Source organism: Arthrobacter sp. C2, from assembly GCA_024207135.1.
Taxonomy (GTDB): Bacteria; Actinomycetota; Actinomycetes; order Actinomycetales; family Micrococcaceae; genus Paeniglutamicibacter.
This window is the reverse complement of record CP042428.1, coordinates 399,411-455,934: the sequence shown is the minus strand read 5'-3', so window position 1 is coordinate 455,934 and position 56,524 is coordinate 399,411. Positions and strand designations below refer to the sequence as shown.

General features: G+C 67.5%; 56 protein-coding genes (2 of these 56 only partly in view). 18 read left to right on the top strand and 38 right to left on the bottom strand.

Features of this window, described 5'->3' with window-relative positions; all coding sequences use genetic code 11:
- Together FPY90_RS02090 and FPY90_RS02085 are read right to left on the bottom strand one after the other, a co-directional pair.
- Positions 1-323, bottom strand: partial view of an SDR family oxidoreductase gene (locus FPY90_RS02090; protein ID WP_498683553.1) — the beginning only. The gene continues 571 nt to the left of window position 1, outside the view; only the first 323 of its 894 coding nucleotides appear in the window; its start codon is at positions 321-323; its stop codon lies beyond the left edge, outside the window.
- Positions 320-772, bottom strand: a complete 453-nt coding sequence (locus FPY90_RS02085; RefSeq protein ID WP_498683551.1) for a nuclear transport factor 2 family protein — start codon at positions 770-772, stop codon at positions 320-322. The genes FPY90_RS02090 and FPY90_RS02085 overlap by 4 nt, the downstream gene beginning before the upstream one ends.
- Before the next feature lie 55 nt (positions 773-827).
- On the opposite strand from FPY90_RS02085, the gene FPY90_RS02080 reads away from it, so the two are divergent.
- Together FPY90_RS02080 and ypfJ are read left to right on the top strand one after the other, a co-directional pair.
- Complete coding sequence (locus tag FPY90_RS02080) at positions 828-1,484, top strand: TetR/AcrR family transcriptional regulator (RefSeq protein WP_498683549.1); 657 nt, start codon at positions 828-830, stop codon at positions 1,482-1,484.
- Positions 1,485-1,578: 94 nt separating this feature from the next.
- Positions 1,579-2,493 (top strand): KPN_02809 family neutral zinc metallopeptidase, encoded by a 915-nt coding sequence (gene ypfJ, locus FPY90_RS02075; RefSeq protein WP_498683548.1) that lies wholly within the window; start codon positions 1,579-1,581, stop codon positions 2,491-2,493.
- Positions 2,494-2,584: 91 nt separating this feature from the next.
- Here the strand turns inward: ypfJ and FPY90_RS02070 are convergent, their stop codons facing one another.
- The 5 genes from FPY90_RS02070 to FPY90_RS02050 all read right to left on the bottom strand — a co-directional run bounded on the left by FPY90_RS02070 (position 2,585) and on the right by FPY90_RS02050 (position 7,299).
- The gene (locus FPY90_RS02070; RefSeq protein ID WP_071216770.1) at positions 2,585-2,929 is read right to left on the bottom strand and encodes a metal-sulfur cluster assembly factor; all 345 of its coding nucleotides are present in this window, start codon (positions 2,927-2,929) and stop codon (positions 2,585-2,587) included.
- A 2-nt stretch (positions 2,930-2,931) separates the two neighbouring features.
- Positions 2,932-3,690: a Fe-S cluster assembly ATPase SufC gene (sufC, locus tag FPY90_RS02065; protein ID WP_071216769.1), complete on the bottom strand. Its 759-nt coding sequence runs from the start codon at positions 3,688-3,690 to the stop codon at positions 2,932-2,934.
- A 77-nt stretch (positions 3,691-3,767) separates the two neighbouring features.
- Complete coding sequence (sufD, locus tag FPY90_RS02060) at positions 3,768-5,051, bottom strand: Fe-S cluster assembly protein SufD (protein ID WP_498683547.1); 1,284 nt, start codon at positions 5,049-5,051, stop codon at positions 3,768-3,770.
- Between the two features lie 2 nt (positions 5,052-5,053).
- Positions 5,054-6,514: a Fe-S cluster assembly protein SufB gene (sufB, locus tag FPY90_RS02055; protein WP_071216767.1), complete on the bottom strand. Its 1,461-nt coding sequence runs from the start codon at positions 6,512-6,514 to the stop codon at positions 5,054-5,056.
- Positions 6,511-7,299: a helix-turn-helix transcriptional regulator gene (locus tag FPY90_RS02050; RefSeq protein ID WP_071216766.1), complete on the bottom strand. Its 789-nt coding sequence runs from the start codon at positions 7,297-7,299 to the stop codon at positions 6,511-6,513. The genes sufB and FPY90_RS02050 overlap by 4 nt, the downstream gene beginning before the upstream one ends.
- A gap of 186 nt (positions 7,300-7,485) precedes the next feature.
- Between FPY90_RS02050 and FPY90_RS02045 the strand changes: the two genes are divergently transcribed.
- Genes FPY90_RS02045 through FPY90_RS02035 form a run of 3 tightly spaced genes read left to right on the top strand, consistent with a single transcriptional unit; the run spans position 7,486 to position 10,118 of the window.
- A complete protein-coding gene (locus FPY90_RS02045; RefSeq protein ID WP_498683543.1) occupies positions 7,486-8,406 on the top strand; it encodes an ABC transporter ATP-binding protein in 921 nt (306 codons plus the stop codon).
- Positions 8,396-9,166, top strand: a complete 771-nt coding sequence (locus FPY90_RS02040) for an ABC transporter permease (RefSeq protein WP_498683539.1) — start codon at positions 8,396-8,398, stop codon at positions 9,164-9,166. Before FPY90_RS02045 ends, FPY90_RS02040 begins: the two co-directional genes overlap by 11 nt.
- A 19-nt stretch (positions 9,167-9,185) precedes the next feature.
- Entirely contained in the window at positions 9,186-10,118 is a 933-nt protein-coding gene (locus FPY90_RS02035; RefSeq protein ID WP_498683536.1) for a COX15/CtaA family protein, read from the top strand.
- Between the two features lie 42 nt (positions 10,119-10,160).
- On the opposite strand, the gene FPY90_RS02030 is transcribed toward FPY90_RS02035, so the two are convergent.
- Positions 10,161-11,012 carry a phosphotransferase gene (locus FPY90_RS02030; protein WP_498683535.1) on the bottom strand — a complete coding sequence of 284 codons (852 nt, stop codon included), beginning with the start codon at positions 11,010-11,012 and terminating at the stop codon, positions 10,161-10,163.
- A 53-nt stretch (positions 11,013-11,065) separates the two neighbouring features.
- On the opposite strand from FPY90_RS02030, the gene FPY90_RS02025 reads away from it, so the two are divergent.
- On the top strand, positions 11,066-11,554 hold the full coding sequence (locus tag FPY90_RS02025) for a GNAT family N-acetyltransferase (protein ID WP_071216761.1): 489 nt from the start codon (positions 11,066-11,068) through the stop codon (positions 11,552-11,554).
- Positions 11,555-11,657: 103 nt separating this feature from the next.
- Here the strand turns inward: FPY90_RS02025 and FPY90_RS02020 are convergent, their stop codons facing one another.
- A complete protein-coding gene (locus FPY90_RS02020) occupies positions 11,658-12,641 on the bottom strand; it encodes a heme o synthase (protein WP_071216760.1) in 984 nt (327 codons plus the stop codon).
- A gap of 315 nt (positions 12,642-12,956) precedes the next feature.
- Between FPY90_RS02020 and tkt the strand changes: the two genes are divergently transcribed.
- The 6 genes from tkt to pgl all read left to right on the top strand — a co-directional run bounded on the left by tkt (position 12,957) and on the right by pgl (position 21,187).
- On the top strand, positions 12,957-15,068 hold the full coding sequence (tkt, locus tag FPY90_RS02015) for a transketolase (protein ID WP_071216759.1): 2,112 nt from the start codon (positions 12,957-12,959) through the stop codon (positions 15,066-15,068).
- 27 nt (positions 15,069-15,095) lie between these two features.
- Positions 15,096-16,208 (top strand): transaldolase, encoded by a 1,113-nt coding sequence (gene tal / locus FPY90_RS02010; RefSeq protein ID WP_071216758.1) that lies wholly within the window; start codon positions 15,096-15,098, stop codon positions 16,206-16,208.
- Positions 16,208-17,839, top strand: coding sequence for a phosphoglucose isomerase-related protein (locus tag FPY90_RS02005; RefSeq protein ID WP_498683533.1), 1,632 nt, complete (start codon positions 16,208-16,210; stop codon positions 17,837-17,839). Before tal ends, FPY90_RS02005 begins: the two co-directional genes overlap by 1 nt.
- 96 nt (positions 17,840-17,935) lie before the next feature.
- Entirely contained in the window at positions 17,936-19,495 is a 1,560-nt protein-coding gene (gene zwf, locus FPY90_RS02000; RefSeq protein WP_071216756.1) for a glucose-6-phosphate dehydrogenase, read from the top strand.
- Positions 19,492-20,433 (top strand): glucose-6-phosphate dehydrogenase assembly protein OpcA, encoded by a 942-nt coding sequence (locus FPY90_RS01995; RefSeq protein WP_071216796.1) that lies wholly within the window; start codon positions 19,492-19,494, stop codon positions 20,431-20,433. The genes zwf and FPY90_RS01995 overlap by 4 nt, the downstream gene beginning before the upstream one ends.
- Positions 20,423-21,187: a 6-phosphogluconolactonase gene (gene pgl / locus FPY90_RS01990; RefSeq protein WP_498683530.1), complete on the top strand. Its 765-nt coding sequence runs from the start codon at positions 20,423-20,425 to the stop codon at positions 21,185-21,187. The genes FPY90_RS01995 and pgl overlap by 11 nt, the downstream gene beginning before the upstream one ends.
- A gap of 95 nt (positions 21,188-21,282) precedes the next feature.
- Here the strand turns inward: pgl and secG are convergent, their stop codons facing one another.
- The 13 genes from secG to FPY90_RS01925 form a co-directional block, all read right to left on the bottom strand.
- On the bottom strand, positions 21,283-21,534 hold the full coding sequence (secG, locus tag FPY90_RS01985) for a preprotein translocase subunit SecG (protein WP_071216754.1): 252 nt from the start codon (positions 21,532-21,534) through the stop codon (positions 21,283-21,285).
- A gap of 28 nt (positions 21,535-21,562) precedes the next feature.
- On the bottom strand, positions 21,563-22,378 hold the full coding sequence (gene tpiA / locus FPY90_RS01980) for a triose-phosphate isomerase (protein ID WP_498683528.1): 816 nt from the start codon (positions 22,376-22,378) through the stop codon (positions 21,563-21,565).
- On the bottom strand, positions 22,375-23,607 hold the full coding sequence (locus FPY90_RS01975) for a phosphoglycerate kinase (RefSeq protein WP_071216752.1): 1,233 nt from the start codon (positions 23,605-23,607) through the stop codon (positions 22,375-22,377). Before FPY90_RS01975 ends, tpiA begins: the two co-directional genes overlap by 4 nt.
- A gap of 27 nt (positions 23,608-23,634) precedes the next feature.
- The gene (gene gap / locus FPY90_RS01970; RefSeq protein WP_071216751.1) at positions 23,635-24,648 is read right to left on the bottom strand and encodes a type I glyceraldehyde-3-phosphate dehydrogenase; all 1,014 of its coding nucleotides are present in this window, start codon (positions 24,646-24,648) and stop codon (positions 23,635-23,637) included.
- Positions 24,649-24,887: 239 nt separating this feature from the next.
- Positions 24,888-25,517: a superoxide dismutase gene (locus FPY90_RS01965; RefSeq protein WP_498683523.1), complete on the bottom strand. Its 630-nt coding sequence runs from the start codon at positions 25,515-25,517 to the stop codon at positions 24,888-24,890.
- Between the two features lie 92 nt (positions 25,518-25,609).
- The gene (gene whiA / locus FPY90_RS01960; RefSeq protein WP_071213264.1) at positions 25,610-26,590 is read right to left on the bottom strand and encodes a DNA-binding protein WhiA; all 981 of its coding nucleotides are present in this window, start codon (positions 26,588-26,590) and stop codon (positions 25,610-25,612) included.
- Between the two features lie 10 nt (positions 26,591-26,600).
- Positions 26,601-27,641 (bottom strand): gluconeogenesis factor YvcK family protein, encoded by a 1,041-nt coding sequence (locus tag FPY90_RS01955; RefSeq protein WP_071213265.1) that lies wholly within the window; start codon positions 27,639-27,641, stop codon positions 26,601-26,603.
- A 6-nt stretch (positions 27,642-27,647) separates the two neighbouring features.
- On the bottom strand, positions 27,648-28,541 hold the full coding sequence (gene rapZ, locus FPY90_RS01950) for an RNase adapter RapZ (protein WP_498683522.1): 894 nt from the start codon (positions 28,539-28,541) through the stop codon (positions 27,648-27,650).
- 35 nt (positions 28,542-28,576) lie between these two features.
- Positions 28,577-30,538 carry an excinuclease ABC subunit UvrC gene (gene uvrC / locus FPY90_RS01945; RefSeq protein ID WP_498683521.1) on the bottom strand — a complete coding sequence of 654 codons (1,962 nt, stop codon included), beginning with the start codon at positions 30,536-30,538 and terminating at the stop codon, positions 28,577-28,579.
- A 14-nt stretch (positions 30,539-30,552) separates the two neighbouring features.
- Complete coding sequence (locus FPY90_RS01940; RefSeq protein WP_071213268.1) at positions 30,553-31,224, bottom strand: lysophospholipid acyltransferase family protein; 672 nt, start codon at positions 31,222-31,224, stop codon at positions 30,553-30,555.
- On the bottom strand, positions 31,225-31,944 hold the full coding sequence (locus FPY90_RS01935) for an HAD hydrolase-like protein (protein WP_498683519.1): 720 nt from the start codon (positions 31,942-31,944) through the stop codon (positions 31,225-31,227).
- Positions 31,945-32,024: 80 nt separating this feature from the next.
- Positions 32,025-34,907 carry an excinuclease ABC subunit UvrA gene (uvrA, locus tag FPY90_RS01930; protein WP_139194695.1) on the bottom strand — a complete coding sequence of 961 codons (2,883 nt, stop codon included), beginning with the start codon at positions 34,905-34,907 and terminating at the stop codon, positions 32,025-32,027.
- 62 nt (positions 34,908-34,969) lie between these two features.
- A complete protein-coding gene (locus FPY90_RS01925; protein WP_083410976.1) occupies positions 34,970-35,353 on the bottom strand; it encodes a GntR family transcriptional regulator in 384 nt (127 codons plus the stop codon).
- Between the two features lie 86 nt (positions 35,354-35,439).
- Here FPY90_RS01925 and FPY90_RS01920 point away from each other — a divergent pair, with 86 nt between their 5' ends.
- Positions 35,440-36,102 carry an MBL fold metallo-hydrolase gene (locus FPY90_RS01920; RefSeq protein WP_498683517.1) on the top strand — a complete coding sequence of 221 codons (663 nt, stop codon included), beginning with the start codon at positions 35,440-35,442 and terminating at the stop codon, positions 36,100-36,102.
- Here FPY90_RS01920 and FPY90_RS01915 read toward each other — a convergent pair whose 3' ends face one another.
- The 3 genes from FPY90_RS01915 to FPY90_RS01905 all read right to left on the bottom strand — a co-directional run bounded on the left by FPY90_RS01915 (position 36,103) and on the right by FPY90_RS01905 (position 38,813).
- Positions 36,103-37,539, bottom strand: coding sequence for an HNH endonuclease (locus FPY90_RS01915; protein WP_498683515.1), 1,437 nt, complete (start codon positions 37,537-37,539; stop codon positions 36,103-36,105).
- Between the two features lie 119 nt (positions 37,540-37,658).
- Positions 37,659-37,967: a hypothetical protein gene (locus FPY90_RS01910; protein ID WP_071213272.1), complete on the bottom strand. Its 309-nt coding sequence runs from the start codon at positions 37,965-37,967 to the stop codon at positions 37,659-37,661.
- Between the two features lie 57 nt (positions 37,968-38,024).
- Complete coding sequence (locus FPY90_RS01905; RefSeq protein WP_071213273.1) at positions 38,025-38,813, bottom strand: trans-aconitate 2-methyltransferase; 789 nt, start codon at positions 38,811-38,813, stop codon at positions 38,025-38,027.
- Between the two features lie 52 nt (positions 38,814-38,865).
- Here FPY90_RS01905 and FPY90_RS01900 point away from each other — a divergent pair, with 52 nt between their 5' ends.
- Entirely contained in the window at positions 38,866-41,397 is a 2,532-nt protein-coding gene (locus tag FPY90_RS01900; protein WP_498683512.1) for a DEAD/DEAH box helicase, read from the top strand.
- A gap of 78 nt (positions 41,398-41,475) precedes the next feature.
- On the opposite strand, the gene FPY90_RS01895 is transcribed toward FPY90_RS01900, so the two are convergent.
- Complete coding sequence (locus FPY90_RS01895; protein ID WP_498683510.1) at positions 41,476-42,330, bottom strand: metal-dependent hydrolase; 855 nt, start codon at positions 42,328-42,330, stop codon at positions 41,476-41,478.
- A 115-nt stretch (positions 42,331-42,445) separates the two neighbouring features.
- Between FPY90_RS01895 and FPY90_RS01890 the strand changes: the two genes are divergently transcribed.
- The 3 genes from FPY90_RS01890 (at position 42,446) to FPY90_RS01880 (ending at position 45,615) form a co-directional block, all read left to right on the top strand.
- Positions 42,446-42,925: a GNAT family N-acetyltransferase gene (locus tag FPY90_RS01890; RefSeq protein ID WP_498683508.1), complete on the top strand. Its 480-nt coding sequence runs from the start codon at positions 42,446-42,448 to the stop codon at positions 42,923-42,925.
- Positions 42,922-44,199 carry an alpha/beta fold hydrolase gene (locus FPY90_RS01885; protein WP_498683507.1) on the top strand — a complete coding sequence of 426 codons (1,278 nt, stop codon included), beginning with the start codon at positions 42,922-42,924 and terminating at the stop codon, positions 44,197-44,199. The genes FPY90_RS01890 and FPY90_RS01885 overlap by 4 nt, the downstream gene beginning before the upstream one ends.
- Before the next feature lie 186 nt (positions 44,200-44,385).
- Positions 44,386-45,615, top strand: a complete 1,230-nt coding sequence (locus tag FPY90_RS01880; protein ID WP_498683505.1) for a cobalamin-independent methionine synthase II family protein — start codon at positions 44,386-44,388, stop codon at positions 45,613-45,615.
- A 131-nt stretch (positions 45,616-45,746) separates the two neighbouring features.
- Here the strand turns inward: FPY90_RS01880 and FPY90_RS01875 are convergent, their stop codons facing one another.
- From FPY90_RS01875 to coaE, 11 genes are all read right to left on the bottom strand, one after another.
- Positions 45,747-46,067, bottom strand: coding sequence for a DMT family transporter (locus FPY90_RS01875; RefSeq protein WP_071213278.1), 321 nt, complete (start codon positions 46,065-46,067; stop codon positions 45,747-45,749).
- Positions 46,064-46,426, bottom strand: a complete 363-nt coding sequence (locus FPY90_RS01870; RefSeq protein WP_498683502.1) for a DMT family transporter — start codon at positions 46,424-46,426, stop codon at positions 46,064-46,066. The genes FPY90_RS01875 and FPY90_RS01870 overlap by 4 nt, the downstream gene beginning before the upstream one ends.
- Entirely contained in the window at positions 46,423-47,733 is a 1,311-nt protein-coding gene (locus FPY90_RS01865; protein ID WP_071213280.1) for an MFS transporter, read from the bottom strand. The genes FPY90_RS01870 and FPY90_RS01865 overlap by 4 nt, the downstream gene beginning before the upstream one ends.
- A 104-nt stretch (positions 47,734-47,837) precedes the next feature.
- Positions 47,838-48,851, bottom strand: a complete 1,014-nt coding sequence (locus FPY90_RS01860) for a TerC family protein (RefSeq protein ID WP_498683500.1) — start codon at positions 48,849-48,851, stop codon at positions 47,838-47,840.
- 209 nt (positions 48,852-49,060) lie between these two features.
- Positions 49,061-49,300, bottom strand: coding sequence for a helix-turn-helix domain-containing protein (locus tag FPY90_RS01855; RefSeq protein WP_498683498.1), 240 nt, complete (start codon positions 49,298-49,300; stop codon positions 49,061-49,063).
- Complete coding sequence (locus FPY90_RS01850) at positions 49,297-49,992, bottom strand: DUF2975 domain-containing protein (RefSeq protein WP_498683497.1); 696 nt, start codon at positions 49,990-49,992, stop codon at positions 49,297-49,299. The genes FPY90_RS01855 and FPY90_RS01850 overlap by 4 nt, the downstream gene beginning before the upstream one ends.
- An 85-nt stretch (positions 49,993-50,077) precedes the next feature.
- The gene (gene uvrB / locus FPY90_RS01845) at positions 50,078-52,180 is read right to left on the bottom strand and encodes an excinuclease ABC subunit UvrB (RefSeq protein ID WP_071213283.1); all 2,103 of its coding nucleotides are present in this window, start codon (positions 52,178-52,180) and stop codon (positions 50,078-50,080) included.
- A gap of 85 nt (positions 52,181-52,265) precedes the next feature.
- The gene (locus tag FPY90_RS01840) at positions 52,266-53,282 is read right to left on the bottom strand and encodes a COX15/CtaA family protein (protein WP_498683495.1); all 1,017 of its coding nucleotides are present in this window, start codon (positions 53,280-53,282) and stop codon (positions 52,266-52,268) included.
- 139 nt (positions 53,283-53,421) lie between these two features.
- On the bottom strand, positions 53,422-53,895 hold the full coding sequence (locus FPY90_RS01835; RefSeq protein ID WP_498683493.1) for a hypothetical protein: 474 nt from the start codon (positions 53,893-53,895) through the stop codon (positions 53,422-53,424).
- Entirely contained in the window at positions 53,892-54,218 is a 327-nt protein-coding gene (locus tag FPY90_RS01830; protein WP_498683492.1) for a hypothetical protein, read from the bottom strand. Before FPY90_RS01830 ends, FPY90_RS01835 begins: the two co-directional genes overlap by 4 nt.
- Positions 54,208-54,816, bottom strand: coding sequence for a dephospho-CoA kinase (gene coaE / locus FPY90_RS01825; protein WP_498683490.1), 609 nt, complete (start codon positions 54,814-54,816; stop codon positions 54,208-54,210). Before coaE ends, FPY90_RS01830 begins: the two co-directional genes overlap by 11 nt.
- Positions 54,817-55,385: 569 nt before the next feature.
- Here coaE and FPY90_RS01820 point away from each other — a divergent pair.
- On the top strand, positions 55,386-56,033 hold the full coding sequence (locus FPY90_RS01820) for a nuclease-related domain-containing protein (protein ID WP_498683488.1): 648 nt from the start codon (positions 55,386-55,388) through the stop codon (positions 56,031-56,033).
- A 432-nt stretch (positions 56,034-56,465) separates the two neighbouring features.
- Here the strand turns inward: FPY90_RS01820 and FPY90_RS01815 are convergent, their stop codons facing one another.
- Positions 56,466-56,524, bottom strand: the final stretch of a protein-coding gene (locus FPY90_RS01815; protein WP_498683487.1) for an FAD-binding oxidoreductase. It continues 1,354 nt past the right edge of the window; only the last 59 of its 1,413 coding nucleotides appear in the window; its start codon lies off the right edge, out of view — the gene reads right to left on this strand; the stop codon is at positions 56,466-56,468.

The following is a 56,524-nucleotide window of genomic DNA, read 5'->3' as shown; positions in this document are numbered from 1 at the left end:
ACGAAGCGACCCACGCCCGCTCCGGTCGCGGCGTCGATGAGGTTCGCATTGCCGTGTCGATCGACCGAGTCGATGGTGTCCGGCCCGCCGCGCGACATCGAGTTCGCGGTCGTGACGATCCCTTGGACCGATTCGCAGGCTGCCCGCAGGGATGCGGGGTCCGTCAGGTCCCCGGGAACGGGATCGGCGCCGGCTTTCACCAAGGCGCGGGCCGCGGGCGCGGCCGGGTCGCGCACCAACACCCGCACCGCTTCTCCGCGGAGCAAAAGCCGCCGCGCAATGAGCCCGCCGAGCTGCCCGGTGGCTCCGATGACCAGAATCATGGCAAATCCCTCTCCGGAGCCGTTGCTGCGGCACCCGTTGTTTCCTCGATGGCGGCGTTGACATCGTCGCCGTTTTCATCCACCGGCTCCAGGTAGAACCGCACGCCGGCCAGCAGTCCGTCGCTGACGGTGAAGATCATGACCCCGCGCATCAGCACCGGTGCACCGTCGAGGCGGGTGCCCCCGATCTCCCACTCCGTCCAGGCGCTCCCGCCGTCGATGGATTGGTCGAGGACCCGGGCTTTCAGGTCCGGGATCCCGGTGAACATCCGCTGCCAGTTGCTTCGGACCTGCCCGGCCCCGGTGAAGCCGCGGGCGGGGTGGGCGGGCGTCTCGTTAAGGTAGCCGGGGGCGAAGCAGGCCACGAGGGCGTCGAGGTCGTGGGCGTTGACGGCGTCCACCAGACGGGCCAGCAACGCCTCGGGGGAAGATACTGGAGGGTCGACCATGGTAACTCCAATTTGATACAGTTCGGTGTAACCAATACGAAGTATGGAACCAAAAATGCCCACAGTCAAGAGCTCCCGCGGATACGATTCCTCCTCCCGGCGCGCGGCCGCGCAAAAGACCCGGGATGCGACCCTCGACGCTGCGCAGAAGCTGCTTCTGGCCCGCGGATACCCGGGCACCACCATCGCGCGGATCGCCGCCGACGCACGGGTCTCGGTCGAGACCATCTACAAGTCTTTCGGGGGCAAGCCCGGGCTGGTGCGGGCCATCTACGAACGCGGGCTGCGAGGCAGCGGCCCGGTGGCCGCCTTCGACCGCTCCGATGCCATGCGCACGAGCGCCGCCGACGCGCAGTCCCTGATGCGCGCCTGGGGAGAGCTCACCGCGGAGGTCGCCGAATCCCTGACCCCGATCCTGCTGCTGGTGCGCTCCGCCGCGGCAAGCGACGCAAACATGGCCGAGCTCCAAAGGCGAACCAACGCCGAGCGCCTACAACGGATGGAACACAACGCCCGCTTCCTGCAGGAGCGCGGGTATCTCCGCGAGGATGTGGGATTCGACGAGGCGGTCGACGTCATGTGGCTGCACAGCTCACCGGAACTCTACGAACTGCTGGTGCTCCAGCGCGGATGGAGCACCGAGCGCTTTGCCCGCTACGTGGCCCGGTCCATGGCCGACGCACTTGTGCGCCCGCCGCATCCACGGCACTGATCCGCCACGGGAATCCGGGCGCATCCCATCGCAATTCCGTGCCCGACATGCGACACGCCGCCCAAAACCCTCCGGCGCCCGTATTGTATGAACCATGAGCTTCAACGACGACGCGAAACTTGACTCCGGACGCATCAGGGACTCGCGCGGCCGCGGCCGCGGAGGGAAGATCGCCGCCGGAGGCGGCGGGATCATCGTGGTGCTGATCGCCGCGCTGCTCGGCATCAACCCCGACATGCTCGCCCAACTGGGCATCGGTTCAGACCCGGGCACCGGGCAGGGAACCACGCAGCAGGGGCCCTCGGCCCTCGAGGGCTGCAAGACCGGGGCCGATGCCAACGCGCGCACCGACTGCCGGATCCTGGCCACCACCCAGTCGCTGGACAGCTTTTGGCTCGAATACCTCCCGCAATACAACGTGGCGGTGGAACGGCCGGGCGTGCAGCTCTTTGACGGGCAGGTGGACACCGCCTGCGGAACGGCCAGCAGCGCCGTGGGACCGTTCTACTGCCCCGGGGACCGCGTCGCCTACTTCGACACCGGGTTCTTCGCCGAACTGAGCACCAACTACGGCGCCGACGGCGGACCGCTGGCCGAGGAGTACGTGGTGGCACACGAATACGGGCACCACATCCAAAACACCATCGGCACCCTCGCCGCCTCCCAGCAGGGCGGCACCGGGGCCACCTCCGGCTCGGTGCGCGTGGAACTGCAGGCCGACTGCTTCGCCGGCATGTGGGCGGCCCACGCCGCCACCACGAAGGATGCCGAGGGCAACACCTTCATGCAGCCGATCCGCCGGGCCGACCTGCAGTCCGCGCTGTCGGCCGCCTCGGCGGTGGGTGACGACCGCATCCAGGAAGCCGCCTCCGGGCGTGTGAACCCCCAGGTCTGGACCCACGGTTCCTCGGCCCAGCGCCAGGCCTGGTTCCTGCAGGGCTACGCCACCGGGGACATCAACCAGTGCGACACCCTCTCGGCGCGCAACCTGGACAAGCCCGGCGCGTAGGCACCCCCGCGGGGGCAGGACCCAAAAAACACGCGAGGTGCGTTTCCCCGGAAAGGGGAAACGCACCTCGCGTGGTGTTCGTCCGTGCGGACTAGATGTTGAAGCCCAGGGCCCGCATCTGGTCGCGTCCGTCGTCGGTGATCCGCTCGGGACCCCATGGCGGCATCCAGACCCAGTTCAGGCGGTAGGAATCAACGACCGATTCCAGTGCCTGGCCGACCTGCTCCTCGATGACGTCTGTCAACGGGCAGGCCGCGGTGGTCAGGGTCATGTCGATGAGCAGTGCGCCGTCATCGGCGTACTTCAGCCCGTAGAGCAGGCCCAAGTCGACGATGTTGACACCGAGCTCGGGGTCGATTACGTCCTTGAGCGCCTCTTCGACGTCCTCCAGTGCAGTCTCGGCGGACCCGCTGGTCGTCTCGTTGGATACGCTCATGACTAGGCCGGAACGTTCAGGAAGCGGTCGTAGCCCTCTTCCTCGAGGCGGTCTGCAAGCTCTGCGCCACCCTGCTCGGCGATCTTGCCGTCAACGAAGACGTGCACGAAGTCGGGCTTGATGTAGCGCAAGATGCGGGTGTAGTGCGTGATGAGCAGCGTGCCCATCTCGTTCTGCTCCTGGGCGCGGTTGACGCCCTCGGAGACGACCTTCAGGGCGTCGACGTCCAGGCCGGAGTCGGTTTCGTCCAGGATGGCGAACTTCGGCTTGAAGAGTTCCAGCTGCAGGATCTCCACACGCTTCTTCTCGCCGCCCGAGAAGCCCTCGTTGACGTTGCGCGAGGCGAACTCGGCATCGATCTTCAGCGCTTCCATGGCCGTCTTGACGTCCTTGGTCCAGGTCCGCAGCTTCGGGGCAACCCCGTCGATGGCGGTCTTGGCGGTGCGCAGGAAGTTGGTCATCGAAACGCCCGGAACCTCGACCGGGTACTGCATGGCCAGGAACATGCCGGCGCGTGCACGCTCGTCAACGCTCATCTCCAGGACATCGGCACCGTCGAGGGTGATCGAGCCGGAGGTGACGGTGTAGCGCGGGTGCCCGGCGATGGTCGAGGCCAGCGTGGACTTGCCCGAGCCGTTGGGGCCCATGATGGCGTGGGTTTCGCCGGTCTTGATGACCAGGGAAACGCCCTTGAGGATTTCCTTGTTGCCCTGCTCGGTCTCGATGGAGACGTGCAGGTCCTTGATTTCCAGAGTAGACATGCCTTGAGTCCGTTCTCTTTCCGTGAAGTCGATGTGAATCGACGAAGTTTTAGGTGTTGGTGGGGGGAAAGCCTGAATTAGCTGTCCGTGGCGGCGAGCTCGCGCTCGATCGTCTCGGCCAGGCGTTCCTCGATCTCCGGAACCCGGATCTGCTGCACGATTTCGTTCAGGAAGCCACGCACCACCAGGCGGCGTGCGGTCTTCTCGTCGATGCCGCGGCTCATCAGGTAGAAGAGGTGCTCGTCGTCGAAGCGTCCGGTGGTCGAGGCGTGTCCGGCACCGTCAATCAGGCCGGTCTCGATTTCCAGGTTCGGCACCGAGTCGGCGCGTGCGCCTTCGGTGAGCACCAGGTTGCGGTTCGCCTCGTAGGAGTTGGTCCCCTTGGCTTCCTTGCGGATCAGCACGTCGCCGACCCACACGGTGTGCGCGTCCTTGCCCTGCAGGGCACCCTTGTACAACACGTTGGACTTGCAGTTCTCGGTCGCGTGGTCCACGAACAGGCGGTGTTCCAGGTGCTGTCCGGCATCCGCGAAGTAGAGTCCGAAGAGCTCCACCTCTCCGCCTTCGCCATCGAAGTGCGCCGACGGGGTCATGCGCACCAAGTTTCCGCCGTAGGTGACGGCGATGTGCTTCAGGTGCGCGTCCTTGCCGACCTTGGCCAGGTGGGAGGATGCGTGGATGGCCTCCTCGGCCCAGGCCTGCAGCGAGATCACGGTCAGCTTGGCGCCTTGGCGGATATCGAATTCGATGTTCTGGGCCAGCACTGCGGACCCGACGTGGTCAATGACCACCACGGACTCGGAGTTGGCTTCGGCGATGACCACCATGTGGCTGGCCGCGGCCTCGAGCGAGGTTCCGGTGTAGGTCAAGGTGACCTGTTCGCCGGTGGAGTTCGCCGGGATCGTGACGATCTTGGCCTCGGCTGCATGCTTCCAGGCGTTGGCCGAGATGCGGTCCTCCGGGATGCCGGCCGAACCGACGCGTGCGTCGGTCATGGCAACGGTTTCCAGCGTGGAGACGTTGGCGCCTTCGACGGTCAACGCGGGGGCAACCCCGGTCAGCTCGTTCTTGTGCAGGCCGCCCATGCGCTTGAGCGGCGTGAAGCGGAAGTCCTCTTCACGACCGGTCAGCACCGGGAAGTCCTCGACGTTGTAGCTGGTCTTGCGACCGGCACGCGAGGAATCGGGGATTCCCGCGCCGCCGCCGTGGCTGTGCGCCTTGACGGCGTCACCGCCAATCGGGGAGGACACTTCGGCTGCGTTCAACGGCGAAAGGTTTTCGCCCTCTTCGGTGAAACCGGAAATGCTCGGCGCACCGATGCGGGCCTTTTCGCCCGTTAAGTGAGTTGCGGTATCAGTCATGATTAACCGACGGATCCTTCCATCTGCAGTTCAATGAGGCGGTTCAGTTCCATGGCGTATTCCATCGGAAGCTCGCGGGCGATCGGCTCGACGAAGCCGCGCACGATCATGCCCATGGCTTCCTCTTCGGTCATGCCGCGGCTCATCAGGTAGAAGAGCTGCTCCTCGGACACGCGCGAAACGGTGGCCTCGTGGCCCATGGTCACGTCGTCCTCGCGGACGTCGATGTACGGGTAGGTGTCAGACCGCGAGATCTGGTCGACCAGCAACGCATCGCACTCGACCGAGTTGCGTGCACCCTTGGCGCCCTCGCGGACCTGGACCAGGCCGCGGTAGGCGGCGCGGCCGCCGTTGCGGGCCACCGACTTCGAGACGATCTTCGAGGAGGTGTTCGGGGCGATGTGGACCATCTTGGACCCGGTGTCCTGGTGCTGTCCGGCACCGGCGAAGGCGATCGACAGGGTCTCGCCCTTGGCGTGCTCGCCGACCAGGTAGACGGCCGGGTACTTCATGGTGACCTTGGAACCGATGTTGCCATCGACCCACTCCATGGTGGCGCCCTCTTCACAGACGGCGCGCTTGGTCACCAGGTTGTACACGTTGTTCGACCAGTTCTGGATCGTGGTGTAGCGGACGCGGGCGCCCTTCTTCACGATGATCTCGACGACTGCCGAGTGCAGGGAGTCCGAGGTGTAGATCGGGGCGGTGCAACCCTCGATGTAGTGCACGTAGGAATCCTCATCGGCAATGATGAGGGTGCGCTCGAACTGGCCCATGTTTTCCGTGTTGATACGGAAGTATGCCTGCAGCGGGATCTCCACGTGGACGCCCTTGGGGACGTAGACGAAGGAGCCGCCGGACCAGGTCGCGGTGTTCAGCGAGGCGAACTTGTTGTCGCCCACCGGGATGATGGTGCCGAAGTACTCCTTGAAGATGTCTTCGTGTTCCTTCAACGCGGTGTCCGTGTCGAGGAAGATCACGCCCTGCTTCTCAAGGTCCTCGCGCAGCTGGTGGTAGACGACCTCGGACTCGTACTGGGCGGCGACACCGGAAACCAGGCGCTGCTTTTCGGCCTCGGGGATGCCGAGCTTGTCGTACGTGTTCTTGATGTCCTCGGGCAGGTCCTCCCAGCTGGTGGCCTGCTTCTCGGTGGACCGCACGAAGTACTTGATGTTGTCGAAGTCGATGCCCGAGAGGTCTGCACCCCAGGTGGGCATGGGCTTGCGATCGAAGTACTTCAGGCCCTTGAGGCGCATGTCCAACATCCACTGGGGCTCACTCTTGAGCTCCGAGATGTTGCGGACAACGTCCTCGTTGATGCCGCGGCGTGCATTGGCACCCGCATCGTTCTTGTCACTCCATCCGTATTCGTAATTACCAATTCCATGGAGTTCTGGGTTCTTCTCCAGGATCTCGGTAATCACGCCGGCGTCAGTGGACTCCTGTGCAATCTGATCCGTCATCGCGGCCTCTCCTGCTTCGTGATCTTGATTCGAGTTCTCTTCTCAGCTCGCTGAGGAGTTTGGTTGCGACCCACGGGTATGTGGGTCGTACACACATGCCCGCCGCTGGCAAGTGTCGAGAGCCTTCGCACATCGACACCCAGCAGGCGGGAAAAGGTCTGGGTTTCCATCTCGCAAAAGACGGGGAATTCCCGGGCCAATTCTTGGATGGGGCAGTGCCCCTGGCACAGCTGGACGCTGAGCATGGTCGCGGTCGGCGAATCTGCGCCGACCTTGCGGGTGGAGGCAACGAAGCCGTCCGCGCTGAGCGCTTCGCTCAACGCCTCGGCGCGCTCCTCGAGTCCGTCGATGCCGGCCATGACGGGGCGGTAGCGCCGTTCCATCTCGCCGAAGCGGCGGGCGGCAAAGGCCTTGACCGCATCGGGGCCGGCGGCACGACCGAGTTCGGTCAGCGCCTCGGTGGCGATGTCAAGATAGTCGTTGCCCATCTTGGTTTGGCCGCGGTGCGAAAGCACATAGCGGCGTGAGGGCCGACCGGCGCCGGTGCGCTGGTTGGCCACGAGCTTGACCTCGACGAGCCCTTGCTTGGAGAGCGCATCAAGGTGGCGACGAACGGCTGCAGGGGTAAAGCCCAAGCGCTCGCCCAATTCGGCGGCGCTGACCGGGCCATCCTCCAAAACGGAATACAGGACTCGGTCGCGGGTGCGTTCTTCGGCTTCCCCTGTCGCGGGAACGATGCGTGCCGGGGCGTCGCCGGCCGGCACGTCGGTTTTCGATGAATACACAACACAAGCATGCTCTAATCCAGTTCATCCGTCTAGTAAGGCACTGCTTACTTCGCCGCGGGTGGAACCCGGCCGGAGGAAAGACCGCGGACAAAGAGACCGGGGCCACATCGCGGCCCCAGTGTCTTCTACCTGACATAGAATAACCGGGTGTCCAATGTGTCTACAAGTCTCGTGATTGAGGGCTTGCTCAAAGATTTCGGTCCCGTCCCCGCCCTGGATGGCCGCATGATGCGGGTGCTGTACGGCATCAGCCTCAAGGCCGACGCGGGCAGCGTGACCACCATCCTGGGATCCAACGGCGCGGGGAAGTCAACGACCCTGGCGTGCGCCCAGGGCCTGCTGCGCCCCAACGGCGGCACCGTCCGCCTGCTCGGCGAGGATCCCTACGGCGCCAGCCCCGCGCTGCGCTCGCGCGTGGGGGTCATGCTGCAGGACGGCGGGTTGCCGCCCTCGCTGCGCCCGATCCCGCTGCTGCGCCACGTCGCCTCGTTCTACCGGCGGCCCGCCGACCTCGATGCCCTCATCGAGCGCCTGGGCATCAACGAGTTCGCCACCACCTCCATCCGCCGGCTCTCCGGCGGCCAGAAGCAACGCGTGGCGCTGGCCTCCGCCCTGGCGGGAAACCCGGACGTGGTGTTCCTCGACGAACCCAGCGCCGGACTGGATCCGCAATCGCGCCAGGTCGTCTTCGAGCTGATCGGCGAACTGCGCGAGGCCGGCATGTGCATCGTGCTGACCACCCACCTCATGGAAGACGCGCAGAAGCTTTCCGACTACGTCTACATCATCGACGACGGGCGCAACGTGGCCCAGGGAACCGTCTCCGAGCTCACGGCCCACGCCGCGGACGAAACCCCGGCCCAGGCCGTGACCTTCACCGCCCGGGCGGCCATGATGCTGCCCGCGCTGCCGGAGCACCTCACCCTCGCCGAGGCCTCCCCCGGGCATTACCGCCTCGATGGCGTCCGCTCCCCCGGGGACCTGGCCGAACTGACCACGTGGTGGACCCGCGAGGGCGTCCTGCCCCACGCGCTGACCATGCAACCGCGCACGCTTGAAGACGTGTTCCTGGAGATCGCCGACAAGGGAAACAATGCCAACTAGTACGCAGGCCGCCCCGGCCGCCAACGCGCAGGGAACACTGCGGCGCATCCTGCTGCAGGGCCGCTACGAGACCCTGGGCATGATCAGCAACGGCGAGCAGCTCGTCGTCGCCGTGGTGCTGCCGCTGATGGCCCTCTTCGGACTGGTCTTCACCGACCTGCTCAAGGATGTCGCCGCCAACCCCATCGACGCCGCCGCCCCCGGCGTGCTGGCCCTGTGCGTGGTCTCCACCGCGTTCACCGGGCAGGGCATCGCCACCGGATTCGACCGCCGCTACGGGGTGCTGCGCTTCCTGTCCACGACCCCGCTGGGCCGCGCCGGCCTGATCTACGGCAAGGTCATCGCGGTCCTGGTGGTCCTGTTCCTCCAGGTCGTGGTCATCGGCGGCTCCGCCCTGCTGCTCGGGTGGCGGCCGGCGCCCGCCGGCATCGGCTGGGCCCTTGCGCTGCTGATTCTGGGTGCGGCGGCGTTCACGGCCCTCGGCCTGCTGGTCGCCGGGACCGTGCGCCCCGAGGCCACGCTGGCCATCACCAACTTGGCTTGGGTCCTGCTGGCCGCTGTCGGGGGCATCCTGTTCCCCAGCACCCGCGCCCCGGCCTACCTGCAGCCGATCGTCGACCTGCTGCCCTCGGCCGCCCTGGGCGATTCCCTCAGGGCCGCCCTGATCACCGGAACCGGGTCGGTCTCCGGGATCCTCATCCTGCTGGCATGGACAATCATTGCCGGTTTCGCCGCAACCCGCTGGTTCAAGTGGAACTAGAATCCTGGAGCACAACACCATGAGCACCACCTCCCCCGCCACCAACAGTTGGACGGACAAGTTGCCCACCACCGTGAACAACACGGTGCACCGCCTGGCCATCGCCTCCCTCGCCTCCCAGATCGGCATCATCGTCACCGGCGGCGCCGTCCGCCTGACCAAGTCGGGGCTGGGCTGCTCGCAGTGGCCCAACTGCGTGCCCGGGTCCATGACCCCGGTGGCCGAGATGGGCATCCACGGGCTCATCGAGTTCGGCAACCGCCTGCTCACCTTCATCCTCGCGGCGATCGCGGTGGCGATGATCGTGTCGATCTGGCGCATGCGCACGGAACACAAGACCATTTACCGCCTGTCGATCGCGCTGCTTGCGGTCATCCCGGCCCAGGCGCTCATCGGCGGCATCACCGTCTGGTCCAAGCTGAACCCGTGGGTCGTCTCGCTGCACTTCCTGGTCTCCGCGGCCCTGGTCATGGCCGCGGCACTGCTGGTCAACCGCACCGGCGCATTGCGCCGCGGGGCCACCTCGCTGGGCGAACCGGCCGGCTCCACGCAGCGCTTCCTGGCCTGGACCATCTTCACCACCTCCGTCCTGGCCCTGGTGCTGGGCACGATCGTCACCGGCACCGGCCCGCACGCCGGCGACGCGGACGCCCCGCGCCACATGTTCGACCCGTACATCGTCACCCGCATCCACGTGGTCCCGGTCTACCTGCTGGTGATCGCCACCGTTGCCGCCCTGGTGCTGGCACTGCGCCACGACTCCGACGCGAAGCTGCGCACCCCCTTGTGGCTGATGGCCGGCGTGGTGGTGCTGCAGGGCATCATCGGCTACGTCCAGCACTTCACCGGGCTGCCGATCCTCCTGGTGCTGCTGCACATGCTCGGTGCCTCGCTGCTGGCCGCCGCGGCCGTCAACGTCTGGGACCGCACCACCGCGAAGTTCCCCCTCTGACCTGGACCGAACACCGGCAATCCCGAGAGCGGCCCTGGCGCGCTAGAAGCGTGCCAGGGCCTCTTTCAGCATCCGGTGGCCCTGCGCCTCGAATGGCGCATCGCCCACCTCGTGCGCCCACACCGCGGTGCCGATGGCCTCGCGCAGCAGTTCGACGGCCCAGCAGCCCGCCTCCCGGGGGTCGGCGCCGTAGCCGGCCAGGAACGCGGCCTCCAGTTCCGGATGCGTGTCCCACTGCTGCACGGCCAGCCGGCACAGGTCGGTGGCGGCGGGTCGGAACGCGAAACGGCCGAAGTCGATGACGCGCAGCTTGCCGTTCTCGCTGAGCCAGTTCCGCGGCTGCCAGTCCCCGTGCGTGGGCACCACCGTGACCGGGTGGACGCCATGCTCGGCGAGCCTGCGGCGGGCCGCCCGCTCGGTGGCCGCATCGACCAGGTGCCGCGCGTCGAGCCGCCGCAGCGCGCGCGCCGTGGCGCCGGCCTCGTGGTCCTCGTCCCGGCGGCCCCCGGTGCCGTGCAGCAGCCGAAGCGCGGCACCGGCCTGTTCGTGGATGTCCGGGGAGTACTCTGCCGCGGTGCCCTCGACCAACACCCCGGGCTGGTATTCCAGGACCATGATGCCCGCCTCCCGGCACCCATGTAGCAGTTCCCCGGCCAGCCCGGCGGCGACCAGCCGGCCGGTGTGTCCACGGTGCGCGGTGAGCTCGCGTCCGATGTGGTGGTTCGCTCCCCCGGCACCCTTGACGATGACCTCGCGGCTTCCCGCCCGGACATGCAGCACCTTGGTGTCGAGCTGGCCCCACGACACATCCGCCAGCAGCACCGGCGCCCCGAGCCACGCCCGGACGAGCCCCGATTGCCGGACCGAAAGCAGTCCGTTGTCCCATGTCCGCATGGTTCGAAAGACTACCAGCGGTGCCGCGGCCCCGGGCCGGTAAAGTTGCTTCGATGACACCGACCCTCATCCGCGCCCCGCGCCCCGGGGACGCCGCAGCGCTGGCCGAACTCCACCTGGAGACCTGGGCCGAAACCTATGCCGGGGTTTTCCCCGCATCCGCCTGGGGCGAGGAAGCGCGCGCCGGCCGGATCCGGATGTGGCGGTCGATCTGCACGGACCCGCGGCCCGGCGACCGCTTTGCGGTGGCCGAGCGGGACGGCCGGCTCGTCGGCCTGGCCGGGGCCGGCGCGAGCCAGGACACCCCCGCCCCGCGGGCCAGGCAATTGTGGTTCATCTACCTGCTGGCTTCGGCACACGGCTCCGGGGCGGGCCAGGGGTTGCTCGATGCGGTCCTCGGCAAGGAGCCGGCGAGCCTGTGGGTGCTCGAGGCGAACGCGCGCGCCGCGGCCTTTTACACCCGCAACGGATTCGTTCCCGACGGATCCCGGAAACCCAGTGGCTACGAGGGCGCTGGCAACGAGATCCGCATGGTCCGCTGAGCGCTCCCGGCCCGTGTGCGCTCCCCGGTACGACCGGCCACCGACAACAAAGCGGCCCCTCGGATTGAACCGAAGGGCCGCTTGCGAAGAGGACGTGGCGTGGTCAGCCGAAGAGCGGGCCGCCCACGAACGGGTCGATGGCCAGTGCCACGAAGACCAGCGTCAGGTAGGTGATGGAGATGTGGAAGACCTTCATGGCCTTCTTGTTCATGTCCGCCGGCTCGTGGTCGCGCTGCGCCTCGCGGTAGAGCACGTGGCACTCGTAGACGAACCAGAGGCCGGAAACGCCGGCGATGACGGTGTAGACGATGCCGGCATAGCCCATCGGGACCAGCAGCAGCGAGCACACCAGCGTGGCCCAGGCGTACAGCACAACCTGCACCGAGACGCGTCGGGCCGTGGAGATGGCACCGAGCATCGGCACATGGGCCGCGTTGTAGTCGTCCGCGTACTTCATCGACAGCGGCCAGTAGTGCGGCGGGGTCCACAGGAAGATGATCAGGAACAGGATGATCGCGGGCCATTCGACCTTGTTGGTCACCGCGGCCCAGGCAATGAGCACCGGCATGCAGCCGGCGATCCCGCCCCAGACAATGTTCTGCGCGGTGCGGCGCTTGAGGATCAGCGTGTACAGCACCACGTAGAAGAGGATCGCGGCTAGGCCCAGGGCCGTGGTCAGCGGGTTGGTGCCGAACCAGAGCACCGCCAGCGACGCGATGGCCAGGACATAGGAGAAGACCAACGCCTCGCGCGGGGTGACCTCTCCGGTGACCAGCGGGCGCCCCTTGGTGCGCTGCATCACCTTGTCCATGTCGCGGTCGATGTAGCAGTTGAAGGAGCCGGACGCCCCGGCCGCCATGGCACCGCCAAGCAGCGTGGCCAGCACCAGCGAAATCGAGGGGAAACCGCGCTCGGCGAACATCATGGTCGGCAACGTGGTCACGAGCAGCAGTTCAACCACACGTGGCTTGGTCAGGGCCAGATAGGCCTTGGCTTTTCGCGAGACGAATTCGCCGGCCGATTCGTTCGGCTGGCGAGCTGCGCGGGCCCTCGTTGCGGAGTCAACGGACACGGTCTTCACAGACATTTACTCAGTTCTACGGGGGTAATAAGGACAATCACCCTCTAGCATACCCTTTTACGTCGTGTAGAAATGGGCCGGGGTGCAATGCGGGCGGGCCCGCGTCGGCGCGCCGGACCCGGGCAATGTTTTCGCCATGCCTCAACAAGCGGTCGCAAACGGGCACTTTCGGGCTCGATGGCGCTAAGCTGGAAGCGTTGCGCCGCCGCCGAATCCGCCCAGTGAACCATTGGATGCGACGGCGGCGTTGTGCTTACAGGGCGGGACGCCGGCGCAACCAACAGACTTTGAAATGCACACCGTACAGGGAGGACCCACAACGTGGCGCCACTAGCAGACAACAGCGAATTCGCTTGGACCGATCTTGACCAGCGAGCAGTCGACACCGCCCGCGTGCTGGCCGCGGACGCGGTCGAGAAGGTGGGGAACGGGCACCCCGGAACGGCGATCTCGCTGGCCCCGGCCGCCTACCTGATCTTCCAGCAGCACCTGCGCCACGACCCGTCCGACCCGTCCTGGATCGGGCGCGACCGCTTCGTGCTCTCCCCCGGCCACACCTCGCTGACCCTCTACACCCAGCTGTTCCTCTCCGGCTACGGCCTGGAGATGGAGGACCTCGAGTCGCTGCGCACCTGGGGCGCCAAGACCCCCGGGCACCCGGAATACGGCCACACCGCGGGCGTGGAAATCACCACGGGCCCGCTGGGCCAGGGCCTGGCCTCGGCCGTGGGCTTCGCCTACGCCCAGCGCCGCATGCGCGGCCTGCTTGACGCCGACGCCGCCGCCGGCACCTCCCCGTTCGACCACACCGTGTGGGTCATCGCCTCCGACGGCGACCTGCAGGAGGGCGTCACTTCCGAGGCCTCCTCGCTGGCCGGCCACCAGGAACTGGGCAACCTTGTCGTGGTCTACGACGAGAACCACATCTCCATCGAGGACGACACCGACGTCGCGTTCACCGAGAACGTGCTGGGCCGCTACGAGGCCTACGGCTGGCACACCCAGCGCGTGGACTGGACCAAGACCGGGAACTACGTCGAGGACCTCGCCGAGCTGGACGCCGCACTGCGCGCCGCCAAGGCAGAGACTTCCCGCCCCTCGATCATTTCCCTGCGCACCGTCATCGGCTGGCCCTCGCCGACCAAGGCGGACACCGGCGGCATCCACGGCTCCAAGCTCGGCGCCGACGAGGTAGCCGGACTGAAGCAGGCCCTGGGCTTCGACCCGGCCGAATCCTTCGCCATCGACGAAGCCGTGCTTGGCCACGCCCGCGAGGTCCAGACCCGCGGCACGGCGGCCCGCGCCGCCTGGCAGGAAGGCTTCGACGCCTGGTCCGCCGCCAACCCGGAGAACGCCGCACTGCTGGCACGCCTGGAATCCGGCCACCTGCCCGCCGGCTGGGACCAGAACCTCCCGGTCTTCGAGCCCGGCAAGGACGTCGCCACCCGCTCGGCCTCCGGCAAGGCCATCAACGCCGTAGCCGGCGTGCTGCCCGAGCTCTGGGGCGGCTCGGCCGACCTGGCCGGCTCGAACAACACCACCATCGAGGGCGCGCCCTCCTTCATCCCGGAATCGCGGTCCACCGACTCCTGGAAGGGCAACCCGTACGGACGGGTGTTGCACTTCGGCATCCGCGAGCACGCCGCGGCCTCCATCGTCAACGGCATCACCCTGGCCTCCCCGACGCGCGCCTACTCGGGCACCTTCCTGATCTTCTCCGACTACCAGCGCCCGGCCATCCGCCTCTCGGCGCTGATGGGAATCCCGTCGATCTACGTCTGGACCCACGACTCCATCGGCCTGGGCGAGGACGGCCCGACGCACCAGCCGGTCGAACAGCTCGCCTCCCTGCGCGCCATCCCGAACCTGGACGTGGTCCGCCCGGCGGACGCCAACGAGGTTTCCTTCGCCTGGAAGAAGATCCTGGAAACCACCTCCAACCCGGCCGGCATCATCCTTTCCCGCCAGAACCTGCCGGTCTACGACCGCAGCGAATTGGGCTTCGGCGCCGCTTCGGGCACCGAAAAGGGCGCCTACGTGCTCGCCGACGCCACCGCCAACGGCGAGGTCGTCGCCCCGGCGGTGCTGCTGCTGGCCACCGGCTCCGAGGTCTCCCTGGCCGTCGAGGCCCGCGAGGCCCTGCAGGCCCAGGGCGTGCCCGCCCGCGTGGTCTCCATCCCGTGCCTGGAATGGTTCAACAAGCAGGACGCCGCCTACCGCGAGTCCGTGCTGCCCGCGGCCGTGAAGGCCCGCGTCTCCGTCGAGGCCGGCGTGGCCCAGGGCTGGCGCGAACTGGTCGGGGATGCCGGACGCATCATCTCCCTTGACCACTACGGCGCCTCGGCCGACTACAAGCGACTCTTCTCGGAGTTCGGGATCACCGCGGAGGCCGTCACCGCCGCCGCCCTCGATTCCATCTCCGCCGCCAAGTAACACCACAACACCCAAAGGATTCCCATCGTGAGCAACGCAAACACCCAGGCCCTCTCCGACGCCGGCGTCTCGATCTGGCTCGATGACCTCTCCCGCGAACGCCTGACCTCCGGTTCGCTGGAAACACTGATCAAGGAAAAGAACGTCGTCGGGGTCACCACCAACCCCTCGATCTTCCACGCCGCACTGCAGGACGGCGAGTCCTACGCCACACAGGTCAAGGAACTGGCAGCTGCCGGCATGGACGCCGAGGAAGCGGTCTTCAAGATCACCAGCGACGACGTCGCGGCGGCCTGCGACCTGTTCGCACCCGTCTACGCCGCCTCCAACGGCGCCGACGGCCGGGTCTCCATCGAGGTCGACCCGCGCCTGGCCCGCAAGACCGCCGAGACCATCGCCGAGGCCAAGGTCCTGTCCGAGATGGTCGACCGCGAGAACGTGCTGATCAAGATCCCGGCCACCGTCGAGGGCCTGGAGGCCATCGCGCAGACGCTGGCCGCCGGAATCTCGGTGAACGTCACGCTGATCTTCTCCCTGGAGCGCTACCGCGCGGTCATCAACGCCTTCCTCACCGGGCTGGAGGCCGCCAAGGCCAACGGGCACGATATTTCCAAGCTGCACTCGGTCGCCTCCTTCTTCGTCTCGCGCGTGGACACCGAGGTCGATGCGCGGCTGAACGCCATCGGCACCGACACCGCCCTGGCCCTGCGCGGCAAGGCCGGCGTCGCCAACGCCCGCCTGGCCTACCAGGTCTACGAGGAGTCCTTCACCTCCGAGCGCTGGAACCTGCTGGCCGCCGCCGGCGCCCACGCGCAGCGCCCGCTCTGGGCCTCCACCGGCGTGAAGGACCCGGCACTGCCGGACACCCTCTACGTCACCGAGCTGTGCGCACCGAACACCGTGAACACCATGCCGGAGAAGACCCTGGAAGCCACCGCGGACCACGCCCGGATCACCGGCGACGCCGTGACCGGGACCTACGAGCAGGCCAACGCCGTGCTCGACGAGCTTGCCGCCCTGGGCGTGAGCTACAACGAGGTCGTGGCCAAGCTCGAGGTCGAGGGCCTGGACAAGTTCGAGGCCGCCTGGAACGAGCTGCTCACCGACCTCGCCGCCTCGCTGAAGAAGGCAGGCAACTAATGAGCTCCCTGGGTTTCATCGCCACCGGTGCCGCGCAAGCGGCCATCGAGGCGCATGTGCCGGCGCTGGTGGCCGATCGGGTCGCCAGCCGCATCGCCGCCAAGGACACCACGGTGTGGGTCGCCTCGGCCCGCGCCGAGGCCGCGGTCCGCCTGGGCTGGGTCGACGCCGCGGAAAGCTCGCGCGCCCTGGTGCCCGGCATCCTGGCGCTGCGCGACGAGCTGCGCGCCGAGGGCGTGAACCGCATCGTGCTCGCGGGCATGGGCGGCTCCTCGCTGGCCCCCGAGGTCATTTGCGCGACCAACGACGTCGAGCTGGTCACCTGCGACTCCACCGACCCGGAAATGGTTGCCGGCATCCTCACCGACCGGCTGGCCACCACCGCCCTGGTGGTAGCCTCCAAGTCCGGTTCCACCGTGGAGACCGACTCGCAGCGCCGCGTCTTCGAGCAGGCGTTCAACGACGCCGGGCTCGACGCCGCCGCCCGGATCATCGTGGTCACCGACCCCGGCTCCCCGATGGATGCGGCCAGCCGCAAGGCCGGCTACCGCGCGGTGTTCAACGCCGACCCGACCGTGGGCGGGCGCTACTCTGCGCTGACCGCCTTCGGGCTGGTCCCCTCCGGCCTGGCCGGGGTGGACATCGAGGCGTTCCTGGACGAGGCATCCGACGCCGCGGAGTTCCTGGCCGAGGACGACGAGGACAACATCGCCCTGGCCCTGGGCGCCGCGCTTGCCGGCACCTCCCCGCTGCGCGACAAGCTCATCTTCGCCGACGAGGGCTCGGGCCTGGTCGGGTTCGCCGACTGGGCCGAACAGCTCATCGCCGAATCCACCGGCAAGCTGGGCACCGGCGTGCTGCCGGTGGTCGTGGAGGACGGTGCGCCGGAAACCACTTCGGACGCGGCGGACTTCCTGCAGATCCGCCTGGTGGCCGACACCGGGCTGCTGACCGACGAGGACATCGATGCCAACGCGGCCTCGGTCGCCGTCTCCGGCGCCCTGGGCGCGCAGATGCTGCTCTGGGAGTACGCCACGGCCATCGCCGGGCGCCTGCTGGAGATCGACCCGTTCGACCAGCCCGACGTGGAGGCCGCCAAGGTCGCCGCCCGCTCGCTGCTGGATTCCACCCCGGGCCCGGTCCCCGCGCAGCTCACCGAGGGCGCGATCGAGGTCCGCGGCTCCGCCGGGCTGCTCACCGGCGTCGATTCGGTCGCCGGCGCCCTGGCGGCATTGTTGGCGGCGCTGCCGGGCAACGGGTACCTGTCGGTGCAGGCGTACCTGGACCGCCGCGCGGACACCGCGCTGGAGGCCATCCGCCCGGCACTGGCCACGGCCACCGGACGTCCGGTGACCTTCGGCTGGGGCCCGCGCTTCCTGCACTCCACCGGGCAGTTCCACAAGGGCGGCCCGCGCGTGGGCGCCTACCTGCAGGTCACCGCGGACTCCGCGATGGACCTGTCGATCCCCGAGCGCCCCTTCACCTTCGGGGAGCTGATTGCCGCACAGGCTTCCGGCGACGCGGCGGTGCTGGCCGATGCGGGACGCCCGGTGTTGCGCCTGCACCTGCGGGACAAGGAAGCGGGATTGGCCCAATTGGATAAGCTGGTGCGGGATTTGGCCCAGGCCTGATCCACCACCCGCATCCCACCCCGGTGCACCGGGCGCCGCGCGCGCCCGGTGCACCGTTTCACCGGTTTCCCACCAACAGTTGAAGGCCCGTCTTTGATGCTCGATTCCACCCCGCGCCCCGCGCTGAACCACCCCAATCCGCTGCGTGACCGCCGGGACCGGCGCCTGGAGAAGATTGCCGGGCCCTCGGCGCTGGTGTTCTTCGGCATCACCGGGGACCTGGCCCGCAAGAAGCTCATGCCCGCTGTCTACGACCTGGCCAACCGCGGGCTGCTGCCGCCGAACTTCGCCGTGGTCGGCTTCGGGCGCCGGGACTGGAGCGCGGAGCAGTTCGCCGCCGAGGCCAAGGCCTGGGTCAGGGACCACTCCCGCACCGCCTTCAACGAGACCGTCTGGGAGCAGCTGGCCAGCGGCTTCAGGTTCATTTCCGGCGGGTTCGACGACGATGCAGCATTCACCAGGCTGCGCGAGACGCTCGACGACCTGGCGGCCCGGCGCGGCACCTCCAAGAACCACGCCTTCTACCTCTCCATCCCGCCGAACTCCTTCGAGACCGTCTGCCAGCAGCTCTCCAAGCACGGGCTGGCCCACGACGAATCCCCCGACGCCGGCTGGTCCCGGGTGGTCATCGAGAAGCCCTTCGGCCACGACCTGGCTTCGGCCCGCGAGCTGAACGAGATCGTCGAATCGGTCTTCCCGCCCGATGCGGTCTTCCGCATCGACCACTACCTGGGCAAGGAGACGGTGCAGAACCTGCTGGCCCTGCGCTTCGCCAACCAGCTCTTCGAACCGCTGTGGAACGCCAAGTACGTGGACCACGTGCAGATCACCATGGCCGAGGACATCGGCATCGGCGGCCGCGCCGGCTACTACGACGGGGTCGGGGCGGCGCGCGACGTCATCCAGAACCACCTGTTGCAGCTGCTGGCGCTGACCGCCATGGAGGAACCGATCTCCTTCGACGCCGACCACCTGCGCAGCGAGAAGGAAAAGGTGCTCACCGCCGTGCGGCTGCCCGAGGACCTGGATTCTGCCAGCGCCCGCGGCCAATACACCTCCGGCTGGCAGGGCGGGGAGAAGGTCACCGGCTTCCTGGACGAGGAGGGCTTCAACCCGGAGTCCAAGACCGAGACCTACGCGGCGGTCAAGCTGGAGATCAACACCCGCCGCTGGGCCGGGGCCCCGTTCTACCTGCGCGCCGGCAAGCGCCTGGGACGCCGGGTCACCGAGATCGCGGTGGTCTTCAAGCGCGCCCCCAACCTGCTCTTCCGCGACCACAAGGACGACGAGTTCGGGCAGAACGCCATCGTCATCCGCGTCCAGCCCGACGAGGGCGTGACCATCCGCTTCGGCTCCAAGGTCCCGGGCACACAGATGGAGGTGCGCGACGTGACCATGGACTTCGGCTACGGGCATGCGTTCACCGAGTCCTCCCCCGAGGCCTACGAGCGATTGATCCTGGACGTGCTGCTGGGCGAGCCGCCGCTGTTCCCCCGCCACGAGGAGGTCGAGCAGTCCTGGCGCATCCTGGACCCGTTCGAGGAACACTGGGCGTCGCTGCCGACCCAGCCCGAACCCTACGCCCCCGGCTCCTGGGGCCCGGCCTCGGCCGACGAATTGATGGCCCGCGACGGAAGGACATGGCGCCGCCCATGATTGCGCAGCTGAAAGACACCACCACCTCGAAGATCTCCAAGGAACTGGTCACCATGCGCCGGGCCGGCGGATCCGCCGCGCTCTCCCGCGTGCTGACGCTGCTGGTGATCACCCGTGCCGGGTACGAGGAGGACGCGATCTCCGCGGCCTCGCTGGCCAGCCGCGAACACCCCTGCCGCATCGTGGTGGTGGTCCAGGGCGCTGCCACCGGGGCGACCCGGCTGGACGCGCAGATCCGCCTGGGCGGGGACGCCGGCGCCGCGGAGGTCATCGTGCTGCACACCTTCGGCCCCGACGCGCACGTGGACGAGTCCCTGGTTTCCGGGTTGCTGCTGCCCGACGCCCCGATCGTGGCCTGGTGGCCGCACGGGGTCCCGAAGGACGCCTCGCAGTCCCCGCTGGGCAGGATCGCGCACCGCCGCATCACCGATTCGGGCGCGGAGGCCAACCCGCGCAAGGCGCTCTTCGCGCTGGCCGAGTCCTACCGGGCCGGGGACACCGACCTGGCCTGGACCCGGCTGACGCTGTGGCGCGCCCAGCTGGCCGCGGTGATGGACCAGCTGGACCCGGCCGAGGTCACCGCGGTGACCGTCACCGGTGCGGTCGATTCCCCCTCCACGGTGCTGCTTGCCGCCTGGCTGCGGCTGTGCTTGCGGATCCCGGTGACGCTGGCGTCCTCACCCGAGGGCACCGGCGTCCGCTCGGTGCGCTTCGCGCTTCCCACCGGCGACGTCGAGCTTACCCGTCCCCCCGGGGACGTGGCCGAGTTGTACCAGCCGGGCCAGAAGGCCCAGCTGATTTCCCTGCCGCAGCGCTCGGTCTCGGACTGCCTGTCCGAGGAGATGCGCCGCCTCGACCCGGACGAGCTGTTCGGCGAGGTCGTGCGCGAGGGCCTGAAACGCACCAACCTGAGGAGCATCCGTGCCAGTGAGCGCTAAGCGTCACGTCGTCATCCACCCCGACCTGCCGGCCACCGCCGCCGCGGTCGCCGCCCGGCTGGTCACCGCGATCCTCGACGCGCAGGCCGCGCGCGGGGAGGCATCCCTCGTGCTCACCGGCGGAACCCTGGGCATCGCCTCGCTGCAGGCCGTCGCCGACTCCCCCGCGCTGGGCGCGGTGGACTGGTCGCGGGTGAACTTCTACTGGGGGGACGAGCGCTTTGTCGAGGCCGGCTCCCCGGACCGCAACGCGGTGCAGGCCGAGGTGCTGCTGGGCGTGCTCGATGCCCACGGCCTGGACCGGGGCCGGGTGCACGCCATGGGCGCGGCCGACGAGTTCGGGACCCCGGAGGAGGCGGCCGCCGCCTACGCGCACCTGCTGGAGCGGGAGGCCTCAGACGAGGGAACCGCCGGTTCCCTGCCGGTCTTCGACGTGCTGATGCTGGGCATGGGCCCGGACTCGCACGTGGCCTCGCTGTTCCCCGACCACGCGGGAGCCGCGGCAACCGGTGCAAACGTCATCGGGGTGCGGGACTCGCCCAAGCCGCCGCCGCTGCGCGTGTCCCTGACCTTCCAGGCCATCAACACCGCCCGCGCGGTGTGGCTCGTGGTCGCGGGGGCCGACAAGGCCCCGGCGGCCGGCGTGGCCCTGGGCCAGGAGCCGGTGGCGCGTGAACGCGTTCCGGCCTCCGGGGTGTCGGGCACCCAGGGGACCTGGTGGCTCATGGACGCCGCCGCCGCGGCCCTGGTCTGACCGGTTCTCCACGCACGCCAAAGCGCGGCCCGCCTCATCCGTTGAAGGAGAGGCGGGCCGCGCTTTTTGCCTGCTTGGTGCGGTGCGGCCGAAGCCTAGGACTCGACGCTGAAGCGCATGACCAGGCCCAGGCCGATGATGACGGCTGCCCAGGTCACTCCCAGGACGATGGTCACGCGGTTGAGGTTGCGCTCGGCGACGCCGGAGGATCCCAGCGAGGTGGTCATGCCACCGCCGAACATGTCGGACATGCCGCCGCCGCGGCCCTTGTGCAGCAGGATGAGCAGGGTGAGCAGCAGGCTCGTGATGCCCAGCAAAATCTGCAGTACCAACTTGATGACGTCCACTATTGCCCTTCAATCCGCTCGATGGCGATTAGTCGGTCACCAGGTGGTGCTCGAACCTAACAATGTTAGCAAATTCCGCGGCGTCCAACGAGGCCCCGCCGACCAACACGCCGTCGACGTCGCGCTGGGCGAGGATTGCCGCGGCATTCGACGCCTTGACGGAGCCGCCGTACAGCACCCGGACCGAGGCCTCGACGTCGGCGCCGAAGAGCACCGCAAGCTCGGCGCGGATGGCGGCGCACAGTTCCTGCGCGTCCTCCGGTCCCGCGACCTCGCCGGTGCCGATGGCCCAGACCGGCTCGTAGGCAACCACGAGGGTTGCCGCCTGCTCGGCGGTGATCCCGGCCAGCGAGCCGCGCAGCTGCTCGAGCGTGTACTCGACGTGCGTTCCGGCCTGGCGGATCTCCAGGCCCTCGCCCACGCACAGCACCGGGGTGACCGCATGGCGGTACGCGGCGGCGACCTTGGCGGCCAGCAGCTCGTTGGACTCGTGGTGCAGGGCACGGCGTTCGCTGTGTCCCACCAGCACGTAGCCGCAACCCAGGCGTGAGAGGAACTGTCCGGAGATTTCCCCGGTGTAGGCGCCGGAGTCGTGGGCGGAGAGGTCCTGGGCGCCGTAGCGCACCGGGAGGTTGTCGCCCATGGTCAGCGTCTGCACGCCGCGCAGGTCGGTGAACGGCGGGAAGACCGCCACCTCGACCCGCTCGAAGTCGTGCTCGGCGTCGGCCAGCGTCCAGGCCAGCTTCTGCAGCAGCGTGATGCCCTGGACGTGGTCCATGTTCATCTTCCAGTTGCCGGCAATCAGCGGCTTCCGGTCGAATTTACCGTTGGTCGAAGTGGTCACTTACGCGCCTCCAAGGCAGTCAGGCCTGGCAGTTCCTTGCCCTCGAGGTACTCGAGGGAGGCACCGCCGCCGGTGGAAATATGTCCGAAATCGTCGTCGTGGAAACCCAGCGTGCGCACCGCGGCTGCGGAATCCCCGCCGCCGACGACGCTGAACGCCTCGGATTCGGCCAGCGCGCCGGCCACCGCACGGGTGCCGTTCGCGAATGCCGGGATCTCGAAGACGCCCATGGGCCCGTTCCAGAAGACCGTGTTGGCGCTGGTGATGTAGCTGGCGAAGTTTTCCCCGGAGACCGGGCCGATGTCCAGGCCCAGGCCGGTGTCGCCGAAGCGCCCGCCGGTGATGTCCTCGGCCGGGCGCACCTCATGCTCGGCGTCGGCCCCGAACTTCGAGGCAACGACCACGTCGGTGGGAAGCACGATGTCGCAGCCCAGTTCCTTGGCGCGCGAGAGGTAGCCGCGGCAGGTTTCCAGCTGGTCTTCCTCAAGCAGCGAGCCGCCGACCTCGTGGCCCAGGGCCTTGAGGAAGGTGAAGGCCATGCCGCCGCCGATCAGCAGGTGGTCGGCCTTCCCGAGCAGGTTCTCGATCACCGCAAGCTTGTCCGAGACCTTGGATCCGCCCAGAACTACCACGTAGGGGCGCTTGGGGGCCTCGGTGAGGGTCTTCAGGACCCGCACCTCGGTGGCCACCAGGTCGCCCTGGTAGGCCGGAAGCAGCGCGGCGATGTCGTAGACCGAGGCGTGCTTGCGGTGCACCGCGCCGAAGGCGTCGTTCACGTAGGCACCGCCCTCGCCGGCCAGTGCGGCCAGTTCGGCGGCGAACTGCGCGCGCTCGCCCTGGTCCTTGGAGGTCTCGCGCGCATCGAAGCGCACGTTTTCCAGCACAAGCACGGCACCGTCGACCAGTTCGCCGGCAAGCTTCTGCGCGGAAGGGCCCGTGACGTCGGTTGCGGTGCGCACGTCAAGCCCGGAGAGCTCGGCCAGGCGCGTGGACGCCGGGGCGATGGAGTATGTGGGGTCGGGCTCGCCCTTGGGGCGGCCCAGGTGTGCCATGACAATGACGCGGGCGCCGGCCTCGGCCAGTTTCTGCACCACGGGAATGGAGGCGCGCACGCGCCCGTCGTCGGTGACGGTGAAGCCATCGAGCGGCACGTTCAGGTCGCTGCGGACCAGAACGCGCCGCCCAAGGACACCATCGGCGATCAGTTCGTCGAGAGTGTGGGAAGTCATGTGACTAGGTTATCCGAGTCTCGGGGACTAACCGAGCCGGGCGCCGACGTATTCGGTCAGGTCAACCAGGCGGGTGGAGTAGGCCCACTCGTTGTCGTACCACGCGACGACCTTCGCCGTGGTGCCGATGACGGTGGTCAGGCCGGCGTCGAAGACCGCGGAGTGCGGGTCGTGGACGATGTCGGTGGAGACCAGCGGGTCCTCGGAGTACTTCAGGAAGCCCTTGAGCGGGCCCTCTTCGGCGGCCTTCTTGAACGCGGCGTTGATTTCCTCGACGGATGCCTCGCGGGCCAGGTTCACGGTCAGGTCGGTGGCCGACCCGGTCGGGACCGGCACGCGCATGGCGTAGCCGTTGAGCTTGCCCTTGAGCTCCGGGAGGACCAGGCCGATGGCCTTGGCCGCACCGGTGGAGGTCGGGATCATGTTCAGGGCGGCGGCACGGGCGCGGCGCGGATCCTTCTTGTGCGGGGAATCCTGCAGGTGCTGGTCCGCGGTGTACGCGTGGATGGTAGTCATCAAGCCGTCGACGATGCCGAACTGGTCGTTGAGGACCTTGGCGACCGGGCCCAGGCAGTTGGTGGTGCAGGAGGCGTTGGAGATGATGTGGTGCTTGTCGGCCTCGTACTTCTCGTGGTTGACACCCATGACGATGGTGATGTCTTCCTTGGAAGCGGGGGCGGAAATGATGACCTTCTTGGCGCCTGCCTGCAGGTGCTTCTCGGCGTCGACGGCCTTGGTGAACAGGCCGGTGGACTCGATGACGACGTCGACGCCCAGCTCGCCCCAGCCCAGGTGGGCGGGATCCTTCTGAGAGAGGACCTTGATGCGCTTGTTCCCGACAACGATGTAGGCGCCGTCGACGCTCACGTCTTCTTCCAGGCGGCCCATGATCGAGTCGTACTTGACCAGCATGGCCAGGTCGTTGATGGATCCGAGGTCGTTTACTGCAACAACTTCGATGTCTGCGCGGTTCGCCAGGGCTGCTCGCAGGAAGTTGCGACCAATGCGTCCGAAACCGTTAATGCCAACACGGGTAGTCACGTGTATTTCTCCTTGACAGAGTGGTGTTGCCACTGCCGCGGAAAGAGGGCCCCGGGGTTGGGACACAGAGACGGAGTGGCTTGGAAAAATTGGACACTCCGTTGTGTCGTCAGCTGGGTGCTGACCGGGTTTATGCGTGTCTTGCGGCTGATGCCGCAAGACACGCAAAACACGTTGTTTCTATCTTACGCCACATGGGCGTTCGATGTGAGGAGGCTTACGCCTCCACCGGGGTTTTGTTACTTGCCCGGGACGATCAGCGCCGCGGCACCCTTGCGGGCCGCCTCGAAACGCGCCGAGACATCGGCCCAGTTCACGATGTTCCAGAACGCCTTCACGTAGTCGGCCTTCACATTCACGTAATCCAGGTAGAACGCGTGCTCCCACATGTCCAGCATCAACAACGGGGTCGTCGCCACCGGCACGTTGCCCTGCTGGTCGTACAGCTGCTCGATGACCAACTGGCCACCGAGGCCCTCAAAGCCCAGCAACGCCCAACCCGAGCCCTGCAGGCTCATCGCCGCCGCCGTGAAATGCGCACGGAACGCGTCAAACGAGCCAAAGGCGTCGTCGATCGCCGCGGCCAGCTCCCCCTCGGGCTTGTCCCCGCCCTCCGGGGACAGGTTGTTCCAGAAGATCGAGTGGTTGGTGTGCCCGCCCAGGTGGAACGCCAGGTCCTTGGACAACTTCGGGACATTCCCGAACTCGCCCTTCTCCCGCGCCTCGGCCAACTGCTCCAGGGCCGTGTTCGCCCCGGCCACATAGGCCGCGTGGTGCTTCGAGTGGTGCAGCTCCATGATCCGCGCCGAGATGTTCGGCTCCAGGGCCGCGTAGTCGTACTGCAGCTCGGGCAAGGTATAAATAGCCAAAATGACTCCTCATTCTCATCGGCACCCATCGAGAAGTGGATGCGTTCTTCTTCGTTACTGCATCTCCGCGCAACCGCGGAAAATCCTTGGGCTCAGTGTTCGAGCATATCCAGTGGAACGCTGGCCTCGGTGCCGGGTATTCCCAGTTCGGAGGCCCTTTTGTCGGCCATGGCCAGCAGGCGGCGGATCCGCCCGGCGATCGCGTCCTTGGTCATGGGCGGTTCGGCCATGCGTCCGAGCTCGTCCAGCGACGCCTGCTTGTGCGCCACGCGCAGCGCGCCGGCGTACTTGAGGTGCTCGGGGACCTCGTCGCCCAGGATCTCCAGGGCGCGTTCCACCCTGGCGCCTGCCGCGACGGCCGCCTGTGCCGAACGGCGCAGGTTCGCGTCGTCGAAGTTGGCCAGCCGGTTGGCGGTGGCACGCACTTCCTTGCGCATGCGTCGCTCTTCCCAGACCATCAAGGCGTCGTGGGCGCCCATGCGGGTGAGCAGCTGGGCGATGGCCTCGCCGTCGCGGATGACCACGCGGTCCACGCCGCGGACCTCGCGGGCCTTGGCGACCAGTCCCAGGCGCCTGGCGGCGCCGACCAGTGCCAGTGCGGACTCGGGGCCGGGGCAGGTGATTTCCAGTGCCGAGGAACGCCCGGGCTCGGTCAGCGAACCGTGCGAGAGGAAGGCGCCGCGCCACACGGCCTCGGCGTCGGCGGTGGAGCCGTTGACGATGACCGAGGGCAGCCCGCGCACCGGACGGCCGCGCCCGTCGAGCAGGCCGGTCTGGCGGGCCAGCGCCTCGCCGTCGCGGACCACGCGGACCACGTAGCGGTTGCCGCGGCGCAGCCCTCCCCCGGAAACCACGATGATTTCGGAGGTGTGGCCGTAGACCTCGGCGATGGCGGCACGAAGCCGCCGGGCGGTGGAGGCGAGGTCGACCTCGGCCTCGATGACGATGCGTCCGGAGATGATGTGCAGGCCGCCGCAGAATCGCAGCATGGTGGATACTTCTGCCTTGCGCTCGGAGGATCTCCGAATCTCAAGCCGGGACAGCTCGTCCTTGACGGAAGCCGTCAGTGCCATGGATTGTTTCCTAACTGCTGGGCTCGTCTGTGCTGAACGTGGTGAACACGTCGTGGTATGCGGCGGCAAGTCTCAAGGGGTCGTGGACTGCGCGTCCGGCACCAACCCCTACTTTACCGAAAAAGGTGCGGGCGCCTAGCCGGGCGGCTGCGTGGGTGAACGCCTCGTGGTCCGAAATCGTCGCCGGGTCGGCCAATACGGCGTCCAGGCGCAGGTCGGGGGCGTACTTGGCGATGACTTCCAGGTGCGCGGCGGCGTCCATCCCGCCGGTCTCGGCGGTGTCGGTGGAAAGGTTCATGGTCAGCAGCCGGCGCGCCGCGGTCTGCTGCAGGCCTTCGCGCATTTCCGGCAGCAGCAGATGCGGCAGCACCGAGGTGTACCAGGAGCCCGGGCCGAGCACGACCCAGTCGGCCAGCTCGATGGCGTCCAGCGCCTCGGTGCAGGCCGCGGCGTCGGCCGGTTCCAGGCGCACGTTGGAGACCAGGGCGCTCTCGCCGGCCTCGGCGAGCTTCGCCTGGCCGGAGAGCCGGCGCTGGACCAGCCCGCTGCCGGCGTCTTCCTGCAGCACGTCCCCGGTGATGGTCAGCGGGGTGGTGCTCATGGGCAGCACCTGGCCGCGGGCCCCAAGCAGGGCCCCGGCCCAGCGCAGCCCCGCCACGGGGTCCTTGAGCAGTTCCCACAGGGCGACGATCAGCAGGTTGCCCACGGCGTGCTGGTCCAGCGCGGCGCTCGATCCGGGCTTCGAGGTGAAGCGGTGCTGCATGACATCGCGCCAGGTCCGGCCCCAGTCGGTGTCGTCGCACAGGGCGGCCAGCGCCATGCGCAGGTCCCCGGGGGGCAGCACGTCGAGCTCCTCGCGCAGGCGCCCGGAGGAGCCCCCGTCGTCGGCCACCGTGACGATCGCGGTCAGGTCGGTGGTCAGCCGGCGCAGCGCGGACAGCGAGGCCGAGAGCCCGTGGCCGCCGCCGAGGGCGACCACGCGCACGACCTTGTTCTCCCCGGAGGAGCGGGACGGTGGCTGGATGGGGATGGGGCCGGTGAAAAACGCCATGGCGGGCTACTCGCGTCCCAGGTCCCGGTGCGTGACGTTGACGCGCACATTGGGCAGCTGGGCCAGCCGGCGCCCGATTTCCTCGGCCGTGGCCACCGAGCGGTGCTTGCCGCCGGTGCAGCCCACCGCCAGGGTGGCGTAGTGCTTGTTTTCGCGGCGGTAGCCCTCGAAGACCGGCTCCAGGGCACCGATGTAGCGTTCGATGAATTCGGCGGCGCCCGTGGCCGACAGCACGTAGTCGGAGACCGCCTTGTCCTTGCCGGTGTGCGGGCGTAACTCGGGGACCCAGTGCGGGTTGGGGATGAAGCGGACGTCGGCGACGTAGTTGGCGTCGGTGGGGACCCCGTACTTGAAGCCGAAGCTCATAACGTTCAGCCGCAGCACGATCGGGCCGGACTCGGAGAACAGCTCGGTGATCGAGCGGGCCAAGTCGTGCACCGACATCTCGGTGGTGTCCACGACGATCTCCGCTGCTTCCTTCAGCTCCCGGAGCACCTCGCGCTCGAGGTTGATGCCGTCGACGATGCGGTCGTCCTCCTGCAGCGGATGCGGGCGCCGGCCCTGTTCGAAGCGGCGGACCAGCAGGTCGTCGGCGGCGTCCAGGAAGAGCACGCGGTAGGCGACGCCGGCGCTGGTCAGTGCGTTGAGGTTCTCGCGCAACTGCGGGAACAGCGACTTGGAGCGCACGTCCATGACCACGGCGAGCTTCGGGATGGATCCTCCGGCGTGCGCCACGATCTCGGTGAGCATGCCCAGCAGCGTCGGGGGCAGGTTCTCCACCACATACCAGCCGTGGTCTTCCAGCGCGTGGGCAGCGGTGGTGCGCCCGGCGCCCGACATGCCGGTAATCACTAGAAGTTCGGACTCGGGTGGTTTCACTGGGGCAAGCTCGGTGGTCATGTTCCTAGCCTAGTCGCCCGCGGGTCCCGATTCGGTCAGTCCAGCACTTCACCTGTGGTCATGTTCACTGCCGGCGCATCCGCGCCGGATGCGGCCAGCGCGTCGAACACCGTGGCGGCCAGTGCCGGGCCGATGCCCGGGACCTCTAGCAGCTGCTCCACCGTGGCGGCGCGCATCTTCTTCATCGAGCCGAAGTGCTTGCGCAGCGCCTCGCGCTTGGCCGGGCCCAGCCCGGGGATGGTGTCCAGCAGCGAGGTGGTCATCGAGGCCGAGCGCTTCTTGCGGTGGAAGGTGATGGCGAAGCGGTGCGCCTCGTCCCGGACCCGCTGGACCAGGTAGAGGGCGTGGGAGGCCCGCGGCAGGATCACCGGGAACTCGTCGTCCGGCAGCCACAGCTCTTCCAGCCGCTTGGCCAACCCGACCACGTACACGTCGTCGATGCCCAAATCGGCCAGGGCCCGGGAGGCGGCGGCGACCTGCGGGGGTCCGCCGTCGACGATGACCAGCGAGGGCGGGTAGGCGAAGCGGCGGGCGGGCATGCGCTCGGAGGCGTCGGCGATGTCGATTTCCCCGCTGATCATCGGCACGGTGTCCTCCATGTCCGCCAGGTAGTTCTTGAAGCGGCGGGAGATCACGTCGTACATCGAGGCGGTGTCGTCGCGCGCGGCCTCCCCGGTGATCGAGAACTTGCGGTAGTCGGCCTTCTTGGGCAGCCCGTCCTCGAAGACGACCATGGAGGCGACCACGTTGGTGCCCTGGGTGTGCGAGGCGTCGTAGCATTCGATGCGCAGCAGCGGGGCCGGCAGCCCCAGGGCGTCCTGGAGTTCCTGCAGCGAGGCCGAGCGGGTGGTCAGGTCACCGGCGCGGCGGGATTTGTGCAGGCGCAGCGACTGCTCCGCGTTTTCCCGCACGGTTTCGGCCAGCGTCGCCTTGTCCCCGCGCATCGCCACGCGCAGCGAGACGGCCGAGCCGCGGCGCGTCTGCAGCCAGGCGGCGACGTCGTCGGCGTTCTCCGGCAGCACCGGGACCAGCACCTCGCGCGGGATCCTGTCGTCCCCGGCGGATTCGCCGTAGACCTGGGTGAGCATGTGCTCGATGAATTGTTCCGGGGTGGAGTCCTCGACCTTTTCCACGACCCAGCCGCGCTGGCCGCGGATGCGCCCGTTGCGCACGTGGAAGACCTGCACGGCGGCCTCGAGCTCGTCCTCGTGCACCGCGAAGATGTCGGCCTCGGTGTTTTCGGCCAGCACCACGGCGTTGCGTTCGAAGACCCGGCGCAGTGCGGCGATGTCGTCGCGGTACCTGGCGGCCTGCTCGTATTCGAGCGTGGCGACGGCGCCGGCCATCTTGGCCTCGAGCTCCTTGATGAAGCGGGTGCCCTCCCCGCCCATGAACTGGCAGAGGTCCGCGGCGAGCTGCTTGTGGTCCTCGGGGCTGATGCGGCCCACGCAGGGGGCGGCGCACTTGTCGATGTAGCCCAGCAGGCAGGGCCGCCCGGAGGACTGGGCCCGGTTGAACACCCCGGCGGAGCAGCTGCGCACCGGGAAGACGCGCAGCAGCGTGTCGAGGGTTTCGCGGATGGCCTTGGCCGGGTAGAACGGGCCGAAGTACTTGGTGTCCTTGCGCTTGTCCCCGCGCATCACCAGCGCGCGCGGGTACTTCTCCCCCATGGTCACGGCCAGGTACGGGTAGGTCTTGTCGTCGCGGAAGACGATGTTGAAGCGCGGGTTGTATTCCTTGATCCAGGTGTATTCCAGCTGCAGCGCCTCGAGCTCCGAGCCCACGACCGTCCACTCGACCGAGACGGCGGTGTGCACCATGGCGTGCGTCTTGGGGGTCAGCCCCGAGGGGTTGGCGAAGTAGGAGTTCAGCCGTTGGCGCAGCACCTTGGCCTTGCCGACGTAGATGACCCGGCCGACCTCGTCGCGGAATCGGTAGACCCCGGGACGCGTCGGAATGTCCCCGGTGGCGGGGCGGTAGCTCTGGGGGTCTGCCACTTCTGCTGCTCCGGTTACTGGTCGCTGATGGGGGTCTGGTTGTAGGCGTCCACGCGCTCCTGGCCGGTGAGCTCCGCGATGGCATCGACGATCGCGTCGGTGGCGGCGCGGCGCTGCGGCAGCGGGTGCTTGCGGCCCAGGTGCTCGAATTGCAGCGGCTTGCCGAAGGCGAGGGTGAAGTGGTGCGGCTTGATGGTGTTCTTCCCGGCCGGCTGCAGGTTCTCGGTGCCGACCAGCCCGACCGGGACCACCGGGGCGCCGGTGGACAGCGCGAGCCAGCCCACGCCGGTGCGCCCGCGGTAGAGCTTGCCGTCGCGCGATCGGGTGCCCTCGGGGTAGATGCCGATGCCGCCGCCGGTCTCCAGGATGTCGACCAGGGATTCCAGGGCCGCGACGGAGGCAGCCTGTTCCCCGCGCTGGACCGGGATCGAGCCCACGGATTCGAAGAAGGTCTTCATGGCCTTGCCCCTGAGGCCCGGGGTGGTGAAGTACTCGGCCTTGGCGAAGAACGCGACATCCCGCGGGGTCAGCGCCTGGATGATGATGGAGTCCAGGAAGGAGAGGTGGTTGGAAGCGATGATGACCGGGCCGGTGCGGGGCACGTTTTCCAGTCCGGTGACGGTGGGGCGGCACAGCCCGGAAAGCAGCCCGCGGATCGAGGAGCGGGTCATGGTGTACAGGCTCATCTAGGCGCCGGCTCCCGTCGGGTTGGCGGCCACCAGGGATTCGCGCAGCGTTTCCTCGGCGGCGTTGCCCAGCAGCAGCCCGGCAAGCTCGGCCAGGTCCGCGGCGTGCGCCCCGGCACCGGCGGCCTCGAGCTCGCCGGCTTCGGCGAAGCCCCAGCCGGCGCCGATGGAGGCCATGTCGTTCTCGTGGGCGGCCTCGATGTCGTAGCGCCGGTCCCCCACCATCACGCACTGGGCGGGGTCCAGGTCGTGCTCGGCGATCGCCGCGGCCAGGATGTGGGTCTTGGAGGAGGAGGTGCCGTCGCCCTCGTCGTCGTTGCCGAAAACCCCGTCCAGCAGGGGCGTGATGCCCTGGACCTCGAGCAGGGCCCGGGCAATGTGGGTGGGCTTGGCGGTGGCGACCAGCACCGTGGTGCCGGAGGCACGCAGCGCGGCCAGGAGTTCGGGGACGCCGGGGTACGGACGTGATGCCGCCATGCCGGATTCGGCATATTGCGCACGGTAGGTGGCGATCAGCGAACCGATGGTCGAGGGGTCGACACCGTCGATGGTGGCCAGACCGATGGTCAGCGGGGGCCCGATGAGGGACAGGAGTTTTTCTTCACCCGGATCGGGGATCTGCGCCTGCGTCAACGCAAAGCGGATGCCCGAGGTGATAGCCCCGGCCGGATCCACAAGGGTTCCATCGAGGTCAAGCAGCACGGCGGAGGGAGCAATCATCACTGTCGTATTCTCGCATGAACTGGGCGCTTGTGCCGTACGCGCATGCCCGAAACGGCATACACGCACGGCGTTCGCAGCTAGCCCAGCAGCGGCGCGAGGAACCTTCCGGTGTAGCTGGCCTCGACCTTGGCGACCTGTTCGGGCGTGCCGACGGCAATGATCTCGCCGCCGCCGGAACCGCCCTCGGGGCCCAGGTCGATGACCCAGTCCGCGGACTTGATCACGTCGAGGTTGTGCTCGATGGTGATCACGGTGTTGCCCTTGTCCACCAGCCCCTGCAGGACCAGCAGGAGCTTGCGGATGTCCTCGAAATGCAGGCCGGTCGTGGGCTCGTCGAGCACATAGATGGAGCGTCCGTTGGAGCGTTTCTGCAGTTCCGCGGCGAGCTTCACGCGCTGTGCCTCGCCGCCCGAGAGCGTGGTGGAGGCCTGCCCGAGTCGGACGTAGCCCAACCCGACCTCCACCAGGGTGCGCAGGTGGCGGGCGATCGGGGTGAACGCGGCAAAGAACTCCGCACCCTCCTCGATGGGCATGTTCAGCACGTCGGCGATGGATTTGCCCTTGTAGTGGACCTCCAGGGTCTCGCGGTTGTAGCGCGCACCATGGCAAACCTCACACGGGACGTAGACGTCCGGAAGGAAGTTCATCTCGATCTTCAGCGTGCCGTCCCCCGAGCAGGATTCGCAGCGTCCGCCCTTGACGTTGAACGAGAAGCGTCCCGGCAGGTAGCCGCGGACCTTGGCCTCGTTGGTCTCGGCGAAGAGCTTGCGGATGTGGTCGAAGACCCCCGTGTAGGTGGCCGGGTTGGAGCGCGGGGTGCGGCCGATGGGCGACTGGTCGACGTGGATGACCTTGTCCAGGTGTTCGAGGCCCTCGACGCGGGTGTGGCGTCCGGGGACCTGCTTGGCTCCGTTGAGCCGGTTGGCGAGCACCTTGTAGAGCACGTCGTTGACCAGCGTGGACTTTCCGGAGCCCGAGACGCCGGTGATGGCCGTGAGCACGCCGAGCGGGAAGCGGGCGGTGACGTCCACGAGGTTGTTTTCGCGGGCACCGATGACCTTGACTTCGCGCTTCTTGTCGATCTTGCGGCGCTTGGCCGGAATCTCGATCTTCCTGCGCCCGGAGAGGTAGTCGCCGGTGATGGAGCGGGTGTTGGCCTTCAGGCCCTCCAGGGACCCGGAGTGCACGACCTCGCCGCCGTGTTCCCCGGCGCCGGGTCCGATGTCGACGATCCAGTCGGCCTCGGCGATGGTGTCCTCGTCGTGTTCGACGACGATGAGCGTGTTACCCAGGGACCGCAGCCGGGTCAGGGTTTCGATGAGCCGGCGGTTGTCGCGCTGGTGCAGCCCGATGGAGGGCTCGTCGAGCACGTAGAGCACCCCGACCAGTCCGGAGCCGATCTGCGTGGCCAGACGGATGCGCTGGGCCTCGCCGCCCGAAAGCGTGCCGGCGGCACGTTCCAGGTTCAGGTACTCCAGTCCGACGTCCAGCAGGAAGCGCAGGCGGGCCTGGATTTCCTTCAGGACCTGGTTCGCGATCTGGGCCTCGCGTCCGGTGAGGACGAGGTTTTCGAGGAACTCCGAGCATTCGCGCATCGGCATGGCCGAGACCTCGGCAATGGATTTGTCGTTGATCAGCACGGACAGCGAGGCGGAGTTCAGGCGTGCGCCGTTGCATTCCGGGCACGGGATCTGCCGCATGTATTCCTCGTACCGGTCTCGGGCGTTGTCCGATTCGGTTTCCAGGTGCTTGCGGTGGATGTACTGGACGACGCCCTCGAAGCCGGTGGAGTACTTGCGCTCCCGGCCGAAGCGGTTCTTGTACTGCACCACGACCTTGTGGTCCTTGCCGTGCAGGATGGCCTGGCGGGCGACGGCGGGCAGCTTGTTCCAGGGGGTTTCCAGCGTGAAGTCCAGCTCCGCGCCCAGTCCCCCGAGCAGGCGGTTCCAGTATTCGGTGGTGGCCGTGCCCAGCGACCACGGCGCGATGGCACCCTGGCCCAGGGGCATTTCCACGTCGGGAATGATCAGGTCCTCGTCGACCTCCAGGCGTGTGCCGATGCCGCTGCAGGCGGGGCAGGCGCCGAAGGGGTTGTTGAAGGAGAACGAGCGCGGTTCGATTTCATCGATGGCCAGCGGGTGCTCGTTGGGGCAGGCAAGGTTCTCGGAGAAGGCGCGCACCCGGCCCTCGTCTTCCGGGTCGAGGTCGACGAAGTCGATCAGGACCCGGCCCTCGGCGAGGTTCAGCGCGGTTTCGATGGAGTCGGTCAGGCGCTGGCTCACGGTGTCGTTGATGGCCAGGCGGTCGACCACGACCTCGATGGTGTGCTTGAACTGCTTGCCGAGCTTCGGCGGGTCGGAAAGCTGGATCGTTTCCCCGTCGACCCGGGCGCGGGAATAGCCCTTGGAGCCGAGCTCCTTGAAGAGGTCCACGAATTCGCCCTTGCGGCCGCGCACGACGGGTGCAAGGACCTGGAAGCGGGTCTTGGGTTCGAGCTCGAGCAGCTGGTCCACGATCTGCTGCGGGGTTTGCTTGGTGACGGCTTCGCCGCACACCGGGCAGTATGGGCGGCCCACGCGTGCCCAGAGCAGTCGCATGTAGTCGTAGATCTCGGTGATGGTTCCCACGGTGGACCGGGGGTTCTTCGAGGTCGACTTCTGGTCGATCGACACCGCGGGCGAGAGCCCCTCGATGAAGTCGACGTCCGGCTTGTCCACTTGCCCCAGGAACTGGCGGGCATAGGCCGAGAGGGATTCGACGTAGCGTCGCTGCCCTTCGGCGAAGATGGTGTCGAAAGCCAGGGACGACTTTCCGGAGCCGGAAAGGCCGGTGAACACGATCATTGCGTCACGGGGCAAATCCAGGTCGACGTTGCGTAGGTTGTGTTCGCGCGCGCCCTTCACCACCAGGCGGGTCAGGTCGTGCGGACGGAGGGTTTCAGGGGAGCGGGAAGTAGCCACCAGATCATGCTAATCGAAAACTGGTTCGAATGGAGCGAACTTGTGAGCAACAAGACGCAGGTCTATCCAACTTGCGAAGTGAACGCCGCCCGGACGTAGCCGATGGCTGCTTTCTCCGAGATCCCCCAGCGTGTCGCAACGGCCGCAAGCTCGGAGGCGGCGTCGGCAACGGCGACCGCGCCTTCATCTTCCGCCGCTTGGACGATCGTGCCGTGGCGGCCCCGGGTCACGACGACACCGGTCGCCTCCAATTCCTTGTAAACCTTCGCCGCCGTGTTGACCGCGAGACCGAGTTGTTCGGCGAGCGCCCGGACCGAGGGCAGTTTTGTCCCGGCCTTGAGTCGTCCCTTCGAGATGGCGACGAGTATCTGCTGCCTGACTTGCTGGTAGGGAGCGGTTTTGTCCGTGCTGTCGAGAGCGATGAATGCCAGCGGATTGCTGTCCACGTGTGCCGTCCTTTGTTGGTGCCGGGGGGCGGTGCTTGCGCTTCAGCCTATCGCGCCGGATTCGGCGTTCCACATAGGATGTTGCAATGAGTGAAACCTTCCTTGACCTCACTGACGTGACCATCCGATCCGTGAGCGTTTCCGAAATGTCCAACAACATCTACCTCGTGACGTCCAAGGGCGATGGCTCCCAGTTGCTGATCGATGCGGCCGACGATGTGGCGGCCATCGAGGGATTGGTTGACTCCGCTGCTTCGGACGCCAACGTCCCTACGCAGCTTGCGGGCATTGCCACGACCCACCAGCATTGGGACCACATCCGGGCGCTGGCAGAGTACGCCGGCAAGACCGGGGTGAAGACCTACGCGGGTGCCGAGGACGTGGACGGCATTGCTGCCGGCGCCAACGTCGTCATTGATGTTCCGCTGAAGCATGGCGACACGGTATCCGTTGGCCAAGTGGTCCTGGAGTGCGTGCACCTTCGTGGGCACACCCCGGGCTCGATTGCCTATGTGTTGCGGGACAGCGGTGGAACCACGGTGATCTTCAGCGGGGATTCCTTGTTCCCCGGTGGAGTGGGAAACACGGGGAACGATCCGCAGCGTTTTACCTCGTTGCTTGACGACGTGGAGACGCGGCTCTTTGGAGCGTACCCGGACGAGGCTTTGGTTCTCACGGGTCACGGGTCATCAACGACATTGGGCGCGGAGCGTCCGAGCCTGGACGAATGGCGCAACAGGGGCTGGTAGTCAGGGTTCCTTTGGGGACCCCGGAGGTGATTCCGGGGTCCCCGGCAGGGGCGGCGCCATGGCTCGATACATCTGTCCGCCGGGGGTGGTGATCAGGATGCTATGCCGCTGTCCCCGGATGAGGTGTTCTTCCCAGCCTTCGGTCTCTTTCACCTGGTTGCAGCAGACGCAGCGTCCGTCCAGGTTAATTTCGGTGGTTGTCCCGCCCCTGCGCACCTGATAGACGTGGTCGATGTGGCGAATCGGGGCATCGCAATATGGTGTTCGGCAGAATTGGTCGCGTATCTCGATGAGATCCCTGAGTTTGGGCGGCACACTGCGGGATTCGGAGTCCATAGCCAAGAGTTCGCCCGTCGTGGGCGCCGTATACACGCGGCGCATCCAGACGTCGACCTCGCTTTCTTCTTCCGAAGAAGTTCGGTCACCGGCAATGAGCCACCGGGCATGGGCTGCAGAGATGGTTCCGTAGCCATACAGGTGCGCAGGTTCACTGTCTCCCGCCAGCAGCGTGCGGTCGGTCATGTTCAGGTGCACCAGCAGCGAGGGCCGCAGCCCGTTTGCGTGCCCGGTGATTCCCGAGACCAGCGCGTCGGCCATGGTCTGGTCGTCGGTGCGGCGATCCTCGCTGGAGCGGAGCTTGGAAGCCTCGGCCCGCAGCGCCTGCTTCACCGCAACGCCCTGCGCCGCGGTGAGAAGTGCGTTCAGTCGCATCATCCCATCGGGTGTCGGGGTCAGCGTCACGCGGCGCTTGACCATGGCATCTGCCTGTTTGTTGGCTTCGACCCGGCCGTCGTAGGCGAGGGCTTCCTTGTCGATGCGCGATGCCAGTTGCTTGGTGCCCACGCCTTCGAGGGCGCCTCGCTCCCCTGCCATATTCCGGTCGATTTGTCGGCGAACGTCGACATGTATGTCACTGGTCTTGCTCACCATAAGCATGGCGCGCTCTTCGGTGAGCTCACCGCGCTCCAGCGCGTTGAAGGTGTAGGGCATTTGCTCGATCATGGCCCGCGAGTAGTTCACGAAGCGGGGCCCCAGGTGTTGGGCCTCCTTGCGCGCCAGGGCGACTTCAGCGCCGGTGCCACGCGCCGGGTTCTGCTGGTATAGGCCTTCTTCACGGTGCCTGGCAATGATGTCCTGCTCCAGGGCGTATGCTTCCTTGGCCTGGGCCGCACAGAGGGCGGATTTCGCGCGCTCCATCGCTGAGATCCGAGCGCCCCGCACCTGCTCACCCACGGTCTGCGGCAAGTGGGTCACGGCCTCGGCCATGCCGTTGATGAAATCGACGTAGCCGTCGCCGGGCCCTTCCGCTGCAGAGCGCTGCTTGGGAGGCCTGCGCAGATCCGAGGGGATGTGGCGATGGCCAAGGAGGATTTCCCCAGCTTCCTCCACGGTGAGGGATCTCGGGTTCGAATCGTATTCCTGGGAATCTTCGAACATACTTACCATTCTACGCCCGGATCGCAGGTTTGTGAAGGTTCCGGCGAGCGCAATCCATCATAAAAAGCCTAGTCAAAGTGCGGTAAGAAAATACTTTCGAAAAATCGTGCTCGTAGTGGCTAATGGAACTTGATGCCCTGGGATTCGCAGGCCTTCTTGAACGCGTCCTTGTCTGTGATTTCGGGGGCCCCGGCGGCATCGGTGTCGACCGCGGTGCGGATTTGTTCGGTGGAAGCCTTGGAACCGTGCTCGGCCGCCTTCTTCATGTTGGTTGCGCCGAGGTTTCCCGTATCCGCGTATCCGCTGCCGAAGTGGATGCAGGCGGTGTTCCCCTGCTGGTCGTTCAGGCGAAAGTCTTCGGCTGACGGCCCGGAGCAGGCGGCGAGCATCAAGGTGGCAGCGGCAAGAACCGGCAAAAGCTTCTTCATGTTCCCTAGCCTAGGAGAGCGGCATCCCACCTGGGAATCTGGTTGCCTTGGGGAAGGTTAGCGCTTGCGACCCACCATGAAGATACGCCGGAACGGGAACAAGGTCAGGGAGCCCCCGCGGGCGTCCGCGAAGGAGGGGTACGCCTGGGATACCAAACGGGCATACTCGGCCTCGAACGCGGCCGCATCTGTTTCCGAAAGCCTGGCAAGCACCGGACGCAGCGCCGTCCCGCGCACCCATTCCAGGACCGGGTCCGGCCCGCTGAGGATCTGCCCGTACGTCGTTTCCCAGACATCGGATTCGAATCCGGCCGCCAGCAGGATCTTCAGGTAGTCGGCGGGCTCCCCCACCGCGTCGTCCTGCCGCAGGACCCCGGCCAGCTGCGGGGCCCAACGCTCCGAGTTGGCCAGCTCCCGCATCAAAGTATGGGAAGGGGAGCCGAAGTTGCCCGGCACCTGGGCCGCAAACCAGGCCCCGGGGGCCAATGCCCCCAGCCACTTGGCGATGAGCTGCCGATGTTCGGGGATCCATTGCAGCATCGCGTTGGAGACCAGCACGTCGGTGTCGGGGGCCGGCATCCAGGTGCTCGCATCCGTCATGGCGAAGGACAGGTTGGCCGCGTGTTGCTTGGCCCGGGCCTGCTCGATCATTTCCTCCGAGGAGTCCAACCCGGTCACCCGGGCATCGGGCCAGCGCTCGGCCAGCGAATGGGTCAGGGGTCCCGGACCGCACCCCATATCCACCACGAGCTGCGGCGTCGCGGCGGTGATACGGGCCGTCAGATCGTAAAACGGACGGTCGCGATGGTCTGCAAACTGCACGTACTTGTTCGGGTCCCATTTCATAACCACAGCGTAAGCGGAAAGCCCCTCGTAAACCGATAGTCTTGGACACATCATGAAACTTACCGAGTTGCTGCCCAACACTCCCCCACGCGGTGCCACCGCCGAATCCACCTACGAAGCCTTCGTGAAGTGGGTGGAGGACCGCGGCATCGGGCTTTACCCGGCGCAGGACGAGGCCGTCATGGAATTCGTGGCCGGCAACAACGTCATCCTCGCCACCCCCACGGGATCCGGCAAGTCACTGGTGGCCGTCGCCGCGCACTTCCACGCGCTGGCCCGCGGGGAGCGCAGCTACTACACCGCCCCGATCAAGGCACTCGTCTCGGAAAAGTTCTTTGACCTGTGCAAGATCTTTGGCGCGGAGAACGTCGGAATGGTCACCGGCGATTCCTCGGTCAACCAGGACGCCCCCATCATCTGCTGCACCGCCGAGATCCTTGCCAACATCGCCCTGCGCGAAGGAAAGAACGCGGACCTCGGCCCGGTGGTCATGGACGAGTTCCACTTCTACTCCGACCCGCAGCGCGGCTGGGCCTGGCAGGTTCCGCTGCTCGAGCTCCCGCAGGCGCAATTCCTGATCATGAGCGCCACCCTGGGCGATGTCAGCCGCTTCGAGGACGAACTGACGCTGCGCACCGGACGCGACACCACCACCGTGGCGCACGCCGAACGGCCCATCCCGCTGCACTACTACTACTCGCAGGACCCGGTGCAGGAAGCCATCGAGGAACTGCTCTCCACCAAGCAGGTGCCGATCTACGTGGTGCACTTCAGCCAGCTGGAGGCCATCGACCGGGCCAGCGGGCTGATGAGCATCAATGTGTGCACCCGCGAGGAAAAGGACAGGATCTCCGAGCTCATCGCCGGATTCAGGTTCGCCCCGGGCTTCGGCAAGACGCTGAACCGGCTGGTCCGCCACGGCATCGGCGTCCACCATGCAGGCATGCTGCCCAAGTACCGCCGGCTGGTCGAGCAGCTGGCCCAGGCCGGACTGCTCAAGGTCATCTGCGGCACCGACACCCTGGGCGTGGGCATCAACGTCCCCATCCGCACCGTGCTGATCACCGCGCTGTCCAAGTACGACGGGGTGCGCACCCGAATCCTGAATTCCCGCGAATTCCACCAGATCGCCGGCCGCGCGGGCCGCGCGGGCTTCGACACCGCCGGAACCGTCGTGGTCCAGGCGCCCGAGCACTCCATCGAGAACAAGAAGGCCATGGAGAAGGCGGTCGCGAAGTTCGGCGACGATTCCAAGAAGATCCGCCAGGTCGTCAAGAAGAAGCCGCCGCAGGGCTTCGTGACCTGGGGAGAAAAGACCTATGAGCGGATCATCGCCTCCACCCCCGAGACGCTGAACTCCTCGTTCGCGGTGACCCACTCGATCCTGCTGAACCTGCTGGCGCGCGAGGGCGATTCCTTCGCCGCGGCACGCCGGCTGCTCACCGAGAACCACGAGCCGCCGGTGCGGCAGCGTGCCCTGCAGCGCAAGGCGCTGGGCATCCTTCGCGAGCTGCTGGCCACCGGGGTCGTCGAACGCCTCGAGCACCCCGACAGACACGGGAACATGCTGGCCCTCACGGTGCACCTGCAGGAGAACTTCGCGCTGAACCAGCCGCTGTCCCCGTTCGCGCTGGCGGCCCTGGAACTCTTCGACGCCGAGTCCCCCGGCTACGCGCTGGATGTGGTCTCGGTCATCGAGGCCACGCTGGAAAAGCCGCGCCAGGTGCTTTCGGCCCAGGAGAAGAAGGCCCGCGGCGAGGCGATTGCCGCGATGAAGGCCGAGGGCATGGAGTACAACGACCGCATGGCCGCGCTCGAGGAGGTCACCTACCCGCAGCCGCTGGCCGAGATCCTCACCAATGCCTTCGAGCAGTACCGCGCCGGCGCCCCGTGGCTCGGCGACTTCGAGGTGGCCCCCAAGTCTGTGGTCAGGGACATGTACGAGCGAGCCATGAGCTTCAGCGAATACGTGCAGTTCTACTCGCTGTCCCGCTCCGAGGGCGTGCTGCTGCGGTACCTCACCGACGCCTTCAAGGCGCTGCGCCAGACCGTGCCGCAGGACGCGCTGCGCGAGGACCTCGAGGACCTCATCGAGTGGCTCGGGGAACTGATCCGCCAGATCGACTCCTCGCTGCTGGACGAATGGGAGGAACTGGCCAACGGGGTGCTGCACGAGCCCGACGCCGAGATCATCCCGCCGGCCCCCGAGCGCCTGACCTCCAACGAGCGGGCCTTCCGCGTGATGGTGCGCAACGAGATGTTCCGCCGTGTGAAGCTCTTCGCCGACGAGCAGGACTCCGCCCTGGGCGAGCTGGACGGGCATTCCGGCTTCGGCGCCGATGCGTGGGCCGATGCCATGGACGCGTACTTCGAGGAACACGAGGACATCGACGACGGCCCCGGCGGCCGTGGGCCCAACCTGTTGCTGATCACCACCTCGAAGGACAGCTGGACGGTGCGCCAGGTCTTCGCCGACCCGGCCAACCACCACGACTGGGGCATCGACGCCACCGTCAACCTGGCGGACTCCGACGAGGCCGGGTACCCGGTCATCACGGTGACCAATGTGGGCCGCAAGGACTAGCACGCACCAAACACAGGCGCCCGCCGGGAAGGATTTCCCGGCGGGCGCCTGTGTTGTGTCCGGACCTCCCGGAGTTGCCTAGAACCCCAAGAGCTTGGTCAGTGGCTGGACCTGGTTGTGGGCCAGCAGCACGATCGGCACCACGAGCCCGGCCAGCGCGTAGATGGACACCGGGATGCACAGCAGCCATTCGCGCACCGAGCCTGCCCGGCCCAGCACGGGGATGGCGATCCGGCCTCCGGGCTTCCACACGTCCCTGAGCAGCGGCATGCGGCGGATGAAGCGCGGGGACTTGATCTTGATCGGCCAGATCAGGTTGCAGCCGCCGACCGTGAGCATGTCCCCGGCAATGTGCACCGCGCAGCCCACGGCCACCGCCAGGACCAGCCAGTTCTGCTCGTCGGGCGAGAACACCGCCACGAAGATGCCGGCCGGAACCGAGACCAACCACGGCAGCTTCGCCATGGTGTCGGGAATGAATTTCAGCGCCTTCAGCGCAAAGGACACCAGCAGCACCGCCAACAGCCCGGCACCCGGGTAGATGATCCCGAAGCGGGAATTCTCCATGGTCCACAGCCCCAGCACCCAGGCCAGGACGGTGAACGCCGCGATGCCCAGCAGCGAGTGCGTGCCGTTGCGGTGCCCTCCGGAAACCTCTCCGATGCCGGCGCAGATCGCGTTGGACACCGGCGGCAGCGAGTGCGCGATGGTGGCCCGGCGGTGGTCCGCATCGGGCAGCAGCGCCGCCCCCGCGCAGACCATGGCGCCCGCCACCCCGGCGATCGGGGATTGCTCCAGCAGGCCGAATCCCAGCGGGATCGCATCGGGCAGCCAGGTCAGCTTCTCGGAGAGACTCCCGGTGGGGAGCTTGAAATTCGTGGTCAACGCGATCCAGGCTGCTGCGCCGGTGGCCGCGTGGTGGCCGCCCATCATATTGCTTGGTGCCGTCCTTGCTTTGGTTCTTGCTTCTCGATCGCCCCCAACCTTAAGTGCTGCCACCCACGCGTTGGATTCACGGCACGCATGGCCCGCCGGTAGGCTTGGTCACATGCCCCTGATTCGCCCCGCGGCGCCCGCCGACGCCCCCGCCATCCTTGAACTCATCCACGAATTGGCGCTCTTCGAGCGCGAGCCCGACGCCGTGAGAAACACCGAAGCGGACCTCGCCGCCCATCTCTTCGGGCCGGACCCGCAGGTGTACGCGCACGTGGTGGACCAGGACGGCACGGTGCTGGGCTTCGCCCTGTGGTTCCTGACGTATTCCACCTGGGAGGGAACCCACGGGATCCACCTCGAGGACCTCTACGTGCGCGAGTCGGCGCGGGGCGCCGGACACGGCAAGGCACTCCTGGCCGAATTGGCACGCATTGCCGTGGCCCGCGGCTACCGGCGCGTGGAATGGAGCGTGCTGGACTGGAATACCCCGGCCATCGGCTTCTACGACTCGCTCGGCGCCGGTTCCATGGACGGCTGGACCGTGCGGCGCCTCGAAGGCGCAGCCCTGGCGGAACTGGGGGCAGGGGCATGAGCACCACCCACACCTTCCGCGGGATGAACACCACCGAGCACTACTTCCAGGTCCCGCTGGACCACGCCCGCCCGGCGGGCGAAAAGATCACGGTCTTTGCCCGCGAGATTTCCTCCACCGGGCACGCCGATCCCGCCTCGCTGCCCTGGTTGCTCTACCTGCAGGGCGGACCGGGCGGGAAGTCCCCGCGTCCGGCCTCGCTCACCGGCTGGATGGCCGAGGCGGCCAAGACCTTCCGCATCCTGCTGCTTGACCAGCGTGGCACCGGCCTGAGCACCCCGGCCAACCGCCAGTCCCTGCCGATGCGCGGGGACGCGGCGGCACAGGCCGCGTACCTCACGCACTTCCGCGCCGATTCGATCGTGCGCGACGCCGAAGCCATCCGCAAGGATCTCGGGATCGAGAAGTGGAGCACCTTCGGACAAAGCTACGGCGGCTTCTGCACGCTGACCTATCTGTCCCTGGCCCCGGCGGCCCTGGAACGCTGCATCGTCACCGGCGGGCTGGCCTCGCTCACCGCTGACGCGGACACCGTGTACCGGGCGACGTACCGGCGGATGGCCGAGCGCAACGCGGAATACTTCGACTGGTACCCGCAGGATCGCAAGGTCCTGCGCGGGATCGTCGCGCACCTGGCCCACACCGAGGAGCACCTGCCCAACGGCCGGGCGCTCACCGTGCCGCTGGTGCAGATGCTCGGCCAGTTCCTGGGCGGCAACGCCCGGGTGCACTCGCTGCACCACGTCTTCGAGGCCGCCTTCATCGACACCCCTGGCGGCAGGCGGCTCTCGGACACCTTCCTGGCTGCGGTCGCCGAGCAGGCCGACCGCACCACCAACCCGCTTTACGCGCTGATGCACGAGTCGATCTACGCGCAGGGAGCGGCCACCAACTGGTCCGCGCAGCGCGTGCTGGCCGAGTTCCCGGCGTTCTCCCCCGATGCCGAATTCCCGCTGCTGACCGGGGAAATGGTGTTCAGCTGGTACTTCGAAGACGACGCGGTGCTGCGCCCGCTGGAGGAAACCGCCCGGATCCTGGCCGAGCACGAGGACTGGGAACCGCTCTACGACCCCGCGGTGCTGGCCGCCAACACCGTGCCGGTCGCCGCGGCCGTCTACGCCCACGACGTGTACGTGGATCGGGACCTGTCGCTTCAAACCGCCGCGGCGGTCGGCAACGTGCGGGTGTGGGAAACCGAGGAGTTCCACCACGACGGGATCGGCGACGAGGGCGCGATGATCTTCGCGAAGCTGCTGGAGCTGGGCAAGGACTAGGCCGCGTCACACTGCCGGTCGCAATCACGACGGGAAACGCTTCCGTGATAGGTGTTGAAGTGCAACCATCCGGAGCGGCCGAGAGACCTGGATCGATGACGCCGCAGCAACCCGCCCCGCCGACGGGACCCCGTCGGGCCGGCAACGGTGCTACTGCCAGGACCGATGGAAAGTAGGCACTTGCCCATGTCCTTTAAGACCAGCCACATCCGCACCACCCACGCCGGCTCGTTGCCGCGCACCGACGCGCTGCTGGCCGCCAACGAGGCCAGGGAACGCGACGGAATCACCCCCGAGTTCCTCGAACTGCTCGAAACCTCCGTCACGGGCATCGTGGCCAGGCAGCGCGAGCTGGGCATCGACATCCCCAACGACGGCGAATTCGGGCACACCATGTCCTCTGCCGTCGACTTCGGCGCCTGGTGGAACTACTCCTTCGCCCGCCTCGGCGGGCTGCAGGAAACCACCGTCGACCGCTGGGCCGAGACCACGGTCAACCGTTCGTCCCCCGGCAACGTGGTGCTCACCTCCTTCCCGGACCGCCGCGACCGCCGGGCCTTCGCCGAGGCGTACGCCGATCCGGCCTCCGGCATCCTGGCGCACCGCAAGGCCACCACGCAGCCGAAGGTCGTCGCGCCATTGACCTACACCGGGCACGACCTGGTGGCATCGGACATCAAGAACCTGAAGACCGCCATGGCGGCCACGGGCACCGAGGAGGGCTTCCTCGCGGCGCTCTCCCCCGCCTCCTGCGCGCGGCTGGCCAACGACTTCTACACCAGCGACGAGGAATACCTCTTCGCTGCCGCGGATGCCATGCGCGAGGAGTACAAGGCGATCCTCGATGCCGGGCTCATCTTGCAGATCGACGACCCGTCGCTGGCCGAATCCTGGGACCAGGTCAACCCGGAGCCGAGCCTGGAGGACTACCTGAAGTTCCTGGAGCTGCGCGTGGAGGCCACCAACCACGCGCTGCGCGGGCTGCCGGCCGAGCGGATCCGGCTGCACGTGTGCTGGGGTTCCTGGCACGGCCCGCACACCACCGACATCCCGTTCGCCGACATCCTGGACCCGGTGCTGCGAATCAATGCCAACATGATCTCCTTCGAGGCCGGGAACGTGCGCCACGAGCACGAATGGCGCATCTGGGAGGACCGTGCACTGCCCGAGGGAAAGATCCTGGTCCCCGGCGTCGTCTCGCATGCCACCAACGTGGTCGAGCACCCGGAGCTGGTCGCCGACCGCATCGAGCGCTTTGCGAACCTGGTCGGACGCGAGAACGTGATCGCGTCCACCGACTGCGGGCTGGGCGGGCGCGTGCACCCGCAGATCGCCATGGCCAAGCTCGAAGCCCTGGGCGCCGGCGCGGCGCTGGCCACCAAGCGCCTGTGGAAGGGCGCCGAGATCATCGCCTGATCCCCGCCAACCGATGGGAGCCGCCGCACGCACCGGGGCGCGGCGGCTTTTTGTCCGTGGGCGTGTCTGCCGCGGCCGGTGGCCGACTCGCTGCTGTACACCCCCAACAGCCTGCTGGAGCCGGGGCTGGTCTAGGCCGGGGAGCCGAGCTCCACCAGCAGCACCCCGCCGACGATCAGTACGATCCCGGCCGTCATCAGCAGCGTCAGCGGTTCCTTGAAGATCCATTTGCTCAGCACCGCGGTGATCGCCACCCCCGCTGCAGCCCAGATCCCGTACGCCACCCCGATGCCCATCCCGGAGCGCAGTGCGAGGGAGAGCATGGTGAAGGCCAGCAGGTAGCCGGCGGCCACCGGGACGTACCAGGCCCTGGAGCCGGTGAGCGTTGCCCGCAGCGACATCGTCGCGCCGACCTCGGCGATGATCGCGGTTCCCAGGAAAAGCCACATCATGATGTACGTTCCCGCGTCTTCAGGGCCCGTTGGCGCAGGGCGTGCTGGGACCCGAATTCCACCAGGACGACGCCGGCAATGATGATTCCCAGGCCAAGGACCATCAGCGGGGTGAGCGCCTCGGCGAAAAGCAGCATCGCAAGGACGGCGGTCAACGCCACCCCGAGGGCGCCCCAGATGCCGTAGGCGACCCCGAGTCCCAGGCCCGCGCGCATGGCCAGCGCCAGGCAGGTGAAGGCACCGGCGTAGCCCAGCACCACGACCGCGTACCACCACGGCTCCCCCAGCGCGGCCTTCAGGGCGAGGGTGGCGGCGACCTCGGTGGCGATGGCCAGCGAGAGCAGGAACCACTTGTTCACTTGAGTTCGCGCACGCAGAAGAACGCGACGACCAGGATGAAGCCCAGGCACAGGTAGCCCAGGCCGGCGAAGCCCAGCGTGGCCAGCAGCACCCCGGACCCGGCGGCGCCCAGCGCCCCCGCCGCACCCATGAGGGTGTCGGAGACGCCCTGGACCAGCACGCGGCGGGGACGGTCCACCCGCTCGGCCAGGAACGCGGAGCCGGAGACCGTCGACATCGACCAGCCCAGGCCCAGCAGCACCAGCGCAACCGTGACCGCGGCCCGGGAATCGGCGCCGAGTCCGGCGACCAGCACGGCGGCCACCAGCACCGTCATGCCTGCCAGCATCATCCGCGGCTGGCCGATCCTGTCCGCCCACGCCCCGATGAACGGGGAGAGCGCATACATCCCGGCGATGTGCAGGGAGATGACGAAGCCGATGACGATCAGGATGTCGGCGCTGCCCCCGTGCATTTCGTGCCCGGGGGTGGCGGCCAGGTCCTTGAGGTGCACCGGGGTCATCGACATGACCCCGACCATCACCAGGTGGGCGACCACGATGGTGGCAATGCCCAGGGTCGCGCCCGGAGAGGCGCGCACCGCCGACAGCCCGGTGGCCAGGGACCCGCGGCGCCGGCCCGTCGCGACGGGGTGCGGGGGCACGCCGTCTTCCCTTTCCCAGGCCCGGGCGAGATCGATGGGGTCCGGGCGCAACCCGATGTTCAGCACCAGGATGGCCAGCAGCATGCCGGCCAGGGAGAAGAGGAACGGCCCGCTCATCGGCGGCAGGCCGAATTGCCCGCCCAGCGCCGACCCCGGTCCGATGAGGTTCGGGCCGGCGACCGCGCCGATGGTGATGGCCCAGACCACCAGTCCCAGGTCGCGCCCGCGGGTGGCGTCGGCGGCCAGGTCGGTGGCGGCGAAGCGGGCCTGCAGGTTCGCCGCCGATCCCACGCCCAGCAGCGCGGCCCCGAGCAGCAGCACGGGGAAGGAACCAAGCACCGGGGCCAACATCATCCCGACGGCGCCAAGCGCGGCCAGGAAGTAGCCCAGGGACAGCGCCCTGCGGCGCCCGCGCTTCACGGCCAGCGCTGCCAGCGGCAGCGCGCTGAGGGCGCCGGCCACGGAGATCGCGGTGGTTGCCGCCCCGGCGAAGGCGTTGGACCCGGTCAATTCCACGGCCATGAGCGATCCGATGGCCAGCCCGGCGCCGTTGCCCACGCCACTGAGCAGCTGGGACACCGAGAGCGTGGCCACGGTGCGGCGTTGGGCGCGCACCCGCTCGGGCGCGGGATGGATGGAGGTCGGGGCCGGGGTTGTGTTCACCCGCCCAGCCTAGCAACGCCGCTGCCTTTAACGGGGCTCGGGGCCCGTTCTTCCGAAACAGCGGAAGACGGACCCCGAGCGGGTGCGGCGTGGGAGCTGCGAGGTTACTCGCTGTCCTTGTTGGCCGACTGTTCGGCCTTGTGCTCGGCGGCGGCGCGGCGTCCGGCCGGGGAGAGCAGCGAGGCGACGGTCGCGATGACGATGGTGCCCAGGATGACCACCAGCGAGACGGTGATGGAGAAGTCCGGGACCCAGAGGATCGGCTGGCCGCCATTGATGAACGGCAGTTCGTTCACGTGCATCGCGTGGAAGACCAGCTTGACGCCGATGAAGGCCAGGATGATCGACAGTGCGTGCTTGAGGTAGACCAGGCGGTCCATCAGGCCGCCGAGCAGGAAGTACAGCTGGCGCAGGCCCATCAGCGCGAACAGGTTCGCGGTGAAGACGATGAACGGGGACTGGGTCAAACCGAAGATCGCCGGGATCGAGTCGACGGCGAAGAGCAGGTCGGTCATGCCGATGGTGATGAAGACCATGACCATCGGGGTGAACATCTTCTTGCCGTCGATGGTGGTGCGCAGCTTGTTGCCGTCAAAGTCCTTGGAGATCGGCAGGTTCTTGGTCAGCTTGTAGACGATGCCGCTGTTGGCGCCGTCGGACTCGTCCTCGCCGTTGTCGGTGGCCTGCTTCCAGGCGGTCCACAGCAGGAAGGCACCGAAGATGTAGAAGACCCACGAGTAGTTTTCGATGACTGCGGCACCGAGGATGATGAAGATGCCGCGCAGGATCAGGGCAATGATGATGCCGAACATCAACACTTCCTGCTGGTATTTCCGCGGCACCGAGAAGCGGGCCATGATGATGATGAACACGAACAGGTTGTCGATGCTCAGCGAGTATTCGGTGACCCAACCGGCAATGAATTGCTGGCCGATGTCCGGGCCCGCCTGCCACCAGACGACGGCACCGAAGATCAGGGCGAGGGTGACGTAGAAACCGACCCAGAGGCCGGATTCCTTCATCGAGGGTTCGTGTGGTTTCTTGACCACGTAAAGCAGGTCAAGAAGAAGAATGATGCACAATGCCGAGAGCGAGATAATCTCAAACTGCAGCGACAAGCCGTGGTTTCCCAATGTGGGGCCTTTCAAAACGGGGTACGTGGAATTACCGCAAGTCTCTCCGCCGTCCGCTCAGATCGGGACGACCGCTGTGCCCGGCGAGGCATCGATGCCTCGCGTGTTGACGACCACAGCACAAGTGGGATACTCCCCTACGCTTGGAACAGTCTAGCGCATCGATGTTTCAGGCTCGTGAATGACCTGCGGTTTCACCGGTCCCCGTCGAAGGCCAGCAGGTCCCCCGGTTGGCAGCCAAGTTCCCGGCAGATCACCGAAAGCGTGCTGAAGCGCACGGCCCTCGCCCGGCCGTTCTTGAGCACCGAAAGGTTCGCCACGGTGACATCGACGCGCCGGGCCAGCTCGGCCAGGCTCATGCCGCGGGCCTCGAGCACCTCATCCAGCCGGATCCGGATGCCGTGCGGTTCGTCGTCCCGAGCGGGGGCACTCATATGACCCGTTCCAGGTCCGCGTGCATCGCCGCGCCGCGGCGGAACAGCTCGGCGAAGACGTAGATGCCGGCGCCCGCCAGCAGCGGGAGAACGTTGATTTCGAAGCGGTTGTCCACGAACGGGGCAATGGCTGCGTCGTTCAAGACGAGCCATTGGCCCCAGGCGACCAGCAGGGAGCTGGCGGTTCCGCCGGCGCCGACGAGCCAGGCGATCGACCGCAGCCGATTTGCGTTGGCCGAGGTGAAGGGGCCCTCGTCGCGGCGAAGGGTGCGCACCATCCGCACCAGAAGAAGCAGGATTCCAAGGGCCAGGAGCACCGCCAGCAGCTGGCCGCCCAGCAGGCCGACACGCTGCGTGAAGTCCGGGGCGAACACGCTGACCCGGGCCTCGAAGGGGCCGGAGAATTCGCCGCGCCCGGTGGGCACGGGTTCGGCTCCGTACGCATACAGCTCGGGTGTCGTGTGCACTTCGACGCCGTTCACCAGCGGCGCGCGGACGCTTGGCACCTCGCCCAGGAAGTAGGGCCCGAAGAGGCGCTCGCTCACGCCCCACGCCCAGCCCGGAAGCATGCCCCCGAAACCTGCGGAACCCAGGAGCGTGCGCAGCAACCCAAGAACGGCGGTGCACGCGACCCCGATGTACAGGAGGATTTCCAGCGCCAGCGCGCCCGGTCTTGCCCCGCGGTGCTTCATGACGACCCCTATCGATAAACGGTACTATCGATAAACAATACGGTCCAGCCGCTGGCGGGGCAAGGGGGCAGGCACGCAAACCCGGTTACGCGTGGCCGGCGTTCTTCATCTGCCGAAGTTCCTTCTTCAGCTCCGAGACCTCGTCGCGCAGCCGGGCGGCAACCTCGAAGTGCAGCTCGGCGGCCGCGGCGTGCATCTGCTCGGTCATCTGCTCGATCATCTCCACCAGGTTCTCCGCCGGGGCGGCGGCCAAACCGTCGGCCCGCACCGTCTCGTGGGCCTTCCTGGTGCCGGCGCTCGAACGCTTGGCGTTCTTGGCCAGGCGCTGGTTGTTCAGCAGCTCCTGGGTGTCGGCGTCCTCGCGGGCCAGCGAATCGGTGATGTCGGCGATCTTCTTGCGCAGCGGCTGCGGGTCCACCCCGTGGTCCTTGTTGTACTTCTGCTGCACCTCGCGGCGGCGGTTGGTCTCCTCGATGGCCTGGGCCATGGCGTCGGTGATCTTGTCCGCGTACATGTGCACCTGGCCGTCGACGTTTCGGGCGGCGCGGCCGATGGTCTGGATCAGCGAGGTCGCCGAGCGCAGGAAGCCCTGCTTGTCGGCATCCAGGATCGCCACGAGCGAGACCTCGGGCAGGTCCAGGCCCTCGCGGAGCAGGTTGATGCCCACCAGCACGTCGAACAGGCCCATGCGCAGCTCGCGCAGCAGCTCGACGCGGCGCAGCGTGTCCACGTCGGAGTGCAGGTACTGGACCCGCACCCCGTGCTCGGTGAAGTAGTCGGTGAGGTCCTCGGCCATTCGCTTGGTCAGCGTGGTGACCAGGATGCGCTCGTTGCGTTCGACGCGGGCACGGATCTCGTCGAGCAGGTCGTCGATCTGCCCCTTGGTCGGCTTGACGATGATCTCCGGGTCGATCAGCCCGGTGGGGCGGATGATCTGCTGGACCACGCCGTCGGCCTTGCCGAGCTCGTACTTGCCCGGGGTCGCCGAGAGGTAGACGGTCTGCCCGATGCGCTCGAGGAACTCGTCCCACTTCAGCGGTCGGTTATCCATCGCCGAAGGCAGGCGGAAGCCGTGCTCCACCAGGGTGCGCTTGCGCGACATGTCGCCCTCGTACATCGCGCCGATCTGCGGGACGGTGACATGGGATTCGTCGATGACCAGCAGGAAGTCGTCCGGGAAGTAGTCGATGAGGCAGTGCGGGGCGGTGCCGGCGGCACGGTCGTCGATGTGCCTGGAATAGTTCTCGATGCCGTTGCAGAACCCCATCTGCTCCATCATCTCCAGGTCGTAGGTGGTGCGCATGCGCAGCCGCTGGGCCTCCACCAGCTTGTTCTGCGATTCCAGGGTGGACAGGCGCTGCTGCAGCTCGTCCTCAATGTCCTTCACGGCCCGGCTCATCCGGTCGGCACCGGCGACGTAGTGGCTGGCGGGGAAGACATACATCTCGTTTTCCTCGCGGATCACCTCGCCGGTGACCGGGTGCAGCGTGTGGATCGACTCGACCTCGTCGCCGAAGAACTCGATGCGCAGCGCCTGCTCCTCGTACATCGGGATGATCTCCACGGTGTCCCCGCGCACCCGGAAGGTGCCGCGGTGGAAGTCCATGTCGTTGCGCGCGTATTGCATGGAGACGAACTTGCGCAACAGGTCGTCGCGGTTCAGTTCCATGCCCTTTTTCAGGGTGACCATGCCCGCGACGTATTCCTCGGGGGTGCCCAGGCCGTAGATGCAGGAGACCGTGGCGACCACGATGACATCGCGGCGGGTCAACAGCGCGTTGGTGGCCGAGTGGCGCAGCCGTTCGACCTCCTCGTTGATGGAGGAGTCCTTCTCGATGAAGGTGTCGGTCTGCGGGACGTATGCCTCGGGCTGGTAGTAGTCGTAGTACGACACGAAGTACTCGACCGCGTTGTTGGGCAAAAGCTCGCGGAACTCGTTGGCCAGCTGCGCGGCCAGCGTCTTGTTCTGCACCATCACCAGGGTGGGGCGCTGCACCTGTTCGATGAGCCAGGCCGTGGTGGCGGACTTGCCGGTTCCGGTGGCGCCGAGCAGCACCACGTCCTTTTCGCCGGCGTTGATCCGTTCGGTGAGCTCCTTGATGGCCGTGGGCTGGTCGCCGGCGGGCGTGAACTCGCTGATGACCTCGAAGGGGGCAACGACGCGGTTGATTTGCTGCGCAAGACTCATGTTCCTAGGCTACGCCCTGGCACCGATGGTTTGGATGCCCGCTCGCCCGAGGCTGAAAGCCGTCCCGGTGGCTCCGGGAAACCTCCTATGCGGTGTTGGATCCGGCGCTCAGGCCGTGTGCCGCCCGCTCGCCGCCGTGTGCGGCAAGATACACCCGCACCGCACCGACCCAGACGAGTGCCGAACCCACCAGATGCAGCACCACCATCGCCTCGGGAAGATGGGTGAAGGCCTGGACCACGCCGATCAGGCCCTGGGCCAGGAACACCGCGATGAACATCCCGGCCTTGGCCGCCACGGCCGTTTCGCCCGGGCGTTGCGCGGTCCGCCGCAGCGCCACGGCCAGGCCGATCGCAACCAGCGCCGCGACACCGTGGATCACCGTGACCGCCAGCCAGGAAAAAGGCATGCGTGGCACGTCGGCGGAATCACCGGCGTGGGGCCCGGTCCCGGTCACCACGGTGCCGACGACGATGAGGACGGCCGTCGCGGCCAGCAGGGCGTTGCCGAGGTTGATCGACCTGCGCGACGCGGCGGGGACAGGGGGAAGGTCTAGCTCCCGGGCCTTGTGCCAGGTGACTGCGGCCGCCGTCAGGAGCAGGGTCGCGGCCAAGAAGTGCCCCGCGACCACAAAGGGGTTCAGCTTGACCCACACCGTGATGCCGCCGATGACGGCGTTGAGGACGACCAACCAGAACTGCATCCACGCCCAACGGGTCACTGCCGGTGCCGGGTCCCGTTGCAGGCGCGCCGCGATGATGACCCACCCGACAACGGCGCACAGCGCCCCGGTGAGCAGCCGGTTGCCGAATTCCACGATCCCGTGCCAGCCCATTTCCGCGGTGGGGCCAAGCGAGCCGTCGATGCAGGTCGGCCAGTCGGGGCAGCCGAGCCCGGAGCCGGTCACCCGAACAACACCGCCGCCGACGATGATCAGGATGGCTGCAACCACGGAGGCCAGGGAGGCCGAGCGCAGCGCCGGCCGACCCAGGCAGACCCGTGCGGCGAGCCATCCAAACGGGGTCCTCGCGGGAGCACCGCCCCGGATGGAGCGGTCCCGGCCCGTCGTGCGGCTCGAAGGTTGCGGGGTGTCTGGCGGCATGAAAGTCATCGGTCCTTCGGTTTCGCGTGTTCTCCCGGAAGCACGCGGGGCCAGGTGTCCGCCCGTTCTTCCGTGCTTTCCAAGATAGTCCACCGTGCGGCAACCCGGACACCGTGGATCCGGTCCGGGGCCTTCTCCTTTAGGTGCCGGGCGCGGCCGCTGCGGCGACGGTGCGCAGCTTCCCGATGCGATCGAGGGCAGTCTGCGCCGCGTGGGGCGCGAAGCCGAAGTACGCCTCGGCGCCGTCCAGGATGCCGTCGACCAGCTCGGAAGCGTCAACGATGTGGCGGACCTTCCCGGCGGTGAATTTGGTGAGGTTTCCGCTGCGCTCCAGCAGGATCTGCGCCTCGATGGACGGGTAGGCCACCTCGGCCCTGCCGTCGGCGAGGAAACCTTCCACGGCATCCAGCAGCGCATTCCAGATTCCGGGCAGGTCGTCGACCAGGTCCACCGGAATGAGCTGCAGCGAGTGGTAGCGCAGCTGGACCGCTCCCAGGGTGCCCTCCAGCGTTGCGGCGAGCCCGGGATCCCGCTGGATGCTCACCAGGTGGGCCTTGGTGCCGTCGGCAGGTTCGTGCCGGAGGAAGGATTCGGCAACCAGCGCGGTGTTCACTTGCGGGCCTGCCTCTGCAGGATGTTGCCCAGCGCGCCGCGCATCAGCCGGATCACGCCGAGCACCGTGGCCGCGGCGGCGGACAGCAGGCCGGCGAGCGCGAGCCAGGCCGGGACCAGCACCTGCGCGTCGTAGCCGGAGGAACGGGCGATGTACTGGTCGCGCCCGCCGAAGCCGAGCCAGAGGACCACGGCGACGGCGAGGGTCGCGGCGGCCAGCACCCACAGGATGCGGATGATGCGCATCTCGGTGCGGGCCTTGGCCTCCTCGGTCTCCAAGCGTGCGGCGAACTCGGCCTTCGCCCCCTCGTCCTCAGTGGGCATGGTTGGTGAATGGGGCAATGTGGGTCTCCCAGATCTCGTTGACGCGTTGGTGCAGCTGTTCCAGCGTGCCCGAATTGTTGATCACGGCATCGGCGACCGCGGCACGCTGCTCGTCGGTGGCCTGCGCGGCGATCCGCGCCAGGGCGTCGGCCTCGGCCATCCCCCGGTCCTCGACCATGCGGCGCAGGCGTTCGGCCAGCGGTGCGGCCACCACCAGGACCTTGTCGAAGTCCTTTACCTGGCCGGTTTCCACCAGCAGCGGGATGTCCTGGACGATGACGGCCCCCGCGGGTGCGGCAGCGCGCAGGCGGGCGGCCTCGGCGCGCACCAGCGGGTGGACGATGGAGTTCAGTTTTTCGCGGGCCGCCGCGTCGGCGAAGACCAGCGCGCCGAGCGCGGGGCGGTCCAAGGTGCCGTCGGCGGCCAGGATACCGGGGCCGAAGGCGGCAACGACCGCTTCGAGCCCCGGGGTCCCGGGTGCCACGACGGCCCGGGCAATCGCGTCGGCATCGATGAGCACCGCGCCGCGGTCCACCAGCATCCTGGCGACGGCGGACTTCCCGGCGGCGATTCCGCCTGTCAGGCCAACATTGAGCATGCACCTAGCCTACGACAGGTGCGGGCCAAAGCCGGGGACGCGTGTCATCGCACCGCCGCCCCGCACGCTCATGCAAAGCGGCTGTTCGGGGCAAACCATCACCATCCGCGTCATGGCGGGGGCACGAATGGGTTTCCGGGGCAGCTTGACATGCTGCAAGGCGGGGTCCTCGGCCACAAGGTCCCGTAGGTGCCAGTACCGCCCTGGGTGGTACGTTCAGCTGGCGGTTCCTTCCGCCGGGAGGGTTGCAAGGTCTTTGACAGCCGTACGCGCGGCACCCCTGAAAAACTTCCCGTCATGGGTGAGGATTGAGCCATGACAAAGCGCATCGGCGGCCTTACCGTCGTGGTTTACCGGCAGGCCGGGTTCGATCGAGCGTTCCGCCCCGTATCCCCATGAAGCAGATGAGGCTTCGGTACGCCGGAGTGTGTCGTGTGTGCGGCGCCCCTCTTCCGGTCGGGACAGAAGCGATCTATGAGAGCGAGACAAAGACCGTCCGCTGCGTGGAGTGTGCCACCAGAGCCACGAAAACCATGTCCCCAGGCATGGCACCGCCTCGGGATGCTTCGTTGTCCACCGAGTCCGGGGTAGCCGGGTCATCCGCCCGGCGTGAATATGAGCGCCGCAAGGCGAAGGACGAGGACAGGCTCCGCGAAAAGTGGGGGCGCTTCGGCGGCCTCGCCGTCGCCCTGTCCGAAGAGCGGCAGCACACCAAGTCTTGGGATCGAGGCGCGATCGGCGAGGAACGACTCGGCGCCCGGCTGGATGGCCTGGCCGCCGATGGCCTCGCGGTCCTCCACGACCGGCGCATCCCGGGTTCGAAGGCCAACATCGACCACATCGTCATCACTCGCGCAGGAATCTGGGTGATCGACGCCAAGCGATACAAGGGACGACCTGAGCTGAAGATCGAGGGCGGCATCCTTCGCCCACGCGTCGAGAAGCTTTTCGTGGCCCGGCGCGATTGCACGAAACTGGTCGATGGGGTGCTCAAGCAGATCGACGTCGTGCGCGACTTCGCCGGGGATGTTCCGGTCACGGGGGCACTGTGCTTCGTCGAAGCCGACTGGCCCCTGGTTGGCGGCGCGTTCTCAACTCGTGGCGTTCACGTGCTCTGGCCGAAGCGGTTGGCCAAAGTACTTATGGAACAGTCAACAGGGGACGTCGATGTGGCGCGGATGCGTGAGGCGATAGCCTCGCGGTTCAAGTCCGCGTGATGTCAGGTGTCGATGTTCGAAGCTGGTCGAAAGCAGGCTAAGAGTTTGTGACCAACTACCTTCGTTCTGGGCTTACCACGGCTTGCTTGCGATGTCGCTGGAACAAAGGAATCCTTGGCCTTCCGGTGCGGGACTCGGCCCCGGCAACTCACCGCGGCACTGCGCGTCCCGGGACGCCTGCTGCGCGAACGGTGCTACATCCCGGGGACCCCGAACAGAATCCCTGCGGCGCATCCTGCGTGGGCGACAACACCGGGTGGGCGTCGGCGGGCAGCCGAGCGGAGCCGGCAGGACAGGCGAAGGCGCCGACCGGGGCCAATTGCTCCCTGGTCGGCGCCTTCACGCCCGGCTGCGCGCGCAGTCCCTCGTTGGATTTCCCGGGCTTCCGCGTCAGCGTCGGCCCACGGGAAACCGGGCCAGAGGCCGGCCTGCTCAGCCGGCGGGCACGATGTTTTGGTTGTGGTGGAAGAGGTTGCCCGGATCGTAGTGCG

Coding starts and splice junctions, on each gene's coding strand:
- FPY90_RS02085 (WP_498683551.1), bottom strand. CDS start 772: ATGGTCGACCCTCCAGTATCTTCCCCCGAGGCGTTGCTGGCCCGTCTG.
- FPY90_RS01890 (WP_498683508.1), top strand. CDS start 42,446: ATGCCCCTGATTCGCCCCGCGGCGCCCGCCGACGCCCCCGCCATCCTT.
- FPY90_RS01995 (WP_071216796.1), top strand. CDS start 19,492: ATGATTGCGCAGCTGAAAGACACCACCACCTCGAAGATCTCCAAGGAA.
- FPY90_RS01885 (WP_498683507.1), top strand. CDS start 42,922: ATGAGCACCACCCACACCTTCCGCGGGATGAACACCACCGAGCACTAC.
- coaE (WP_498683490.1), bottom strand. CDS start 54,816: ATGCTCAATGTTGGCCTGACAGGCGGAATCGCCGCCGGGAAGTCCGCC.
- FPY90_RS01910 (WP_071213272.1), bottom strand. CDS start 37,967: ATGAAGAAGCTTTTGCCGGTTCTTGCCGCTGCCACCTTGATGCTCGCC.
- sufD (WP_498683547.1), bottom strand. CDS start 5,051: ATGACTGATACCGCAACTCACTTAACGGGCGAAAAGGCCCGCATCGGT.
- FPY90_RS01920 (WP_498683517.1), top strand. CDS start 35,440: ATGAGTGAAACCTTCCTTGACCTCACTGACGTGACCATCCGATCCGTG.
- rapZ (WP_498683522.1), bottom strand. CDS start 28,541: ATGACCACCGAGCTTGCCCCAGTGAAACCACCCGAGTCCGAACTTCTA.
- zwf (WP_071216756.1), top strand. CDS start 17,936: ATGCTCGATTCCACCCCGCGCCCCGCGCTGAACCACCCCAATCCGCTG.
- FPY90_RS02080 (WP_498683549.1), top strand. CDS start 828: ATGCCCACAGTCAAGAGCTCCCGCGGATACGATTCCTCCTCCCGGCGC.
- FPY90_RS02030 (WP_498683535.1), bottom strand. CDS start 11,012: ATGCGGACATGGGACAACGGACTGCTTTCGGTCCGGCAATCGGGGCTC.
- FPY90_RS02070 (WP_071216770.1), bottom strand. CDS start 2,929: ATGAGCGTATCCAACGAGACGACCAGCGGGTCCGCCGAGACTGCACTG.
- FPY90_RS01975 (WP_071216752.1), bottom strand. CDS start 23,607: ATGACTTCCCACACTCTCGACGAACTGATCGCCGATGGTGTCCTTGGG.
- FPY90_RS02005 (WP_498683533.1), top strand. CDS start 16,208: ATGAGCTCCCTGGGTTTCATCGCCACCGGTGCCGCGCAAGCGGCCATC.
- FPY90_RS01935 (WP_498683519.1), bottom strand. CDS start 31,944: ATGATTGCTCCCTCCGCCGTGCTGCTTGACCTCGATGGAACCCTTGTG.
- FPY90_RS01840 (WP_498683495.1), bottom strand. CDS start 53,282: ATGCCGCCAGACACCCCGCAACCTTCGAGCCGCACGACGGGCCGGGAC.
- FPY90_RS01855 (WP_498683498.1), bottom strand. CDS start 49,300: ATGAGTGCCCCCGCTCGGGACGACGAACCGCACGGCATCCGGATCCGG.
- FPY90_RS01915 (WP_498683515.1), bottom strand. CDS start 37,539: ATGTTCGAAGATTCCCAGGAATACGATTCGAACCCGAGATCCCTCACC.
- FPY90_RS01830 (WP_498683492.1), bottom strand. CDS start 54,218: ATGCCCACTGAGGACGAGGGGGCGAAGGCCGAGTTCGCCGCACGCTTG.
- FPY90_RS01880 (WP_498683505.1), top strand. CDS start 44,386: ATGTCCTTTAAGACCAGCCACATCCGCACCACCCACGCCGGCTCGTTG.
- FPY90_RS01905 (WP_071213273.1), bottom strand. CDS start 38,813: ATGAAATGGGACCCGAACAAGTACGTGCAGTTTGCAGACCATCGCGAC.
- ypfJ (WP_498683548.1), top strand. CDS start 1,579: ATGAGCTTCAACGACGACGCGAAACTTGACTCCGGACGCATCAGGGAC.
- sufB (WP_071216767.1), bottom strand. CDS start 6,514: ATGACGGATCAGATTGCACAGGAGTCCACTGACGCCGGCGTGATTACC.
- sufC (WP_071216769.1), bottom strand. CDS start 3,690: ATGTCTACTCTGGAAATCAAGGACCTGCACGTCTCCATCGAGACCGAG.
- FPY90_RS02035 (WP_498683536.1), top strand. CDS start 9,186: ATGAGCACCACCTCCCCCGCCACCAACAGTTGGACGGACAAGTTGCCC.
- FPY90_RS01900 (WP_498683512.1), top strand. CDS start 38,866: ATGAAACTTACCGAGTTGCTGCCCAACACTCCCCCACGCGGTGCCACC.
- FPY90_RS02025 (WP_071216761.1), top strand. CDS start 11,066: ATGACACCGACCCTCATCCGCGCCCCGCGCCCCGGGGACGCCGCAGCG.
- FPY90_RS02040 (WP_498683539.1), top strand. CDS start 8,396: ATGCCAACTAGTACGCAGGCCGCCCCGGCCGCCAACGCGCAGGGAACA.
- FPY90_RS01875 (WP_071213278.1), bottom strand. CDS start 46,067: ATGATGTGGCTTTTCCTGGGAACCGCGATCATCGCCGAGGTCGGCGCG.
- whiA (WP_071213264.1), bottom strand. CDS start 26,590: ATGGCACTGACGGCTTCCGTCAAGGACGAGCTGTCCCGGCTTGAGATT.
- FPY90_RS01940 (WP_071213268.1), bottom strand. CDS start 31,224: ATGAGCCTGTACACCATGACCCGCTCCTCGATCCGCGGGCTGCTTTCC.
- uvrB (WP_071213283.1), bottom strand. CDS start 52,180: ATGAGTCTTGCGCAGCAAATCAACCGCGTCGTTGCCCCCTTCGAGGTC.
- FPY90_RS02020 (WP_071216760.1), bottom strand. CDS start 12,641: ATGTCTGTGAAGACCGTGTCCGTTGACTCCGCAACGAGGGCCCGCGCA.
- FPY90_RS01955 (WP_071213265.1), bottom strand. CDS start 27,641: ATGGCGTTTTTCACCGGCCCCATCCCCATCCAGCCACCGTCCCGCTCC.
- FPY90_RS01850 (WP_498683497.1), bottom strand. CDS start 49,992: ATGAAGCACCGCGGGGCAAGACCGGGCGCGCTGGCGCTGGAAATCCTC.
- FPY90_RS01895 (WP_498683510.1), bottom strand. CDS start 42,330: ATGATGGGCGGCCACCACGCGGCCACCGGCGCAGCAGCCTGGATCGCG.